The sequence below is a fragment of the Polaribacter sp. Hel1_85 genome, assembly GCF_000766795.1.
GTDB lineage: Bacteria > Bacteroidota > Bacteroidia > Flavobacteriales > Flavobacteriaceae > Polaribacter.
In genome coordinates, this window is record NZ_JPDS01000003.1 from 230,687 (window position 1) to 288,357 (window position 57,671).

The following is a 57,671-nucleotide window of genomic DNA, read 5'->3' on the forward strand; positions in this document are numbered from 1 at the left end:
ATAGAAGACATTTTATCTGCTCCAATTAATAGTACTTTTTTATACCTACCAGATTCTATATAACTAGCAGCTGTAGACATACCGTATAAAAAGCTAGAACAAGCCGCTTGTAAATCATATCCAAAAGCATTTACCGCTCCAATTTCTGAAGCTACATAAGCTGCAGTTGATGCAACTGGTAAATCTGGAGTTGCAGTACCAACAATTACTAAGTCTATTTCTGTTGGATCAATGTTTGATTTTTGCAACATTTCTTCTGCTGCTTTTATAGCCATGAATGAAGTACCTAAACCTTCTCCTTTTAATACTCTTCTTTCTTTGATACCTGTTCTACTAGTAATCCATTCATCATTGGTATCTACCATGGTTTCTAACTCTTTATTTGTTAGAACATATTCAGGAACATATTTCCCAACTGCTGTAATTGCTGCAGTGATTTTTGTCATAATTATAGTTATTTTCCTTGTGGTTAGGAAAGTCAAAAGTAGTGAAATTTATTTCACTACTTTAAGTAAAAATCATCAAAAAAGACAATTTTTACTTAAAAAACGCAAAAAAACCCTCATAATTGAGGGTTTTTCTAATAATTTTCGATTTCTACTATGCTTCTGCTGCTGCAGATTCTAATACTACTTGTCCTCTGTAGTATAATTTACCTTCATGCCAGTGAGCTCTGTGATATAAATGCGCTTCTCCTGTTGTAGGATCTGTTGCTATTTGTTGAGAAGCTGCTTTATAATGCGTTCTCCTTTTATCTCTTCTAGTTTTAGATATCTTTCTTTTAGGATGTGCCATTTTATGTCTTTTTTTCTGTTATTAAATTCTTTAATTTATCCCACCTTGGGTCTGTCTCTTCAACAGTTTTTACTTCTTTTATTTGTAATTCTTTTAATTTATCTAATGTTTCAGAATCCATTGTTCCGTCTAAAACTTTTGGATGAACTCTTTTATTTGGAATTGATAATACTATCATTTCATAAATAAATTGAGCAACATTAAATTCATAAGCTTCATGAGGTAAAATTAAAATCTCCTCATTATCATCATTAAATTCTGGTCCAAAGTTTACTATTAATGGTAAAACTGATTGAACATCTTGCTGATAAAGCTCATTAGTAACATCACATGGTACTTCTACAAATCCACTTGCAGTAAAAGTTAAATCAAACAATGTACTTTTCTTTATAAAATTTAATGACACTTTAATAGATGAACTTTCAAATTCATCATAATTAAAGGCTTCAAAGAACGTATTATCAACATCATATTCAAATAAATGAGTTCCTTCCTTTAATCCTACAAACTGTATGTTGAATTTCTTTAAGTCTTTCATTACCAAACATCAATTGAGCGTGCAAAGATATAAAAAAATATTATTTTACAATCTTTTCTTTTAAAAGTTTTTTACTTTACTAAAAGTGGGTTTTTAGAAAGCTCTTTATATTCTTTTCTTGTTTTAAAAACTTGAATTCCAGTAAACAGTGCTTCTTTAAAAGAAGAAGGGTTTGCAGTATTTTTTCCAGCAATATCAAAACCTGTACCATGATCTGGCGAAGTTCGTACCTCACTTAATCCTGCTGTATAATTTACTCCATTACCAAAAGACAAAGCTTTAAAAGGTGCTAAACCTTGATCATGATAGGTTGCCAAAACCCCATCAAACTGCTTATATGTTTCTGATCCAAAAAAACCATCTGCTGCATAGGGTCCAAAAACCAACTTACCAGACGCTTTAATTTCATCAATTGTAGGCTTTATAATCTCATCATCTTCCATACCTATAACACCTTTATCTCCACAATGAGGATTCAATCCTAAAACAGCAATTTTTGGTTTATCAATTCCAAAGTCTTGCACTAAAGAAGTATACATTGTTTCAACTTTTTCTTTAATTAAAGATGGCGTAATTGCTTCTGCTACTTTAGATATTGGAATATGCCCAGTAATAAGACCTATTCTTAGTTCATCCGTCATTAATATCATTAAACTCTTTCCTTCAAGTTTATCTTCTAAATATTCTGTGTGACCAGGAAAGTTAAAAGATTCTGATTGAATTGTTTCTTTATTGATAGGAGCAGTTAATAAAACATCTATTTTTTTATCCTTTAAATAAGTAACTGCTGTTTCTAAAGATTTTGCTGCATACTCACCAGATTCTTTAGTAGCCTTCCCTAATTCAATAGAAACATCTTCTTTCCAAATATTTAAAACATTAATTTTATTATGATTAATTTGGTTTAAAGAAGTAATACCATGAACAGGAGTTTCTATTTTTAATGCCTTTTTATGATAAGAAACAACTTTTGTACTTCCAAAAATAACTGGAGTACAAAAATCTAACATTCTTTTATCATGAAAGGTTTTTAGAATAACCTCTATACCTATTCCATTTAAATCCCCTATTGAAATACCAACTATAATTTTATCAGATTTATCCATAGTAACTCTTGTATTATTCCTATTTTTGAATATCACAAAAGTAACTAAATTTTACAGATATGTTTACCGGAATTATAGAAACACTTGGTACAATTACAAATATTACTAAAGAGCAGGGTAATACACATTTAACTATAAAAAGTAATTTCACTAATGAATTAAAAGTTGATCAGAGCGTTGCTCACAATGGCGTGTGTTTAACTGTTGTAAATATTGAAAATGATGAATACACTGTTACAGCAATTAAAGAAACCTTAGATAAAACTAATATTGGAAACTTATCGATATCTGATTTTATTAACTTAGAAAGAGGAATGAAACTGGGAGATAGATTAGACGGACATATTGTACAAGGGCATGTAGATCAAAAAGCTATTTGCACAAACATAAAAAAAGAAAATGGAAGTACTATTTTTACTTTCACCTACGATCCTTCAAATAATAATATCACAATAGAAAAAGGCTCTATAACAGTAAGTGGTGTAAGCTTAACTGTGGTAAATTCTAAAAAAAATGAATTTAGTGTTGCAATTATACCTTATACAATAGAAAATACGACCTTTAAATATATTGAACTGGGAGATGCTGTAAATCTAGAATTTGATGTTATTGGTAAATATATAAGTAGATTAACTAATTCTTAAGTTTCTTTATTCCAAATAAAATACCTGTAACAATTAAAAAAAGTAAACCTCCATCTACTGGTAAACCAGGTGGTGGTGGTGGTGGCACAGGTGGTGGTACAATTTGACCACTAACTATGCAAGTGAATGCAAGCATTATAAAGAATGCTAAATATTTTTTTCCTTTCATTTTTATCCCCCCAGATTAAAATTTTGAAACTATTTATGCTTAATATAGAACAAATATAAGTCTTTTATTGATAATAAGCATAAAAATAAAGTGGTCCCACTTGGGCTCGAACCAAGGACCCTCTGATTATGAGTCAGATGCTCTAACCAACTGAGCTATGGGACCAAAATAATTGGCTGCAAATGTACTGTTTATTTTGAATAATTAATACATTTTTTTAAAAAATAATTACACACTTCTATTCATAAGCCAAAGTCCAAAATTCTTTAAGCCTTGCTTATTTTCTTCAGTGATATTCATAACAGATAAAGTACTGAATGCCTTATCTGTATAGTTTTTAATCTGTTCTTTAATTAAAACAGGAATATCATTTAGTTCAAAAATTCTAGTTACTTCAGAAATTTTGATTGAATTATCTTCTAATTTTTGATTGTAAAAAAATTGTAATTTCTTACTATCTTTTTCATTAGCAATCTCTAATGATTTTAAATACAAATACGTTTTCTTATTCTCTATAATATCACCTCCAATTTGTTTTCCGAAAGTTTCAGAATCCCCAAAAGTATCTAAATAGTCATCTTGTAATTGAAATGCTAAACCTAGATTTAATCCGAAATCATAAATTAGATTTGCATTTTCATCTGTAGTTTCTGCAACAATTGCTCCCATTTTTAATGCAGCAGCCACTAAAACTGATGTTTTTAATCGAATCATATTAATATACTCATCAATAGTTACATCATTTCTAGTTTCAAAATCAACATCCAACTGTTGTCCATCACAAACTTCTAATGCAGTTTTACTAAAAAGTTGTGCTAATTTCTGAAAAACAATAGGCTCATAATTTTCAAAATACTGATATGCTAAAATTAACATGGCATCTCCAGATAGAATTCCGGTATTTAAATCCCATTTTTCATGAACCGTTTCTTTCCCTCTTCTTAGAGGAGCTTCATCCATAATATCATCATGAATTAAAGTAAAATTATGAAATACTTCAACAGCTAAAGCAGCTGGCATTGCCTTTTCATATTCTCCAGAAAAAATATCTGCCCCCATTAAAGTTAAAACAGGACGCATTCTCTTACCTCCCAATTTAAGAATATAATCTATTGGTTGATATAAATTCTTAGGTTCTTTAACCCATTTTTTAGACTCTAAATAATCTATGAAATCTTTTTGATAATGTAAAATGTCCAAATCTGTAATTTTTTGTAAAAATAACGTAAAGAAATTTTACTTTTTAATTCAAATGTTAAAAAATCATTAAAACTTTGGAAACTATTTTTGTTTCTAAAGTTTCCATTACTATATTTGCATTCGATTTATGAAAGATAAAATATTAGAAAAAGCGCAACAAATGTTTTTAAACCTAGGGTTTAAGAGTGTTACTATGGATGAAATAGCTAGTTCTTTAGGGGTATCAAAAAAGACAATTTACAAGTATTTCAAGAACAAAACTGAACTTGTGGCTGAAGTGACAAATCTTATGTTTAGTTCAATTTGCACTGGAATTGACAGTATCTGTGCACTGAAAAAAAACCCTATTGAAGAGGTTTTTGATATTAAAAGGCTAGTTATGTCTAATTTAAAAGACGAAAAATCTTCGCCTCAATATCAATTACAAAAATATTACCCCAAAATTTATGCTTCAATAAGTAAAAAGCAATTTGAAATAATGCAAGTATGCGTTATAGAAAATTTAAATGAAGGTATTCAGCAAGGTTTATATAGAGAAAATATTGATGTAACATTTATTTCACGCATCTATTTCTCTGGAATGATGTCTATTAAAGACAAAGAACTTTTTCCTTTAAATAATTATTCTATGAATACATTAATGAATTATTATTTAGAATACCATTTAAGAGCAATTTGCACAGAAAAGGGATTAAAACAATTAGAAAACCAATTAAAACAGAAATAAAAACCACATGAAAAAAATAATTCTGGTATGCATTAGTACCTGTTTTTTCTTAATTACAAATGCACAAGATAAAACAATGAACTTATCTCTAAAAGAAGCAATAAGTTTTGCCATAGAGAATAGTTACAATACAAAAGCATCTAAAAACGATATAAAATCTGCAAATAAAAAAGTATGGGAAACAACCACAATTGGTTTACCTCAAATTAATGGTACTATAGATTATCAAAACTGGTTAAAACAACAAATTTCATTATTACCAGCAGAAATAACAGGTGGAACTCCAGGTACTTTTATTCCAGTAACCTTTAGTACAAAACAAAATATAAATGCTTCTGTTACATTAAAACAATTACTTTTTGACGGTTCTTATTTAGTAGGTTTACAAGCTTCAAGGACTTATCTAAAAATTTCTAAACAAGCAAATGAAAAAACAGAACTATTAACAAGAGAAGCTGTTATAAATGCATATGGTAATGTTTTAGTATCAGAAAATAGTATTACTATTTTAGAAGGAAATATAAAAATTCTTGAAAAGAATTTGAGTGATGCTAAAAAAATCTATGAAAACGGATTTAATGAAGAAGAAGACATTGAGCAATTAGAAATTACTTTAGGAAATTTAAAAAGCCAATTAAATAGTGTTAAAAGAATGAAAGACATTGCATACAAAATGCTAAATCTTTCTTTAGGCAACCCAATAGAAACTCAACTTATATTAACGGACTCTTTAGATTCTTTAGCAGAAAGTAACATTAACTTAAGTTTAGTGTCTGAAGATTTTATTTTTTCTAATCATATAGATTTTAAGATTGCAGAAAACGACCGAGAATCTAAACGGTTATTAATGAGACTAGAGCAAAGTAAAGCTTTACCAACCTTATCTGCTTTTGTAAATTATGGAACACAAGGATATTCAGAAACTTTTTCCTTTCATAAAAGTAACCAAGAATGGTTTAACTCTTCTTTATTAGGAGTTAGTTTAAACATCCCTATTTTTAGTAGTTTAGGAAGAAGCTCTAAAACTGCACAAGCAAAAATAGCTTTAGAAACTGCAGATATAAGATTAGAAGAAACTAAACAGCGTCTAAATTTATTAGCAGAACAAGCAAAAAGCGAATATCAATTAAGTATAGAAAACTACAGTACAGCTAAGAAAAATGTTGGTTTAGCAGAAAGGATAGAAAAGAAACAACGTATTAAATTTTTTGAAGGAATTTCTTCTAGCTTCGATTTATTACAAGCACAAAACCAACTATACTCGCAACAACAAAATTACATCCAATCTATGTTAGATGTAATTGCTAAAAAAGCAACCTTAGAAAACGCATTAAACCTACCAATCAAATAATAACCAGGCATGAAAAAAATATATTCATTATTAGCAATTACTCTAGTTTTAATCTCTTGCGGAGAGAAGAAAACGACTTCTATAGAAGATTTAATTTCTACAGGAAATTTAACAGAATTAACAGCAAAAAAGAAAGAAATTACAGCAAATTTAGATGCTATAAATGCAGATTTAGAAGCTATAAATAATGCAATTTCTAAAAAAGACACCATAAAAAAACTTCCTTTAATCACAACTATTTCAGCAAAAGAAGAAGTTTTTAAACATTATTTAGAAATTCAAGGAAATGTAAAAACAAAACAAAACATTTTAATTTATCCAGAAATGCCTGGAATTTTAAAAAGAATTTATGTTAAAGAAGGACAACAAGTTTCTAAAGGACAATTATTAGCTACAATTGATGACGGTGGACTCAGCAATCAAGTTGCACAATTAGAAGCTACAACTCAATTGGCAAAAACTACTTATGAACGTCAAAAGCGTTTGTGGGAACAAAAAATAGGTTCTGAAATTCAGTTTTTACAAACAAAAACTAACTACGAAGCTCAAAAAAACACTTTAAAACAATTAAAAAGTCAGCAAACAAAAGCATCAATTAGAGCACCATTTTCTGGTGTTATAGATGATGTTATAAAAGAAACAGGAACTGTTATTGCTCCTGGTCAAGGTTCTGAAGTTTTTAGAATTGTAAATTTAAAGAATATGTATGTTGAAGCAGAAGTGCCAGAAAGATATATTACAAGCATTCAAAAAAATAAAGAAGTAAAAATTGAGTTCCCTGTTCTTGGATCAACAGTAAATAGTACAATTAGACAAGTTGGTAGTTTTATCAACCCAAATAATAGATCATTTAAAATTGAAGTACCAGTTGCAAATAAAAGTGGAAACGTAAAGCCAAATTTAACTGCAAAACTTCAAATTAATGATTACACAGATACAAACGCAATTTTAATTCCACAAAGTATTATTTCTGAAAACGCTAATGGAGAACAATTTGTTTATGTTATTAAAGACAAAAACTCTAACAACGAAGCAGTTGCAGAAAGAGTTATTATTATTACAGGTAAAACACAAGGAAACTTTATTGAAGTTTTAGAAAATCTACCTGTAGGTACAGAAATAATTAAAGAAGGTGCACGTAGTGTAAACAATGGACAAACTGTAAAAGTTATCAATAAATAAAAATAGTAGAGATGACAAAACAAAAAAAACAGGTTGACAAAGAGTTTAAGTTATCTGCTTGGGCAATTCATAACAAAACAACCATTTATGTAATAATGGCTGTGTTATTTTTCTATGGTATTTCTGCTTATTTAAGTATGGCCAGAGAAAATTTCCCTGAGGTAAAAGAAACAAAAATCTATATTAGTACTCCTTTCCCTGGAAATACTGCAGAAGATATAGAAAAACTGATTACTGATCCTATTGAAGACAAAGTAAAAACGGTTAGTAATGTTGTAGAAGTGACCTCAACATCTCAAGAAGATTACTCTATGGTAATTGTTGAGTTTGATGAAAATATTACAGTAGAACTTGCAAAACAAAAGATAAAAGACGAATTATCTACAGAAACTGCAAGTGAAGATTGGCCAACATTTAACGGTGCTAAAATAGAACCTAATGTTTTTAATTTAAGTATGTCTGAAGAAATTGCAATCTTAAATATAAATATTTCTGGAGATTACCCTGTTTATAAACTAAAAGAATTTGGTGAATATTTACAAGATGAAATCGAGGATTTAGCAGAAATTAAGAAAGCAGACATTCGAGGAGCACAAGAAAAAGAAGTAGAAGTTGCTGTAGACATTTATAAAATGATGGCTGCAAAAGTGAGCTTTAACGACATTACTTCTGCCATTAGTAATGGAAACGTAACCATGTCTGCAGGTAATTTTATTACAAGTGGGCAAAGAAGAACTGTTAGAATTATTGGTGAAATTGAAAAACCTTCAGCATTAGAAGATTTTGTAATTAAATCTGATAATAATAATCCTATTTATTTAAAAGATGTAGCAACAGTTTCTTTTAAAGATAAGGACAAAACAACTTTTGCAAGAGAAAAAGGAAAAGCAGTTGTAATGTTAGATGTTAAAAAGAGAGCTGGTGAAAATATGGTTGCAGCATCAGAGCAAATACATTTAATTGTAGATGAAGCTATTGAAAATCACTTTCCAAAAGATTTAAAAGTTACCATTACAAATGATCAATCTTCTCAAACAATTGGTCAAGTAGATGATTTGGTTAACAATATTATTTTTGGAGTTTTCTTAGTTGTAACTGTTTTAATGTTTTTCTTAGGATTTAAAAACGCAGTCTTTGTTGGTTTTGCTATACCTATGTCTATGTTTATGTCATTAATGATATTAAACTTGCTTGGTTACACAATGAACACCATGATACTTTTTGGATTAATTATGGGATTAGGAATGCTGGTTGATAATGGAATTGTGGTCGTCGAAAACGTTTATCGTTTAATGGATGAAGAAGGAATGAACAGAATTGAAGCTGCAAAAAAAGGAATTAGTGAAATTGCTTTTCCTATCATTATTTCTACAGCAACAACTGTAGCTGCATTTATTCCTTTAGGTCTTTGGCCTGGTGTAATGGGAGATTTTATGGTGTTATTACCAATTACTTTATCTACTGTTTTAGGTTCATCTTTATTAGTTGCAATTTTCTTTAATTCGGTTTTAGTATCTCAATTTATGAGTGTAGAAGATATTGATATGCCTATTAAAAAAATTGTTATTCTAACAAGTGTAATGACAGCATTAGGAATTATAGTTTTATTAACTGGTGGTGCTTATAGTGCTTTGGGTACTTTAATGATATTTACTGCCATCATGCTTTGGATTTATAGATTATTCTTAAGAGGATGGGCAAATAGTTTTCAAAATAAAGTTTTACCAAAATTAGAAAGCTGGTACGAAACTAGATTACGAAAAGCTTTAACAGGTAAAACTCCTTATGCATTAGTTGTTTTAACTTTTGTATTATTAATCGCTTCATTTATGGCTTTTGGTTGGTCTTTAGGAACACAAAGAACTAAGGTAGAATTCTTTCCAGACAATAAACCAAATCAAATAATTGTTTATATAGAATACCCAGAAGGAACAGATATTCAGAAAACAAATTCAATTACAAAATTAATTGAAGAAAAAGTAACAAGCGTTTTATATAATAATGAATATATGGATGGAGACTATAACTTTATGGTAGAAAGTTTAGTTTCTCAAGTTGGTGAAGGAGCAGGAAACCCTCAAACCGATGGTGGTTCTGCTGCAGAAATGCCTCATAAAGGAAAAATTACAGCTTCTATGAGAGAATATAAATATAGAAGAGGTTTAGATAGTGAATTAATGCGCCAGAAAGTACAAACAGCATTGGTTGGTATTTATCCTGGAGTTTTAATTTCTGTTGAAAAAGATGCAAATGGACCACCTGCTGGAGCTCCAATTAATATTGAAATTACAGGTGATGATTATGCAGAATTAATTCATACTGCTCAAAGAATGCGTGATTTCATAAACACAAAAAGTATTTCTGGTATTGATGAATTAAAGATTGATGTGAACAGAGACAAACCAGGAATGGAAGTTTTAGTTGACAGAAAAAAAGCTGGAGAATTAGGCGTAAGTACTGGTCAAGTAGGGCAACAATTAAGAGCTTCTATCTTTGGAAACAAAGCTGGTGTTTACAAGGAAAATGGTGAGGATTATGATATCTATATTCGTTTTAACAAAGAAGACAGGTATAACAAAAGCGCCATTTTTAACCAAAATATGATTTTTAGAGATCAGGCTTCTGGTAAAATTAAAGAAATTCCTGTTTCTACGGTTGCAAGTCAAAAAAACAACTCAGGTTTTAGTGCAATTAAACACAAATCTGTAAGAAGAGTAGTTACTGTTTATTCTGCTTTATCTCCAGGAGAAACAGATGCAGGTGCTGTTGTTGGTAAAATTCAAAACGAAATGAAAAGTTTTAAAGGTTTACCAAAAGGAATTAAAATTGATTATACTGGTCAAATTGAAGAGCAAAACAAACAAATGTTATTCTTAGTTGGTGCATTCTTTACTGGTTTAGCCTTAATTTTCTTCATTTTAATATTCCAATTTAACTCAGTTTCTAAACCAGGAATTATAATGTTAGCTATTTTCTTAAGTTTTATTGGTGTTTTTGGTGGATTGGTTATTTCTGGAAATGCTTTTGTTATTATGATGACAATGATGGGAATTATTTCTCTTGCAGGAATTGTAGTAAACAATGGAGTTGTATTATTAGATTATGCACAATTATTAATAGATAGAAAGAAAGGAGAATTAGGTTTAGAAGAAGATGAATACTTAGATAAAGAAACCTTATTCGAAGCTATTGTAAGAGCTGGTAGAGCACGTTTAAGACCCGTATTATTAACTGCAATTACCACCATTTTAGGATTGATTCCTTTAGCAATTGGTTTAAATATTAACTTCTTTAGTTTATTTACAGATTTTGATCCTAATATTTATTTTGGAGGAGACAATGTTGTTTTCTGGGGACCTTTAGCTTGGACAGTTATTTATGGTTTATTAATTGCTACTTTCTTAACACTAATTGTGGTACCTGTTTTATTCTTCTTAATTACACAATTTAAAATGTGGTTAAAAAGTAAAACATCAACTAAAAAAATGATTCCACAAGAAGTATTTAATATGGATAAAAGATTAGATGAGAAGAACCAAATCTAATTAACAGAAAAATTACTTTAATTCAAAAAGGGTTGACATCATTATAATGCCAACCCTTTTCTATTGCCTACCCGCAAATTAATTTTTAATTATCTTGTTTATTATAACTTCACCAGTATCTAACAAAGTTTTTACAATTAAAAGTGAATTAGATTTTAGTAATACTGATTTTAATTCTATTTCTGAGGATTTATTCTCTTGAACTAAAATTTCTTTTCCTAATAAATCATATACTACAACTTCTCTTATTACACTATTATCTAATGTTCTTAGTACTAAGTTATTTGGAGAATTTAAAACCATCAATTTAGAATTGTATTCTAAATCATCAATATTTAAATTTTCTTTATTCGTATATATAATTAATTTAAACCTGTTATCAAAAGTACCTGTTTCTGTCATGTTAAAATTATAATCAGAAATTTTTAAATTATGATAAATATCTAAAAGTTCGTCTCTAACATAAACAGATGAATACTCTAAATTCCCTTCATAATGATCTATACTAATGGTATAATCTCCAGCAGAATTAACTTTAAACCCTAAAGGAAGTACTTCTTGATTTTTTAACAAAGTTTTCCCTTGAATAGAATAAGGTTTTTCATCAATTAAAGTGTAAAAACTTGCATTTGTCCCTCCATCTAATTTTGCTCCATCGTACAATCTATCTACTCCATCTGTAGCTCCCTCTATAAAACCTACTAATATTTGATTAAATGATATATCACTAGATAAGTTAAGCCAAATTTTATCTTTTTCTACTGGGGCGCTTCTATAAAAATTATTATTATTTTGATTAACTCTTATCGTATTTGAAAAAGTGATTGATGTTGCTGCTAATGCTTGCACAAAAAAGGCTTGTCCTGCAGCAATATTACCTGTAGGTGCAATACAACCAGAACAACCAGCTATACTTCCAGTTCCGTTCCAAGAAACATAATCATCTTGAGTAAAATTAGAACTAGCACTTCTATCTGTATTATGTGTCCAAAAATAAATGGTACCATTTAAATCTAAATTCTCAGATAAAAACAAACTTGCATCAATTGCAGATGGGTAAGGATTTCCTACTAAATTCCAATTATCATCAGCTCCTGCGGTTACAGACTCTCCTAAACTTGAAGTTACAGATATTTCTCCGTTATTAAATTGAGAACCTGTAAATTCTGCAGTATAACTTCCAGGATAAGTATATCCTGCATTTGGTCCTTCTACAATATATCCAACACCAGGTGTCATTGCTGTTGCAGAAGTAGCCCAAACCCAATATTGAACGGCTGGATCAAAAGCATAATATAAATCTGCATCTGCAGCAACATCTGCTAAAGTAGAAGATGCTAAAGGTGATGACCAATATGTAAAAATATTCCTTGAAATTAAACTTGTTGTATTTCTTTTTACTGAATACTCACCTGTACCTGAAACACTAGAAGAATTTGAAACTTGAATTAAACTTCCAGAATCTTCAATAATGATGTTTCCGTTATTAATTAAGTTATTTTCTATTTTCACATATTTATCTGCAGTAATTGTTAATGTGCTACCAGATTTCACTTCACATTCACAAGTTTCAAAACTTGGTTCTGTAGTCATATCGTAATCTGTTTCTAATATTGTTTTTACATTATTTGCTAATGCTGTTCCCGTCCAACTTCCAGACAACCAAGTTGCTATAGATTCTGAATCTCCAATGACTTTTGCATCATCGATTACCCAAAATTCATCAGAATTATTATTCTTTAATTCTATTTTTATTTTTAACAAAGTAGAAGAAGGTAAAGAAGAAATACTTAATGTACTATATCCATCTGTTGTTCTTGCTCCAGTTCCTGCAGGTGCATAAGATTCTGTAATATTATCTCCATCATAAACTGCAGTTGCAACTCCTGTCCCACTAGTAAAAGACCATCTTGCATTGTTTGCAGAAGCTCCTGTTACAGTTAATTCTTCTGAATAAGAACTTCCATTATCTTCACTTACAAAAACTTTTACATAATCTGTTGCTTCGGCACCATTACCACTTGTTCCTGAAAAAGAAGCTAATCTTACTGAAAATTCTAAATTAGAATAACTAGTACTATCAAATGTAGCAAACTCTACTGTACCTGTTGTATTACTAACCTGTAATCCTTGAGAACCTCCTGAATACTTTGGATCTGATGGAGTATTACCATTACCTGATGCAACACTAGTTCCTGCACTTGTATAGGTTAATATTGGACTAGCAGGAGAAGCTTCAAAGTCTTGTTGAAATATAGTTGCTCCACTACCAGAAGCACAAGGTATTGCGCCAGTTGTTCCTATACCACTAATATTAAATGTATAAGTTGCTTCATCTACATCATCACTTAAAATTGTAATTACAGCATTTCTAGTACCTTCTGCACTTGGGTCAAAAGTAACATCAAATGTTGTAGAACCAGATGCACTTAACGTTAAACTAGGACTAGTAGTTAATGTAAAATCTGCAGAATTAGTTCCAGAAATTACCGGAATTCCTGACAGCGTTAATAAAGAAGTACCACTATTTAAAATTGTAAAAGTTTTTACAATTGTACCAGATGAAACACTTATAGAGCCAAAAAAGGTATTATTAGATGATGATGTAGTTGTTGTACCATCTAAAATAGCATTTAAATTTCCTTGAACATCTATTTCAGGACCTGTAACACAACTTACAGTATGAGACCCTAAACCACTAACATCATCTGCAGTTGTACAAGACCATTCTGTATCTGTTGTAAATGCATTTGAACCATCTGTGTCACCTGAACCTACACTAGCAATCCTTCTTAACGTATTACCTTGTGTAATACAACTTCCTGCCCAAGTTGTCCCTGGATCAACACCAATTTGTCCAATAACATCTATAATTGTACCCGATTTTCTTAAAGCTACCACATCATCTCCACTAAAATCCATAACTCCTGCTGTTACAGATAAATCTGCTGTTACAGAAAGATTTTCCATATCATTTTCTATAACAAATGTACTTAAAGATGCTATTGTACCTGATAAGGCTAAAGTTTGTGAAACTGATGCTGAACCATTAACATAGGTAACAATATCATATGTTGATAAATCTATAGATGCACCTGTAGGATTGTATATCTCTAAAAATTTATTTTGCGAAGAACCTTCAATATATTCTGAAATAAACAATTCTGAACCACATAATGAACCTCCCATAGTTCCTGTTCCACTTATATTAAAAGTATAAGTTCCTTCGTCTGAATCGTCACTAGAAACTGTAACCAATGTTGTTCTTAAACCATCTAAACTTGGATCAAAAGTTACATCAAATGTTGTGCTTCCTGATCCTGCAACTGTTAAACTTGGATTAACAGAAACTGTAAAATCTGATGATTCTCCTGTTGTAATTGTTGGATTACCTGATAAAGTTAATGCTCCTGCACCCGTATTTAAAATAGTAAATGTTTTTACAACAGTACCAGATGCTGTATCTATTGAACCAAAATCTGTATTATTAGTTGTAGATGTTGCTGTTGTTCCACTTGCTATGGAAACTGAGTTTCCTTGAATATCTATTTCTGGTGCCGATGCTCCCGCATAACAAGTCCAAGAAATATCATCTAATATAACTTGTTTTGATAAAGCATTCCTAATTTCAATAATAATATCTCCAGAAATATTTATTCCTGTCACCGAAAATGTTTGAGTTGTAGTGTTATCCCAGGCAATTGACGTTCCTTGTAATATACCATTTATCCAAAGTGTAACTTGTCTGTTACCTCCACCTGTAAAAGCTTTTTTCAAACTCATTGTAAAGTCTCCAATACCTCCACCTACTGTGCTAGATGTTACTTTATAACTAGTGTCACCTCCCAACATTAAACCTTTTCCTGTAATTTCATATCCTTCATCATCTCTACCTCCAACATATGTCCAAACGACACTGTTATCCCCTGTAAAACTACTACTAGCATATGAATTATTAGCATTACTGTTAGTAAAAGTTTCTGATCCACAAGCTGAAGAGGGACTTCCAGTAGTTCCTGTTCCACTTATATTAAAGGTATATGTTCCCTCATCTGAATCGTCACTAGAAACTGTAACCAATGTTGTTCTTAAACCATCTAAACTTGGATCAAAAGTTACATCAAATGTTGTGCTTCCTGATCCTGCAACTGTTAAACTTGGATTAACAGAAACTGTAAAATCTGATGATTCTCCTGTTGTAATTGTTGGATTACCTGATAAAGTTAATGCTCCTGCACCCGTATTTAAAATAGTAAATGTTTTTACAACAGTACCAGATGCTGTATCTATTGAACCAAAATCTGTATTATTAGTTGTAGATGTTGCTGTTGTTCCACTTGCTATGGAAACTGAGTTTCCTTGAATATCTATTTCTGGTGCCGATGCTCCTGCATAACAAGTCCAAGAAATATCATCAAAAATCACCCTATTACTAGTACTACTATTTGTATCTATAGTTAAAGTAACATTTCCTGAAATATTAATACCAGAAATAGTTGTTGTAGTTTCAGTTGAAGAATAAGGAATACTACCAACCTCAACTCCATTTTCTTTTAGTTTAAACGTTCCTGAACTACCTGAAAAAACAAGTTTTGTTGTAATTGTAAAATCTCCAATTCCACCACTTGTTAAAGGAATATTGATTTGCCCATTTCTTACTGTTATTGCTTTACCATTTAATGTTTGGTCTGTTCTTGCATCTGTTGCAGACCACGATAAAGAATCATCTCCTGTCCAATTAACTGTTGCATAAGAACCTGAAGAGGCTCCTATATTTGTAAAAGTCTCTGATCCACAATCTGATGAAGGAGCACCTGTAGTTCCTGTACCACTTATATTAAAAGTATAAGTTCCTTCATCTGAATCGTCACTAGAAACTGTAACCAATGTTGTTCTTAAACCATCTAAACTTGGATCAAAAGTTACATCAAATGTTGTGCTTCCTGATCCTGCAACTGTTAAACTTGGATTAACAGAAACTGTAAAATCTGATGATTCTCCTGTTGTTATTGTTGGGTTTGCTGATAATGTTAAGGTTCCTACTCCAGTATTTAAAATTGTGAATGTTTTTACTACTGTACCAGATGCTGTATCTATTGAACCAAAATCTGTATTATTAGTTGTAGATGTTGCTGTTGTTCCACTTGCTATGGAAACTGAGTTTCCTTGAATATCTATTTCTGGAGAAAAACAACTATTTACATAACTACCTAAATCTGAAGTATCATCAGTTGTAGAACATGTCCATTCTGTATCTGGATCAAAAGCATCAGTTTCATCATTATCTCCAGATTTAACTGAAAAATTTCTTCTTAATACTGCTCCTTCTGTTCCTAAAGTACAAGTAGTTCCACTCCATTGAGTTCCTGGATCTGTCCCGACTAAACCAATCACATCTACAATTGTAGATGAATTTCTCAAAGCAATTGCATCATCTCCATTAAAAGTCATTACTGTATTTGACGTTGATAAATCTGCAGTATAACCTAGCCCCTCAGAACTATTTTCTATTACAAAAGTATCTCCAGAAACAAGAGTTCCACTTAATGTTAAAGTTGCAGAAACTGTAGCACTTCCATTTTGATACATTACTATATCATAAGTAGATAAATCTACAGCAGAACTTGTTGGGTTATAAATTTCTAAAAACTTATTATTTCCAGAACCTTCAATATATTCTGAAATAAAAAGTTCTGAACAATCTGCAAGTGAACCAGAAAATAATTCTTCTGCCTGTGCACCTCCCCAAATTGTAGTTGCAAAACCTGGATTATCAATAAAAGGATTTCTATTTCCTTGTTCTGTTTCTAAAATTGTATTTCTATTTTTTTCGTATTGAGAAACAGGGTCGGCAGCATTCCAATCTAATAGTAAGTCTATCATATTAGCGTCAACAGCATTTGTAGTACCAATTGCAACATTTGATGGTAAACATACAGTACCATAACGTATGTACATATACATCATCATTCTTGCAACATCACCTTTCCATTCATCTCCAGGATACCAACCTGAACCAGAAGTGCCTGCAACACCAGAACCGGTAGCAAATCTTAAACTACCTCTATTACTATTTAAAGCAACATCTGTTGCTCTTAAATGATGTACATCTGCTCCTGGACCAGAAGTACCTAAATTAGGGTTTCCTAAAGATTTTGGATAAGTATGTTCTCTATTCCAGTCTCCAGAGTTACCTCCATTACTGTTTACACTTCTAGTTCTATCTGTTAAGGTATTCCCATCAGAATCGTTAGAACCATAAAGCAATAAAACTGTTGAATTGGTTACATCATCTGGATCTAAATCAGTTTGTTGAATAACTGGCCATCCATAAGAAAGTGTTGTTGTATGCGTATTTATAACTTTTGTTGCAAGTTCATCTCTTAAGGCAGTACCTGTTAGGTTTAAATTTACATCGTTATAATATGCTGGAATTTGAGAATAAGTGGCAAAAGAAATTACCAAAACAACTATTAGGGATAGCTTTTTTAACATTACATAGGGGGTTTAAGAATACAAATATACATTTTTTTTAAAAATGCATAAATTTTAATTTTATTTTCTTATTAACAATTACTTTTGCATAAAAAAATATGATTAAAAAAACTTCTTTTACTATTGATGAAATTAAACGCAAGATTGAGCAATATTGTGTTTATCAAGATAGATGTCATAAAGAAGTGGAGCAAAAAATGAAGGACTACAATTTAATACCTGAAGCTAAAGAAATGATACTTTTAAGTTTAATGCAAAACAATTTTTTAAACGAAGAGCGTTTTGCTAAAAGTTTTGCTCGTGGAAAATTTAGGATTAAAAGCTGGGGAAAACAACGAATTGTTAGAGAACTAAAATTTAAAGATATTTCTGCTTACAATATTAAAACAGCTCTAAAAGAAATTGATGAAAATGAGTATATAAAAACTATTTATAGAATTACAGAAAAAAGAAATGAAGTGATAAAAGAACCTAACTTTTATAAAAGAAAGAAAAAACTCATCGATTTTTTAATGAGAAAAGGTTTTGAATCCGAATTGATTTACAAAACAGTAAATGAAGTAGTTTGTTAAAAACTAAAAGTTAGCAAACTAGTTTAGCCCTGATTGAACGGTTTGTTTGAGCTCGTTTTTATGCTAAACTCGATTGAACAAATTTTGATAAAATAAAATTATTTATTACTATTTGTAATTACTGAAATAAATTAAGCATAAAAACAGCGAGTAGTGAAAGCAGGAAATAGCTTCTAATATTAATTTTTAAACCTTGATAAAAAGATAGAATCGTTTTTTTTCTTTGCTGCGATTACTACTTGAACATCATCATTTGGAATTTCTACAGACAACACATAATGCTTAATAAACCAAGTATTGTTCTTTTTCTCTAAAACTCCAGAACCTCTACAGGTTCCCATCCAAGTATCTAACAACTCATCAAACCAGACAAAATTTCTAGCATCATTTACATAAACATTTCTTTCTAAAGCTTTAAAACTCCAAGCTTTTCCTTTATCAAAATATGGTTTACTAAAACTTTCGAATTGTTTTTTAGTCCAGTTTTCTGTAGCATCTGTTCCAATAAAAACAGAAATACTATCCATTTTACCAAAATAACCTTGGTAATTTGCGTCTGACGCTGCTTTATGCCAATCATCTAGCAAAGTATTTACATTTGTTTTAATTAATGAGATTGTTTGTATTGGCGCAATTTCTTTTGCTGGTTTGCAACTTAAAAAAGAAACTGTTAATACTAGAGCTAAGAAATGCTTTGTCATATTTTTTTCGGTTTAAAAAGCTTACTTTTAACAGGTAATCGCTTCTTTTTTAACAATTCTTCTTTCTTTATAAGATTGATAGATTTCTTGGAAACACTATCCATTTTTGTAGAATCTATACCAATATAATCTATTTCAATATCAATAGCGTCTTCAAAACGTTTTTTAGAAAGTATGGTATTTATTTTTGAATTTACAGAAGAAAATGCTGCTATTGTTTTATCTACTTGTAAGTTAACTTCTTCTGAAGTTATTGCTGGTATAAGTGTTAAATCTGCCAAACGTAATGTTTCATTTTGCAAAACATTTACTCTTGCTTCAAAAGAAGGAACATCAAAAATTGTTGGTTTTACACTGTCTTTTAAACTTTTTACCAAATCTCTTAATTCTAAAGCATTACTTAAAGCTTCATTAGGTGATACTTTATTAAATTTCTTTAAAAAAGTATTTACTGATTTTAACTCTTGCCAATTGGCTATTTCCTTCTCAAAATCTGAATTTACATTTATTAAACGCACATGTTGTTTTGCAACACTTCGTTGTGGTATTTCTTGAGTAGGTTTAGGAGTTTCTTTTTTATTATTTCCACAAGAAAATAATATTACAGAAAGTAAAAAATATATTATTTGTTTCACAACTTATTATTATAAATGGTAAAAATACACATTTTAAGAGCACATTTTCTCTATTTAAGAAAATTGTAACAAACAACTGTTTTTATAAAAAAATATTATTGAATAATTATTTTAATGATTTTATTTTACGAATAACAAAATTAAGTACCTTTGTTATTGTTAAAATCATAATTTAAAAATATGAGTGAAATCATTCTAGTTTTAGGTGCAAGTGGTCAAATAGGCAATGAGCTTACACAAAAACTCCGCGTTTTATATGGTAACAACAATGTTATTGCTTCCGACATTAGAGAAGGCAATAAAAATATGATGGTTTCTGGACCTTTTGAAATTATTGATGCTACAGATAAAGAAACTATTCTAAAAATAATTAACAAATATAAAGTAACTCAAGTTTATTTACTTGCTGCCATGTTATCGGCAACTGCAGAACAACAGCCACAAAAAGCTTGGGATTTAAATATAAATTCTCTTCTAGCTGTTTTAGATTTAGCTAAAGACAAACATATAAAACAAGTTTACTGGCCAAGTTCTATTGCTGTTTTTGGGCCTAAAACACCTAAGAAAAATACTCCTCAACACACAGTAATGCAACCTTCTACAGTTTATGGAATAAGTAAAGTTGCAGGCGAATTTTGGTGTAATTATTATCATGAAAAATTTGGAGTAGATGTTAGAAGTCTTCGTTATCCTGGTATCATTTCTTGGAAATCTAAACCTGGTGGAGGCACAACAGATTATGCTGTAGACATTTATTTTAACGCCCTTGAAAAAGGTTCTTACCAATGTTTTTTATCAGAAAATACCCGTTTACCAATGATGTATATGGATGATGCTGTAAATGCCACCATTCAATTAATGCAAATTGATGCTAAAAAAGTTAAAAACAGAACGGGTTATAATTTAGCTGCAATGAATTTTACTCCAGAAGAAATTGCGTTAGAAATTAAAAAGCATTTCCCTGATTTTAGTATTTCTTACCAACCAGATTTTAGACAAGCAATTGCAGATAGTTGGCCAGAATCTATTGATGATTCTGAAGCTAGAGAAGATTGGAATTGGCAACACAAATTTGATTTATCTTCTATGACTTCAGATATTTTAAAAAATTTATCTTCCTTAAAATAAGTTTGTAAGTTCTTTTTAAACAATGCGTCTATATAATTGATTAAAAAAATAATGGCTATCTGTAACATAGGTTACTGTAAATTTTAATCAATAAAAATACCTTTGAACAAAATATTAGGAGATGAAAAACATCATTGAAAAGAGTTTAGAAAACTCATATACATATCAAGAATTTAGAGATTTAGTAAGCAACTTATTAACTGAAAATAAATCTACTGGCCATATACAATCTGAAGCTTTAACTGGTTTTAGCATGTTAAATGACAGAAGAATGAAACGTTTAGATAAGACCATTAAAATTTCTGACACAACATTTACAGAAATGAATTCAATTGACGAACCACAAACTTGGTTGGTAATTGCAGAAGGTTGGTGTGGTGATGCAGCTCAAAACGTACCTATTATTCATAAAATTGCAGAAACTAGTAATCTTATCGATTTTAAAATAGTTTTAAGAGATGATAATGAGGAATTAATGGATTTGTTTTTAACTAATGGAGGTAAAGCAATTCCTAAATTAATTGCCTTAGATAAAGACAATAATGTAATAGATACTTGGGGACCAAGACCAACTGTTGCTACTAAAATGGTTGCAGACTACAAAGCAGAACATGGTGTTATAGACGCACAGTTTAAACAAGATCTACAGGTTTGGTACAATAAAGACAAAGGGCAAAGTTTACAAGAAGATTTTGTACAATTGGTTAAAAACATACAAACAAAAGAAGTTTAGTAATTAGGTTAATTCATATTTTTAAACCGCAAATTAATAATTTGATTTGCGGTTTTTCTTTTCTGTATATTTGCACCGAAAATTTCATAAAATGTTAACAGATTATTCTTTAATTCCTGAAAATGCAAAAGTTTGGATTTATCCTTCTAGCAGAAAATTTTATCCAAATGAAATAGAAGGAGTTGAAAGCAAAGTAAAAGCCTTTTTAGAAAGTTGGAAGTCTGATAACGAAAACTTTAAAACATCGTACAAAATTCTATACAACAGATTTATCGTTCTTTTTGCTGATGATGAAAACTCACCCCTAACAAATAAAGATATTGATGCTTCTGTTTCTTTTATTTTAGCACTTCAACAAGAATATGAAGTAGAATTGTTAGATAAAATGAATGCTTGTTTTAAACAAGGTGAATATGTACAATATAAAGATTTAAAAGACTTTAAAAAGTTACTAAAAAACAAAGCTGTTACTGCAAAAAGTATCATTTTTGATAATTTAATTACCACAAAAGTTGATTTTGACAACAATTGGGAAATTCCAATTGAAGACAGCTGGTATAATAGATACTTATAAAGTTTTATTTGTCTAGAATCTCAGCAATATTGGGTTTAAAATAGTTAGGCCCTTTTAAAACTTTTCCATCTTCTCTGTAAATAGGTTTACCATCTTCACCTAACTTACTCATATTACTACGTTGAATTTCATTGAAAACCTCTTCAATTTTATCCTGCATTCCATGTTCTATAATTGTTCCACATAAAATATAGAGCATATCTCCTAACGCATCTGCAACTTCAACCAAATCATTATTATTAGCTGCATCTAAATATTCTTCATTTTCTTCTCTCATTAATTTATAACGAAGCAAATTTCTATTTTCACCAATATGTGCAATTGGTTCTTGATTCATATTTAATTTAAAAGCTGTGTGAAATTCGGTAACTGCTGCTATTTTATTTTTCATGTATATTTTATATTGTTTTATTATTTCTGATTTAATTTATTTACAAAGCTTTTTTTAACAACCTAGCTGGAGAAACTTTTAACACCCAAGCTACTAGTTGCCAACGTTTAGAAACATAAGCTACTCTTTTTTTCTTTTTAATGGCACTATAAATTTGTTTCACTGCTTTTTCTAAAGGAACCAACCAAAACACTCCATCTTCTAAAGTGTCTGCCATAACAGTATCTACAAATCCTGGTCTAATTTCTGTAATAAAAACCTTTTTAGATTTTATTGATTTTGTTTTTATATACAAACTTTCTAAATATGCTTTTTGATATGCTTTGGATGCAAAATAAACTGGAGCAGAACGATTTCCTCGAATTGAAGCTATTGATGAAATACCAACTAAATGCCCAAATTGTTGTTTTCTAAATAAATTATAAGCTAAAGTATACAACCTTGTAACACCCAAAACATTCGTATTTATACTTTGTTCTTCTTTGTCCCACTCAAACTTAGGATTTACATGAACAACACCTGAAGACTGAACAATTAAATCTATTATTTCAAATTCTTCAAGAATTTCATTAAAAACTTTTTCAACTTCTTTTACATCTTGAATATCATTTTGTTTGATTAAAATTTGATTCGGATATTTATTTTTAAGTTCTTCTAATAAGGCAATTCTTCTTCCTGTAATAGCAACTTTATATCCTTCATTTACTAAAATTTCAGTTAATGATTTTCCTATTCCAGAAGTTGCTCCAAAAACGATGGCATTCTTCATTTAATTTGTAATTTTACAAAATCAAATTATATTGATTTTAGATAGACAATATATAGAAATTTTCTGAAGAATAAATACTTCTATTTTGCTTTCAATTAACAACTTATAAAGAACACAAACTATGTTTTTAGGCGCTTATTTTACAACTGGAAGAATCGTTTTTATGATTTTATTTGTCATCGCTTTTATAGCTTTAATGATTTACAGCTACAGAAAAGACATTAAAAATCATGAACGTTATTATAAAGGTGCTGGAAAAAAAGTGTTTATTTATGGAACTTTAATTATAATTATTTTTATTGCAATCCGTTTTTTATTTGGTAATTAAAAAACCAACTCATTTCTGAATTGGTTTTTAACTAATTTTATAAAAAGATAATATCTCTTTTTATTTTATAATATTTCTCTCATCTATTCTTTAATTTTTTGTTCCTAAATAATTATAATTTTTAGAGTAGAATAACATCTGCTCTTCAAAACTCTTAGGTTGTTTCACTTTAATGTCTGAAATAGTTCCGTTCTCACTTAAAGATGTTTCTAAAACAGGATTTACAAAACCACTATAAGGCGCAGATTTAAATTGTTTATTTCTCTTAAGAACTTCTTTATGAATTTGCTGATCTACTTTTACTCCATAACCTTCTACTAATGCTCTTGCAGCGGCAAAATCTCCTTCAGATTTTATACGTTGTGTTTCTTTTAATAATCTTCCAAAAATTTCTCTTAATTTTTCATAATTAGTAATATTGAAATACGTTTTACCATCTTCTTTTAAAACTTTTTCAATCACATTTTCTTTCTCACCTTGCTCAAATGACCAAGCTGAAACCCACTGACGATTCACCATATGATCTTCCTCAATATCATCACCTAAATTAATTCTTATCAATTGGGTCATTAATCCATTTCTGATATAACTATCATAAGCTGCCATTCCTAGCTCTTTATAATTATCTGTTAAACTAAGTTCCTGTAATTTTGGATCCATCAAATAATACAAACCAACTAAATCTGCACGACCTTCTTCCATTGTAGAAGCATAATTTTGAAGTGTTTCTTTTGGTTGCCCAATACCTTCATTTATTTTACCTGATGCATGACCTACAACTTCATGTAAAGCTGTGTGTAATTTATCTGCAATTTGTCCGTACTTTTCTTCCAATCTAATTTCTTTTTCATCATTTGCAAATTCTTTTAAACGTCCTGTTCCTCCAGCATTATTATAAGCTCCAATAATGTTACCAAGAGAAACTGATTTAGAACCATGTTGTTGACGAATCCAATTATTATTAGGTAAATTTACTCCAATTGGTGTACTTGGTGATGCATCTCCAGCTTCACCAGCAACATTTACCGTTTTGTAAGAAACACCTACAACATTTTCTTTTTTATGAGTTGGATCTAAAGGTGCATTATCCTCAAACCATTGTGCATTATCAGATAAAACTTTCATTTTACGAGACATGTCAAAATCTTTAATTTGAACAATAGTTTCATAAGAACCTCTATATCCTTTAGGGTCATTATACACTTCAATAAAACCGTTAATCCAATCTATATTTCCATCTGTAGATGTTGCCCAAGCAATACAATATTTATCCCAAGTATCTAAACTACCTGTTTTGTAATATTCGATTAATAAACCTAAAGCATTTCCTTGTTTTTCATTTTCAGCAACTTCTTTTGCTTTTTCTAACCAACCAATAACGTTGTCTATTGCAACCCCATACATTCCTCCAGATTTCCAAACTTTTTCTACCAATTTACCATCTTCTCTAACTAATTTAGAGTTTAAACCTGCTTCAACTGGCATTCCTTTTGGTCCTTTGTAAGCCGTTTTATAAAACTCTACTACATCTTTATCTGTAATATCTGGTGCATAGAAATTAATTGCTGATGACAATACATTGTCAACTCCAGATTTCTTATTTACTTTTTTAGTATCAGTATCATTAAAAATCACCTCAACAATTTCTGAAGCTAATTCGGTATTAGAATTTTTTAACAAATCGTTTGTAAAATATTCTTTTGTGAATTCAGGTTTAATTTTATCATTTGAATAATGATGATGAATTCCGTTAGAAAACCAAATTCTTTTTAAATAGGTTTTAAAAAATTTAAAATCTTCGCTTTCTCTATCTCCTTTATAATTTTGGTTGATATTTTCTAATGCTTTTCTAACACTTAAGTTGTGGCGATAATTTTGATCCCACATAATATCTCTACCAGACAAACCTGCTTGTGTTAAATAATAAACCAATTTTTTCTCTTTTAAAGTAAGTTCTTCAAAACCTGGTATTTTGTAACGTAATACTTTAATATCTGCAAATTGCTCTACAAAATGATTAAATTCAGTTGTTACTTCTGCTTTTTCACTCTTCTTTTCTGAGGTACAAGAAGCTAATAAAATAGCAATTGAAAAGGCATAAATTATTTTTTTTATTTTCATTTTAATTCATTTATAATTGATGGATAAATATACAAATTTTAAGTGTGAGTGTCATCAATATTCTTTAATCCTAAACAAAGAATACAAAAAGACAATTCATCAAAAAAAAGTATTTTAAAAATTAAAAATCAGAATCTTATAAACTCACATACTTACAATCTCTAAAATTTATCTAACCTTATTAATGTGGATACTTAAAACAATCTGTAGTATGATCATTTACCATTCCAACTGCTTGCATATAAGCATATATTACAGTTGAACCTACAAACTTAAAACCTCGTTTTTTTAAATCTTTAGAAATCCTATCAGACAAATTTGTTGTTGCTGGTACATCTGCTCTTTTTTGAAATTTATTGACAATCGGTTGGTCATTTACATAAGACCAAATAAACTTAGAAAAAGAACCATATTCCTGCTGTACTTCCATAAATAATTGAGCATTTGTAATTGCGCTCTTTATTTTTAATTTATTTCTAATGATTCCTGCATCTTGTAACAAAGAATCATATTTATTCTCAGAGTAAACTGCTATCTTTTTGTAATCGAAATCATCAAACGCTTTTCTAAAATTTTCTCTTTTATTTAGAATGGTTATCCAACTTAAACCTGCTTGAAAAGTTTCTAAAACTAAAAACTCAAATAAAGTTTTATCATCATAAACAGGTGTTCCCCATTCTTTATCATGATATTTTTTATACAACTCACTATCTGTTACCCAAAAACATCTTTGTTTCATCCTTTTTTTTAAAACTGAAAAATAATGTTAAAAGTATTAAAAATCAACCATTTTTGGAATAATTTTTGCAACTTTACTATTATTAAAACTATTGATTATGAAACTATTAAAACAAATTCTTATCTTAATTTCTTTTGGATTATTTTTATATGCTTGTGGTTCATCTCCAATAAAAAACAAAACTATTCAAAAAGAAGAACCAGTTATTATTGCTAATGATAGTTTAGAATACCAAATTATAATTATTGATATTGGTTTTAATACTTTTTTAAATTCTATTGCACAACCAGAAGGTTACTATTCTCAAAACTATTTAGAAGCAAGAAATAGAGTTTGGGTTTTAGAATGGAATAATAGAGTTAGAAATCCAAATCAATTTAACACTAATATTTACGAAAACATCATAGATTATCAATCTACAATAGATTATGGATATGAAGTGAATTATAAATTGTTTAATTACTTTTTATTTGCTCAGCAAAAATATAAAATGAATTTAGGTGGTGGTTTTAGGTCTGGTAGAATTAGATAGCTTTTTTTTGAAAGCTTACAAAACTGTAATCGAACTTATTCTTTTCATCTGCTTTAAAATCTTCTCTACTTTTCTCTTCCCAAATATCTAAATCTATTTCTGGGAAAAAAGCATCGGCTTCAAACTCATGGTGCACTATTGTAATATCTAATTGATTAACTAGATCTTTTTTAATAGTTTCCTTATAAACTTGTGCACCACCAATAATAAAAATATCGTCATCATTTTCTACTAATCCGATTGCCTCTTCAATACTGTGAGCAATTAAACAACCATCTTTAAAATAATTTTTATTTCTAGTGATAATAATTGAAGTTCTATTTGGTAAAGGTTTTCCAATAGATTCAAATGTGTTTCTACCCATTAAAATATGATGACCAGTAGTAATCTTTTTAAATCTTTTTAAATCTGCAGGTAAATGCCAAATTAAATCATTGTCTTTTCCTAAAGCATTGTTCTTTGCAATTGCAGCAATAATTGTAATCATAAAATCTAAATATTTTGAACAAAATTAAAGTAATTCTCTGGAGATTTGACGTTTTTGACCTTTTTTAAGACAATTTTATAGGTTCACGAATACGTTTTCGAGCGAAAAACCCTGAAAATCAAGCTAAAAGAAATGGCGACTTTTTTAAATAAAACATAATTTAGAATCCCTTTTATTTGAGAATATCAATATTTTATATTAGCATTTTAGCAAACTCATAATTCTTCAAAATTCTTATAAAACTATGTTTGTCATAAACTTATTCTTATATACATTTACTTAAAATTTTGAATTAAATAATTATGGCAATTAAAAAACAATTTTTGAAAAGTAAACCAGTTTGTAAAGTAACTTTTACTGTACCTGCTGAGGAAGCTAAAAAAGTAGCAGTTGTAGGAAGCTTTAATGAGTGGAATGAAAAAGCTACACCTTTAAAGAAATTAAAAAACGGATCTTTTAAAGGAACTGTAGATTTAGAATCTGGAAGTTCTTACGAATTTAGATACTTAGTTGATGGTACTTATGTAAATGAACAAGAAGCAGATAGTTTTGCTTGGAGTGATTATGCAGGTGCAGAAAACAGCGTATTAAATATATAACAGAAATGTTATGAAAAAGAAAAAAGAGCTTTCAAATAATTATTATTTGAAAGCTCTTTTTTTGTTTACACGGCTACTTTACCCTTTATATGTGGGTGAGGATTGTAATCTTGTAGCTCAAAATCATCAAAAGTAAAATCGAAAATACTTTTTACTTCTGAATTGATTTTCATTTTTGGTAATGGTCTTATTTCTCTAGATAACTGTAGTTCTAATTGTTCTATATGGTTATTATAGATATGAGCATCTCCAAAAGTATGAATAAATTCTCCTGCTTCATAACCACAGACTTGTGCTATCATCATGGTAAATAAAGCATAAGAAGCAATATTAAAAGGAACTCCTAAAAAGATATCTGCACTTCTTTGATAAAGTTGACAAGACAACTTACCATCTGCAACATAAAACTGAAAAAATGCATGACAAGGAGGTAAAGCTGCTTTTCCGTTGGCAACATTTTCTGAAAAAGAAACTGATGTATCTGGCAAAACTGAAGGATTCCAAGCAGAAACTAACATTCTTCTAGAATTAGAATTGTTTTTTAAAGAATGAATAACTTCCTTTAATTGATCTACTTCATCACTGTTCCAATTACGCCATTGATGACCATAAACAGGTCCTAAATCTCCATTTTCATCTGCCCAAGAATTCCAAATTTTAACTCCGTTTTCTTGTAAATATTTAATATTTGTATCCCCTTTTATAAACCAAAGTAATTCATATATAATAGATTTTAAATGTAGTTTTTTTGTGGTAACCATTGGAAAACCTTCACTTAAATCAAAACGCATTTGATGTCCAAAAACACTTTTTGTTCCCGTTCCTGTTCTATCTCCTTTTTCGTTTCCGTTTTCTAAAACATGCTTTACTAAGTCATGATACTGCTTCATATTCTTTCTAATTTTAGTGGTAACTAAAATAAAAAAAGCTTCAACCTAAATAGATTGAAGCTTAAATTTATATTATAAAGTTATCAACTTTTTTTGATAACCAATTTTGTGTATTTATCCTATAATCATACCAGCAATTGTAGCAGACATTAAAGAAGCAATTGTACCTCCTATTAAAGCTTTCATTCCAAATTCTGATAAAACTTTACGTTGCCCTGGCGCTAAAGAACCTATTCCTCCAATTTGGATACCAATAGATGCAAAATTTGCAAACCCACATAACATATAAGTTGCCATAATTATAGATTTATTAAACGTTAAATGCGTTGCACTCGCTACATTTTTTAATTCGGCTAATTGTATATAACCTACAAATTCACTTGCTGCTAATTTAATTCCTAGCAACTGTCCCATCATAGAAATATCTGCAGTTGGCACACCAATTAACCACATTAATGGAGCAAAAATTGAACCTAAAATAAATTCTAATGACAATGCAGTATATCCTGTATTTTCTGCAATAATACTATTTAGAGTTGTTACATCACCAACCCAACCCAAAATACCATTTAACATTGCAATAATTGCCACAAAAACTAATAACATTGCACCAACATTAACTGCTAACCTTAAACCTTCTGTTGTTCCGTTTGCAATAGCATCTAAAATATTAGATCCTATTTTTTCTTGAGAAACAGTAACATCAGAATTTACTTCTTCAGTTTGAGGGTATAAAATTTTAGAAATTACAATTGCTCCTGGAGCAGCCATAACAGATGCTGCTAATAAATGTTTTGCAAAAACCAATTCTAAAGCTTTATCTCCACCACCTAAAAAGCCAATGTAAGCTGCTAATACTGCACCTGCAACTGTAGCCATTCCACCAATCATAACCAATAACATTTCTGACTTATTCATTTTTTCTAAATAAGCTTTTATTAAAAGTGGCGCTTCAGTTTGTCCTAAAAATATATTACCTGCTACAGAAAGGCTTTCCATACCAGAAATTCCTAAAAACTTAGAGAGTACTATTGCTAAAACTTTTACTACTTTTTGAATAATTCCTAAATAGAATAATAGTGAAGTTAATGCCGAAAAGAAAATAATAGTTGGTAAAACTTGGAAAGCAAATATGTATCCAAATTTATTCATATCTCCAACAATACCTGCAAATAAAAATTCACTACCTGCTTTTGTATACCCTAATATTTCTATAAATATTCCACCAACAAATTCGAAAATAGTTTGAATAAACTCAACTTTTAATACTCCTATAGCTATTAAAAGTTGTAATAAAATACCTATACCAACTTTTTTCCAATTAATCCCTTTTTTGTTTGCGCTAAACAAAAAAGCGATTACAATTAGCGAAAACATTCCTAAAGCTCCTCTCCATAAACTACCCAATGAAAAACCTTCACTTGGTAAGATTTCTGTAACTGTAGAAACCGTTTCTGGGTTTTGGGAAAAAATTGAAATTGAGAATAAACAAAAAACTGTAATAAGTATTTTTTTCATAATCTAATAGTATAATATTAAGAGCGTTTGCTTATTTCGTCTCTAATTTTAGCAGCCAACTCATAATTTTCATCATTAACTGCTTCATTTAATTGATTGTGAAGTTCTTTTAAAGATATATCTGAAAAAGGGGTTTCCTTTTTAACAGCTAATTCTTCTAAGTCTAAAGAGTCTTCTTCTAATTCTTTTGGTTCTTTAATTCCTAACTCTTCCTCTATTTTAAGAAAAACACCAGCTTTTTCTAAAATATTTTCATAAGTATAAATTGGCGCTTGAAAACGAACTGCAATTGCAATTGCATCTGAAGTTCTTGTATCTATTACCTCTTCTACTCCTTCTCTTTCACAAACTAAACTAGAAAAGAAAACACCATCTACTAATTTATGGATAATTACTTCTTTTACTGTGATTAGAAAACGGTCTGAAAATGTTTTAAATAAATCGTGTGTGAGTGGTCTTGGAGGTCTAATTTCTGTTTCTAGCGCAATTGCAATAGATTGTGCTTCGAAAGCTCCAATAATAATAGGCAAAGTTCTTGTTCCTTCCATTTCACTCAATACCAATGCATAAGCACCACTTTGAGTTTGGCTGTAAGAAATACCTTTTATAGTTAATTGTATTAAACTCATAAATCTATATACATAAAATTAAAAAATTTGTATTAGCTTTTGAAGTTGCTTTTATATAAACTTTTTAGAGGGCACAATTTAATAAAAATAATAGCTTAAAAACTTATATTTCTATAAAAATGCTGAATATTATTTGATTTGCTTGCGTGAAGGATTGAAGCATTTGTTTGAGCTCTTTTCTTTTATGATTGAAATGAAAGAAAAGAAAAAGCGAGTGCTGAAAGCCTGACGAAATTATTTGACTTTAAATAATGTGTATTAAAAAACCTATCAAAAAAATTAATTTCTGATAGGCTCTTATTTATGTGTACTTCAAATAATTTGGGCACGCCCAAAAAATATTACGAAGCTTTAAAAGCTTTTAACTTTTCTATTAATTTTGGTACAACTTCGAAAGCATCACCAACAATACCATAATCTGCAGCTTTAAAGAAAGGTGCTTCTGGATCTGTATTAATAACAACTTTTACCTTAGAAGCGTTAATACCTGCTAAATGCTGAATTGCTCCAGAAATTCCGATAGCAATATATAAGTTTGAAGCTACTGGCTTACCTGTTTGACCAACGTGCTCTGAATGTGGACGCCAACCTAAATCTGATACTGGTTTAGAACATGCAGTTGCAGCTCCTAAAACATCTGCTAATTCTTCTACCATTCCCCAGTTTTCTGGTCCTTTTAAACCTCTACCAGCAGAAACAACAATATCTGCATCTGCTATAGTAACTACTCCTGTTGCTCTTTCTACTTTTTCTGATTTTACACCTGAATCTACAATTGCAGCATCAAAATTTTCTGTAGTTCCTGAAACCGCATTTTCATGAATTCCGTAAGAATTTTTAGCCAATCCAATAACTTTAATATCAGTTGAAATTACAGTATTTGAAAATGCTTTGTTAGAAAATGCTTTTCTTTTTAATGTAAATGGGCTGGTACTAGAAGGTACATCAACTACATTAGATGCACAACCAGCTTCTAAACTCACTGCTACTATTGGGGCTAAATACAAACCATCTATGCTAGAGTCTACAACTACAACCGTTGCGCTTTCTGCTTTTGCTACTTCTGTAACAACTGCTGCATACTGTTTTGCATTAAAAGTGGTTAAAGAATCGTTAGAAACTGAAACTACTTTTTCTGCACCATAAGTATATAATTCTGATGAATCACTTACGTTTATTGTTAGTGCAACAACATTAGTACCCAATTGTTCTGCAACTTTTTTTCCATATGAAACTACTTCAAAAGCAGATTTCTTAAATTTTCCTTCCGATGAATCGGCAAAAACTAAAACAGACATATTTTTTATTTTTTATCCTGAACTTGTTTCAGGATCTTAATTAATATTTGATAAGATTCCGAATCAAGTTCGGAAAGATTTAATTTTCTTGTAAGAATTAAATCACTTTTGCTTCGTTATGTAATAAGCTAATAAGCTCATCTACATTGTCTGCATCTACTAATTTTACTGCTCCTTTTGGCGCTGGTTTTTCAAAAGATTGAATACTTGTTGATGTACCACCTCCTGAAGCTTCTACTACTTGTAAAGGTTTTTTACGAGCCATCATAATACCACGCATATTAGGTATACGTAAATCTTTTTCTTCTACTACTCCTTTTTGACCTCCTATAACTAAAGGTAAACTTGAAGATAAAGTTTCATTCCCACCATCAATTTCTCTTGTTGCAGAAACACTTGTTCCTTCAACTTCAAGACCTACACAACCATTTATAAAGTTGAAATCTGTTAAAGAGGCTAACATTCCAGGAACCATTTGACCATTATAGTCTGCAGACTCTTTACCTGCTAAGACTAAATCAAAACCTCCATCTTTAACAACTGCTGCTAATTCTTTTGCAACTTGAAAACCATCTGTAGGATTTACATTTACACGAATTGCATTATCTGCTCCGATTGCTAAAGCTTTTCTTAAAGTAGGCTCTGTTTCTGCACCACCAACATTTACAACTGTTACAGAAGCTCCTTGTTTTTCTTTAAACCACATTGCTCGAGTTAAACAAAATTCATCAAAAGGATTAATTACAAACTGAACTCCATTCGTGTCAAATTTCGTGTCATTTTCTGTAAAATTAATCTTTGATGTGGTATCAGGAACGTGACTAATACAAACCAATATTTTCATAAAATTCTATTTTATACTTTTTTATCGGCAACGAAATTACGGTTTTTTTTTAAAAATACTATGCATGCATAGTATTTTTTTATTTATTTAACAGTTTATGAAGAATTTAAAGTAGTAATACTATTAGTATAAAAGAAATTTAAAATGGTCTAAACCAGCATATAAATATATAATTTAAAAGTAGATTATCTATCAATATTTCAAATAACAAAAAAGAAACTTTTATATCAAAAACTAAGAATCTGTTCAAATTTTAAACTTCTTGTTTTTTGAGATAAAAGTATATTTATTTTACTCATAAATGCTTACTTTTGCCTGTAAAATTACTAATAACAATTATACTAGATGAAAACAGTTCAATTCAGAGAAGCAATTTGCGAAGCAATGAGTGAAGAAATGCGCAGAGATGAAAGCATTTATTTAATGGGTGAAGAAGTTGCGGAATACAATGGTGCATATAAAGCATCTAAAGGTATGTTAGATGAGTTTGGTGAAAAACGTGTTATTGATACACCTATTGCTGAACTTGGTTTTGCAGGAGTTGCAGTTGGTTCTGCAATGAATGGTAATAGACCTATTGTAGAGTACATGACCTTTAACTTTTCTTTAGTAGGTATTGATCAGATAATAAATAATGCTGCAAAAATTAGACAAATGTCTGGTGGTCAATTTAATTGTCCTATTGTATTTAGAGGCCCAACAGCTTCTGCAGGACAATTAGGAGCAACACATTCTCAAGCATTTGAAAACTGGTTTGCAAATACTCCTGGATTAAAAGTTATTGTACCTTCTAATCCTTATGATGCAAAAGGTTTATTAAAAGCTGCCATTAGAGATGATGATCCAGTAATTTTTATGGAATCTGAGCAAATGTATGGTGACAAAATGGAAATTCCAGAAGGAGAATATATTATTCCTATTGGAGTTGCAGACATTAAAAGAGTTGGAACAGATGTAACAATTGTTTCTTTTGGAAAAATTATAAAAGAAGCCTATAAAGCTGCTGATGAATTAGCAAAGGAAGATATTTCTGTTGAAATTATTGATTTAAGAACAGTTCGTCCAATGGATCATGCTGCAATTATTGAATCAGTTAAAAAAACAAATAGGTTAGTTATTTTAGAAGAAGCATGGCCATTTGCAAGTGTATCTTCAGAAATAACATATAGAATTCAAGATGAAGCATTTGATTATTTAGATGCTCCAATTAAGAGAATTACAACTGCAGATACACCTGCACCTTATTCTCCAGTTCTTTTTGAAAAATGGATTCCAAATAAAAATGATGTGATAAAAGCTGTAAAAGAAGTTTTATACGTTTAATAACCATCTAATAATAAAATATTACCAAGCCTTTTTCTAAGAAAAAGGCTTTTTTATGCTTATAATTTAAAGCAAGTATCCGAAAACCATTGCGTAAATTATACTTTAAAAACAGTTGATAAACCTTATATATTCATTATTTTTACACCCTATTCAATATAAAAAGAAGACAATGAGTAAAGAACAAAAAAAACAAGTAACATTTGATGTACTTATAGAAATACCAAAAGGAAGTAGAAATAAATATGAATACGATTTTGCTCTTCATAAAATTAGATTCGATAGAATGCTTTTCTCTTCAATGATGTATCCTGGTGATTACGGGTTTATTCCTGAAACATTAGCATTAGATCAAGATCCTTTAGATGTTTTAGTTTTAGGACATCAACCTACGTATCCAATGGTTGTTATGGAAGTTAGACCAATTGGTGTTTTTTATATGACAGATGAAAAGGGACCAGATGAAAAAGTAATATGCGTACCAGTATCTGACCCTATATGGAGCAATAAAGAAGATATTGCCGATTTAAACCCTCATAGACTTAAAGAAATTGAACACTTCTTTCAAGTTTACAAAGACCTAGAAAAGAAAAAAGTTGATACTGGTGGTTGGGGTAACGCTGCTGCTGCTGTTAAAATTTATAATGAGTGTGTAAAACGTTATGATGAAAGTGAACATAAGAAAAAAAGAACGTTTACTATATAATTAAACACTCAAAAAGTAAAAAAGCATCTTAATTTAAGATGTTTTTTTTGTTTATAATACTCCTTTTATTTTTTTAATATAAACTATAGCTATCAATAATTTATTTTCAATATCAAAACTCAATTGTATATACAAACAAACCTGATATAAGTCATAGTATGAATAATATAATTAATAACACCCTAAAATGTGTTATCTTTAATTTACATAGGCTTTTTTTGTCACATATATTTTATTACTTTAGCTTGTCAAAAAATTTAAATTAAATAACTAAACAAGTATGGAATTAATAGTAAAATTTTTACCCCTTTTTGGTGTATTAGCTTTGATTTTCGTTTTTCTAAAAAGCGGATGGGTTTCTAAGCAAGAAGTTGGTGATGAAAAAATGTCGCGTATTGCAAAAAACATTGCTGAAGGAGCAATGTCATTTTTAAAAGCAGAATACAAAGTTTTAGCAATTTTTGTGGTAGCAGTAGCAATCTTACTTTTCTTTAAAGGTTCTTCAGAAGCAGGATCTAGTGGTATGGTAGCTTTATCTTTTGTTATTGGTGCAATCTGTTCTGCTTTAGCAGGGTTCATCGGTATGAAAGTTGCAACAAAAGCTAACGTTAGAACAACACAAGCAGCAAAAACATCATTAGGAAGAGCTTTAGAAGTAGCTTTTGCAGGAGGTGCAGTAATGGGATTAGGTGTTGTTGGACTAGGTATTTTAGGGCTTAGCACCTTATTTATAGCTTATCAAACTATGTGGCCAGGAGCAGAAAACTTAACTTTAGTATTAAATGTACTTTCTGGTTTTTCTTTAGGTGCTTCATCAATTGCATTATTTGCAAGAGTTGGTGGTGGTATTTATACAAAAGCAGCAGATGTAGGTGCAGATTTAGTAGGTAAAGTAGAAGCTGGAATTCCAGAAGATCACCCTTTAAACCCTGCAACTATTGCAGATAATGTTGGTGACAATGTTGGTGATGTTGCTGGTATGGGAGCTGATTTATTTGAATCTTATGTTGGTTCAATTATAGGTACAATGGTTTTAGGAGCTTTTATTATAACACCAGAATTTGATGGTTTAGGAGCTGTATATTTACCTCTAGTACTTGGAGCTATAGGGATTTTAATGTCTATTTTAGGTACATTTTTCGTTAAAGTAAAGGATGGTGGAAACCCACAAACGGCATTGAATATTGGAGAATTTGGTTCTGCTGGTTTAATGGTAGTTGCATCATACTTTATTATTAATGCAATGCTGCCAGAAACATTTACATTTAGTGGAATAGAATATACATCAACAGGTGCATTTTTAGCTGTTATTGCTGGTTTAATCGCTGGTTTAGCTGTTGGTAAAATAACTGAATATTATACTGCTACAGGAAAAAAACCTGTAATGTCTATTGTAGAACAATCTAAAACTGGAGCTGCTACAAATATTATTGCTGGTTTAGGTGTTGGTATGATGTCTACTGCAATTCCAATTATTTTAATTGCAGCAGCAATTATTGTATCTCATCATTTTGCAGGTTTATATGGTATTGCAATTGCAGCTGTTGGTATGTTAGCAAATACAGGAATCCAATTAGCAGTTGATGCTTATGGACCAATTTGTGATAATGCTGGTGGTATTGCTGAAATGGCAGAATTACCAAGTGAAGTTAGAGAACGTACAGATAAATTAGATGCTGTTGGTAATACAACTGCAGCTGTTGGTAAAGGATTTGCTATTGCTTCTGCAGCATTAACTGCATTGGCTTTATTTGCTGCATTTATGAAAACTGCTGGTGTTACTGCTATTGATGTATCTCAACCGAAAATTATGGCTGGTTTATTAATTGGTGGTATGTTACCATTTGTATTTTCTGCATTATCTATGAATGCTGTTGGTAGAGCTGCAATGGCTATGATTGAAGAAGTTCGTAGACAGTTTAGAGATATTCCAAAATTAAAAGCTGCATTAGAAGTAATGAGAGCTGTAGATTCTGATATGTCTAAAGCAACGAAAGAACAAAGAGCAATTTTTGATGCTGCAGATGGTGTTGCAGAATATGATAAGTGTGTTGATATCTCTACAAAAGCATCAATTAAAGAAATGGTATTTCCGGGTTTATTAGCTATTGCTGTACCTGTTGCTGTTGGTTTTATTGGTGGAGCAGAAATGTTAGGTGGTGTTTTAGCAGGTGTTACAACTTGTGGTGTTTTAATGGCAATCTTTCAATCTAACGCTGGTGGAGCTTGGGATAATGCTAAGAAAACTATTGAAGAACAAGGTAGAAAAGGAACTGAAGAACATAAAGCTGCTGTTGTAGGTGATACTGTTGGAGATCCTTTTAAAGATACTTCTGGACCTTCTTTAAATATTCTTTTAAAATTAATGTCTGTTGTTGCGTTAGTAATTGCTCCAAGTATTGCTGTAAATAGTAATGTTATGACTGATTATAACAATAAAAAAGAAGTAAAAGTTGAAATCACTCAAACTTCTGGTGAGCTAGCAATGGCTACAATTACGACTACCAAAACAATTGATGGAGTTGTAACTGAAGATGTTCAAAAAATAGAAGGAACTGTTGCAGAAATTGAGCAAAAAGCTAAAGAATCTGGAAAGATAGTTTCTGTAAATGTTACAAAAGACAAAAAAGAAATTACAGAGAAAGTTGAAGTATTTGTTCAAAAGAAAGAATAAAAGTTCAATTCATATAAGTTAAAAAAGCATCCAAATTTGGATGCTTTTCTTATACTTTTAAATCTAAAAAATAAATAAAAAACAAAAAACTACTAAAATGCATAACGTTGTGGTCCGCCCCTACGGATTTCTTCGTTTGCAAATTCTTCAAATTGCTTAAAATTATGTCTAAATGCATTCGATAATTTGAATGCTGTTTTATAATATGCTTCATCATCATTCCAAGTAGACCTAGGACTTAACAATTCTGTAGGTACACCTGGACAACTTCTAGGTTGTGCAACTCCAAATACAGAATGAATATGATAATCTTCGTATGTATAATCGCCTAATTTACCATTTAAAACTGCAGTAATCATTGCTCTAGTATATTTCAATGGCATTCTTCTACCAACTCCATATTTTCCACCTGACCAACCTGTATTTACCAACCAAACATTAACCCCAGCTTCTTTCATCTTTTCACTTAACATTTCTGCATATTTTGTTGGATGCAAAGGCATAAAAGGTGCTCCAAAACAAGCTGAAAAACTTGGTGTTGGCTCTTTAACTCCTGCTTCTGTACCTGCTACTTTTGCAGTATAGCCAGAAATAAAGTGATAAGCAGCTTGACTCGGCGTTAACTTAGAAATTGGAGGTAAAACCCCAAATGCATCTGCAGTTAAAAAGAATATATTTTTTGGATTTTTCCCTATAGAAGGTACTTGTATATTATCTATATGATTTATAGGGTAACTTACTCTTGTATTTTGAGTGATAGAAGTATCTGCAAAATCGACAACTCCATTTTTATCCATAATGACGTTCTCTAGAATCGCTCCTTTTTTTATGGCTGCATAAATTTCTGGCTCTTGTTCTTGTGATAAATTAATAACTTTTGCATAACATCCACCTTCAAAATTAAAAACAGTATTTTCTGCTGTCCAACCATGCTCATCATCACCTATTAAACTTCTATTAGGATCTGTTGATAAAGTCGTTTTCCCTGTTCCAGATAATCCAAAGAAAATAGCTGTATCACCTTCTTTACCAACGTTTGCAGAACAATGCATTGGCAATGTATTTTTATAAACTGGTAGAATAAAATTTAATGCAGAGAAAATTCCTTTTTTAATTTCTCCTGTATAACCTGTACCACCAATTAAAGCAATCTTTTTTGAGAAATTTAAAATTGCAAAATTATGTTGGCGTGTTCCATCAACTTTAGGATTTGCCATAAAACCTGGAGCATTAATTACAGTCCATTCTGGAGAAAAATTTTCTAATTCTTTTGCAGTTGGACGTAAGAACATATTGTAAGCAAACATATTACTCCAAGGATATTCATTTACAACTCTAATATTTAATTTGTAATTTTCATCAGCACAAGCATAACTATCTCTAACAAAAATTTCTTTTTCAGATAAATAATTAACAACCTTTGTATATAAAGAATCAAACGTATCTGACTCAAAGGGAATGTTAATATCACTCCACCAAATTTCATCTTTGGTAACATTATCTTTTACAATAAAACGATCTTTTGGAGAGCGTCCTGTAAACTCTCCTGTATTCACAGCAATTGCTCCTAAAGAAGACACAACACCTTGCCCTTTTTTAACAGTTTCATCATGTAACTCATCTGAAGTTAATTGATAGCGAACTGTTGCATTTTTGATTCCTAGACTATTTAACGAAATCGATTTCGTATTTGTATCTACCATATCAATATTTTTAGTTATGTATATATTAGTTGCATGCAAAATTACACATTATTTTCATATAGCATTAATAATTACATTAAAATTAGTAAATTATTTGCTTTTAAGTAATTTCTTTAAGAATATGATAATCATCAAAAACCAACCAATTATCAAAGTTAGTCCTCCTAATGGGGTAACAAACCAAATAGATTTTGCAGAAACAGATGTTAAATGAATCACATAAATAGAACCAGAAAAGAGAAGAATTCCTAAAAAGAAAACATAAGTAATATAGTTCTTTTGTTTTGACGTAAATCCATCATAAATATTTACAAATAATAACACAATTGCATGATACATTTGATATCTAACTCCAGCCTCAAAACTAGATAATTCTGTGGTAGATAAAACATCTTTTAAAGCATGCGCTCCAAAAGCTCCTAAAACAATGGCAATCAATCCTAAAAAACAAGCAATAATTATATTTTTAAACATTTTTAGTGGTTTTTGTTAAATTTTAAACAAAAATAGTATCTTCGTATTACTACAAAAATAGGTTATTATTGATGAAAAACATTCTAATTATTGGAGCAGGAAAATCAAGTTCATATCTAATCAAATATTTACTTGAAAAATCAAATGAAGAAAAACTACACCTAATAATAGGCGATATTTCTACAAAAAATGCTGACAAACTTATTAATAATCATAAAAATGCAGAAAGTTTAATTTTTGATGTTTTCAATTCTGAACAACGTCAAAAATTAATTAAGAAAGCAGATATTGTAATTTCTATGCTACCTGCTAGATTCCATATAGAAGTTGCCAAAGATTGTATCACTTATAACAAAAATATGGTTACAGCTTCTTACATTTCTAAAGAAATGAAAGAGTTAGATAAGGCTGCAAAAGCTAAAGGTTTGATATTAATGAATGAGATTGGTGTAGACCCAGGAATTGACCATATGAGTGCAATGCAAGTGATTGATAGAATTAGAGAAAATGATGCCAAAATGTTATTATTTGAATCTTTTACTGGTGGATTAGTTGCTCCTGAAAGTGATAACAATTTGTGGAATTATAAATTTACTTGGAATCCAAGAAATGTAGTTTTGGCAGGAAAAGGAGGAGCTGCAATGTTTATTCAAGAAGGCACATATAAATACATTCCTTATCATAAATTATTTAGAAGAACAGAATTTTTAAATATTAATGGAAGTGGAAAATTTGAAGCTTATGCAAATAGAGATTCACTTAAATATAGAGGTGTTTATGGTTTAGAAAACATTCCTACAATGTACAGAGGAACTATTAGAAAAATTGGTTTTTCAAGAGCTTGGAACATTTTTGTTCAATTAGGAATGACAGATGACTCATACACAATAGAAGATTCTGAAAATATGAGTTACAGAGATTTTGTAAACTTATTTTTAGCCTATTCTCCTTCTGATTCTGTTGAATTAAAATTACGTTCCTATTTAAAAATAGACCAAGATGATATAATGTGGGAAAAGTTAATTGAACTTGATATTTTTAATCCGAAGAAAAAAATTGGATTGATAAATGCAACTCCTGCACAAATCCTACAAAAAATATTAGAAGACTCTTGGACTTTACAAGAAGATGATAAAGATATGATTGTGATGCAACATCTTTTTGGGTACGAAATTAAGGGAGAAAAACGTCAAATAGAAAGTAGTTTGGTAGTGATTGGTGAAAACCAAACTTATACAGCAATGGCAAAAACAGTAGGTTTACCTGTTGGAATTGCAGCTTTAAAAATTTTAAAAGGAGAAATTAAAACTCCAGGAGTAAAGAGGCCAATTACCAAAGAAGTCTATGAACCTATTTTAAAGGAATTGTCTGCATATGGAATAAAATTCTCAGAAAAAAAAGTGCCTTATTTAGGATACAATCCAAATCATATAACTGGATAATTACATTTTTAAATAAAAATCTTTTGTCAAATCAATGTATTCTTTTGTGTATTGATGACGTTCAATTTCTATAATTAAACTTTCTTCTTTTATTTCTGTTTGATCAAAAGAAAGCACCGTTCCCTAGTATCTAGCAACAAAAAAAGCAGAGAGATAATGTTTCTATTTTAAAATTAAAACACTATAAAATCATAATACTCAAGGGACAGATATAACCTTTGAATAGGAAATAAATAATGAGAAAACCATTGTTTTTACAAAAAAAATTACCTTTTATATTAATATTTCAGGTTGTGTTGAATTACATATAGGTAAAAAATCCAGCGAAGCAACAACTAAAGAAGCCCTAAAACGGGTACATATAGCAATTAGTAATGCATAACGAAATTTCACAGATAATTATCATAAAATTAAGAAGAAATATTTGATAGGCTTTAATTGCTAATATTAAAGAATTATGAATATACGGTCTATTATCTTTGAAACATCTGTCTATCTGAATATTTCTAAAAAAAAACTAAAAATCAATTAAAAAAATATTGATACGCTAGTTATTGAATAAAAAACCAATTACTCTAAAAACCAATTATTTACGATATCAATTTCAACTGGTTTTATTGTTTTGTGAATAAATTCATTTTTTAATACATCGTATTCATATTCTTTTCCCCATTCAGTAACATTTTTAACAGTTTGTTTGATGCTTTCACATACAAAAAGTACCTCTGCATTAGTTATTGTTGGGTGAATAGACATTCTAATCCATCCTGGACGTTCAACCATACAGCCTTCTGATATTTGCTTTTCAATACTTTTTGAGACTTGTTGATTTACATTCAATAAAAAGTGGCCATACGTACCTGCACATGAGCAACCTCCTCGTGTTTGAATACCAAAACGATCGTTTAATAATTTTACGATTAAGTTGAAATGAACATTTTCAATATAAAATGAAAATATACCTAATCGGTCTCTATGTTGTGCTGCTAATATTTTAAGGCTTGGAATTTTCGATAATTTATCAAAAACTATTTCATTAATCTCATGCTCTCTTTTTAGCATCTTTTCAACACCCATTTTTTCTTTAAGCTGAATAGCGAGTGCTATTTTAATGGTCTGTAAAAATCCTGGCGTACCTCCATCCTCTCTGCTTTCAATATCATCAATATAATCATGATCTCCCCATGGATTTGTATAACTAACCGTTCCTCCTCCTGGGTTATCAGGCACAATATTTTTATACAATTTTTTATTAAAAACTAACACTCCTGAAGTACCTGGACCTCCCAAAAATTTATGTGGTGAAAAGAAAATAGCATCTAAATATGAATTTTCTTCACTTGAATGCATATCTATTTCTACATATGGGGCAGAACAAGCAAAATCTACAAAACAAAGCCCATTATGTTGATGAATAATATTTGCAATCTTATGATACTCTGTTCTTATTCCTGTTACATTTGAACAGGCGGTTATAGAAGCAATTTTAATCGGTCTATCTTTGTACTTTTCTAATATTTTTTCAAAACTGTCAAAACAAATTAAACCTGTTTCTTCACACGGAATTATTTCAACATCTGCAATCGTTTCTAACCAAGATGTTTGATTAGAATGATGCTCCATATGTGTAATAAAAACAATCGGTTTTAACTCATCAGGAACATTTGTATGCTCTTTAAGATTTTCAGAAACTTTTAATCCTAAAATACGCTGAAACTTATTAATAACACCTGTCATCCCTGTACCATCGGTAATTAGAATATTATCTTCATTTGCATTTACATGCTTTTTGATGATATTTCTAGACTTATGATACGCCAATGTCATTGCTGAACCAGTAATAGAAGTTTCTGTATGTGTATTGGCAACAAAAGGACCAAATTGATTTAGCATTTTCTCTTCAATAGGTCTGTATAATCGTCCACTTGCAGTCCAATCTGTATAAATAATTTCTTTTTCACCAGAAGGAGAAAGAAACATTTGATGATTACCTACAATATGTTTTTTAAATTGTTGAAAATAAATCTCTAACTCAGAAGGTGTACTTTTAGAAAGTGCTATATCCTGAACAGGTTTTTCTTTTGAAAAAATATTAGATAAAAAACTCATTTAAATTAATTGTATTTATTTTTTAATGTAAGCTATAGAGAATAAAAAAATTATATTTTTAAACCTTCAAATAACACTTTTAACTCTTTTGAAGAAGGCCTTGGGGCATTCACTGAAATAATGTTCCCTTTTAAAGTCTAGTAAAATAAAACGAGGAATTCCTAATCTTATAAGTTTTTTTTGAAATTTAAAACCCCATCTACTAACCATTTATTATATTCTTCAACATCTGGTGTGTAAGCAGTTGGATCTATTAAGTTCTCTTCTTTATGATCCATTAAAACATAAAAAGGTTGTGCATTGGCTCGGTATTTAATCGTTTGAAATTCACTCCATTTCTGACCAATATATTTTAACTTTTTCCCTGGCCTTAATTTTGATGCTATTTCTTCTCCTTCTGGCAAAGGTCTCTTATCATCTACATATAAAGAAATCAGTACCACTTCATTTTTTAAAATTGAAAGTATTTTATCTTTTGGCCAAACATTTTGTTCCATTTTACGGCAATTTACACACGCATATCCTGTGAAATCTAACAGTACTGGTTTTCCTATTTTTTTTGCATACGTCAATCCTTTATCATAATCATTAAAAGCCATAATATCATGCGGAGCCATTAAATGTGCGCCATCGGGTATTCCTGAATGATGCTCATTACCTTGTGTCCCTCCTGTTCTAGAAAATCCAACTCCATAAGGTGATTCACTATAACTTTGTGATGGTGGAAATGCGCTAATCAAATTCAATGGTGCACCCCATAATCCAGGGATTATGTAGATGGTAAATGTTAAGGAAAGAATCCCTAAACTAAGTCTTCCTACAGAAATATGTGATAAAGGAGAATCGTGTGATAATTGTATTTTTCCAAATAAATAGAAAGCTAATACTCCAAAAATAGCAATCCAAATCGCTAAAAACACTTCACGTTCTAACCAATGCAATTGCAATACTAAATCTGCATTTGATAAAAATTTAAATGCCAATGCCAATTCTAAGAATCCTAAAACAACTTTAACGGTATTTAACCAACCACCAGATTTTGGCAACGAATTTAACCAACCAGGAAAAGCTGCAAACAATGCAAACGGAATTGCTAAGGCTAATGAAAAACCTAACATTCCTACAATAGGTCCTACTTGACTACCTCCTGCAGCTGCTTCCACTAATAAAGTACCTACAATTGGCCCTGTACAAGAAAAAGAAACAATGGCTAAGGCAAGTGCCATAAAAAAGATCCCTATTACTCCTCCTCGATCAGCTTGTGCATCTACTTTTGTTCCCCAACTACTTGGCAATACTATCTCGAAAGCGCCTAAAAAGGATACTGCAAAAACGATTAATAATATGAAGAAAATAATATTAAACCACACATTTGTGGATAAGGCATTTAAGGCATCTGCACCAAAAACAGCACTGACAAGAATCCCTAGTAGCACATATATAATAACGATAGATGCTCCATAAATTACCGCATTTTTAATACCTGCAGCTTTACTTTTACTTTGCTTGGTAAAAAAACTTACCGTCATAGGAATCATTGGAAACACACATGGTGTTAACAATGCTGCAAAACCAGAGAAAAAAGCAATGATAAAAATAGTTAACAAACTTTTATCTGATGATTTTGATGTTTCATTTTTCGTTACTTTAGTTTTCTTCTCAGTTACTTTAATATTATTTTTAGCTATTGTTGAACTTGCTCCGTTTAATTTTCCTTTAATTGAAAACTCTAAATCAACAATGGTTGGTGGCAAACAGTTAGCATCATTACAAACCATAAATTCTACTTTACCTTCAATGTTCATTAAATTTTTGTTGCGTACTTTTATCCGTTGTTTAAACGTTGCTTTATTTGCGAAATATTTAATTTTCATTCCAAAAGTTGGATCATCAACAATATGCCCCTCTTCTTCTAAAGTATTTCCTACTAACTCAAAATCAGATGATTTCGTAAAAGAAAAAGTAGTTGCTATTGGACCTCCTTCTGGTACTTTCTGAGAGTATAAATGCCAATTCTCTTCAATTGAAGAAGTAATTACCAAATTGTAGTCCGTCTTTGAAATCTTTTCAACAGAGGTAGACCAAGATACTGGATCATGAATTTGTGAATACCCTAGAGAATAGATAAATAAGGCAAGTAATAAAATTATTTTTTTCATTGTTTTTGTTAATTTATTATTTTGGTTTAAATACAACTTCGTAAGATTTCCCTCCTTTAAGCACATGTTTCGCAATTCTCTGGATATCCTCTTTTGTCATTTTTTTTACAATGTCTTCAAAGTTTTTAGGATCGTTCATATTTTCATTGTATCGAAAATATGCCTTAAGTACTTGCATGTCATACCTGTTTTTATCTTTTGCTTGTATTCGTTCTTTTATAAAGTTTGTTCTTGTTTTATTTATATCTTCTTCTTTAATATCTCCATTGGCTATTTTTTGTAGTTCTGCATTCACAACATCAACTAGTTTATCCGCCATATCTGGGTTGCAATCAAATCTAAAAGACACCGTAACTTTTGATTTTGGTTCTCTAGTAAAACGAGCATTTGCCCTTGGACTATAAGCTCCACCTTCAGCTTCTCTTACCGTTTCGGTTACTCTTAATTGAAGAATATCACCTAAAGTATTCGTATAAATAACATTCCCTTTTGTATATAACATCTCTTTGCTGTAGGCAATATTAATAGTTGCCTTGGGATCCTCCATCTCTAAATAGATTTCCTTATTTATTTTATTTGAAACGCGTTCTGATGTATTATCTATAAATGTTTCATTCGTATTTTTAGTAGTTAAACTAGCTACATAAGTTTCTAAAAGAGGTTTTAATTGATTTTCTTTAACATCTCCTACAATAAAAAACTCAAAGTCTGATGCATCTGTAAAACGGTCTTTGTAAATGGTTTTAATTTTTTCAAACGAAATATCACTTGCAAAATCTTGATTAAAGATGCGCTCTTTAGGATTGTTTTTACCATAAAGAGTTACCGTTAAACTATCCCTCATTTTTTCTCCAATATTGTTAGTTCTTCTAATAATATAATTATCAATATTATTTTCAAGAACTTTAAAAGCTTGTTCGTCGAAACGTGGTTTTACAAAATACATATGAACCATTTGTAACATCGTTTCTACATCTTTTGTATTTGACGATCCAGAAAGCCCTTCAGTAATACTCCCTAAACTAATATTTACATTAGCTGTTTTTCCAGCTAAAACCTTCTTTAAATCAATAGCATTAAAATCTCCTAATCCAGACGTTCTAATTAAGTTTCCAACCAAACTAGCAGAAGGTAAGTCCTCATCACTTAGTAATGATGTTCCTCCATAGCTCATGGCACTTAAAGATATTTTATCTTTTTCTTTATCTACAAACTTATAGTGTACTTTAATACCATTATTTAAGAGGTAGGTAGTAGCTCCTGTTTCTTTATTTAAAGTTGTTGTTTCAATACTTCCTGCTTCAATATTTAAACCCGATATTAATGTTTCTCCTCCTATTGATTCGCTATAAGGTTGAATTTCAGAATTGTTCTCTACCGATGTAATAATTTGTTTTGCATCGTCCTCTGTTAAATTTTCTTGTGATGCAACACCTGTAATGCTTAAAGTTCTGTTGTTTTTAGAATACAATCGTTTCATAGTTTCATGGAGTTCTTCTTTAGTTAGACCATTAAATATTTGTTTTACAGCTTCATATTTTTTTTCTAAATCCGATATACTCTTATTTTCTAAAAAATTATTTTGAATGTCTCTAATAATTGTTCTATGCCCTATAGCAGCTTTTTTAGCAATTCTATTTTCATATGAGCTTTTTAACTGGACAATTTTTCTATCCATTTCAGATTGAGTAAAACCAAACTTTACAGCTCTTACAACCTCTGTTAGTCCTTCTGTAAATGCCTCCTTTTGTAGGTTTGGTTTAGGGCTTATTCTTAAACCTAAACTATTTGTAGTTCTTGTCATACCACGATAACTTACTCTAGCACTTAAAAAAGCGGTTTGTGGTTTTTGCTGTTGTTCAGAAATTCTGGAATTTACCATACTAGTTGCCATAGACTCTAATAAAGACCGTTTTAAATAACCTACTGTATTTATACCTTCTGTTTGTTTTTTATGACGAATACCAAAGCTAATACTTGCTGTAGAAATTTCTGGATCCATACTTAAACTGTACAGCATCTCATCATTCCCCGGAATATCAACAATAAAACGTTCTCTAGGATTTTTAACTGCTGGAATTTTTGAGAATTTTTTAATGATTTTTTGTTCAGTATCTTGTACATTTATATCTCCTATAATAGCGATAGCCTGTAAATCAGTTCTATACCAATCATGATAAAAATCACGAAGTGCCTTATAATCAAAATTTTCTACAACAGACATTAAACCAATAGGCAATCTATTCACGTATTTTGAATGATTATATACAGTAGGCATTGAGGTTTTGAATAACCGCATACTCCCACTTTGTCGAGTTCGCCATTCTTCTTTTATAACTCCACGCTCAGCATCAATTTCTTCTTCTGTTAATAATAAATAATTAGACCAATCATTTAATATTGTTAAACAGGTATCTACCAAACCATCTTTAGTAGGAATATTACTTAAATTATAAACTGTTTCATCGAATGAAGTATAAGCATTTATGTCTTTTCCGAAAACAGCTCCATGCTCTTGCAAAGTATTTAAAAGGCTTTTTCCTGGGAAATTTTTAGTACCATTAAATGCCATGTGCTCTAAAAAATGAGCCAAACCTTGCTGGTTATCATCTTCTAAAATAGACCCTACGTTTTGAATAATATAATAACTTGCAGCACCTTTTACTACATCAGTATTTTTTATATAATAGGTCATTCCATTAGGTAATATGCCTTTTTTAATGCTAACATCTTCAGTTAAAGGCATATTTAAGTTTAAAGATTGACAACTAGCAGAAAAACTAGACGACAACACAAGTAATAATAAAATAAAATGTTTCATATATTTATATATAGTTTAAAAAATTATTGTAAAAATGTTAGGAAAACACCTTAACATCCATTAGAAATAGTATTAAAAAGGGCTACTTATATAAATAACCCTTTTTGGGCTCCATTCAGAATTTTATTTTTAACTAATTCAAATAAGTTGTATTAAAAAACAAAGAAAGAGGCACAAGTAATATTGTTTATTCCTACTATAAAGAATATTAAATCTGAAGTTCATCAAACAAAGTGATTAATTCACTTTTAGAAGGCCATGGAGCATTCCATGATACAATATCCCCATTTGGATCTAATAAGATAAAACGTGGTATACTGTTAATTTTATAAGCTGTAATAAAGTCCGAACTCCAATCCTTATCTACAAGTAATTGAACGCCACCTAATTCTTTATCTGTTATCATTTTACTCCAAGCCTCTCGTTTATCTTGTGTATCTATAGAAATACTTATAAATTCTATATTCTTATCATGATATTTCTTTTCAACTTTTTCAAGGAAAGGTACCTGTCCTAAACATGGTCCGCACCAAGTTGCCCACACATCAATATATACATATTTTCCTCTAAAATCGCTTAAAGAACTTGTACTTCCTGCATTATTAATATAATCTGTAAAAACGGGAGAAGGTTGACCTTTTGATAGTGTCTTTAATATTTTATACTTTTCGGTAAAAACTTTGTTGTTTTTTTCTGAAGTAGAAACAGCAATAAAGGTCTTATAATACGTATCAATATTATCTGTATAAGCGATGTCATATTTTGCTGATGAACTTAATAAATCATTTTTAATATGTTCATTAGGGATGTCTCCAAATACTTTCAATTTCACTAAGTATTCATCAAGACCATCTTTGTCTGCTAATTGACGTGCTTTCAATTCAAAATATTGTTCAACCAAATCTTTATAATAACCCCTATGTTTATAAGCTTCTTCATTAACGTAATCCAATCCTTCTATTGGTTTAAAAAAATCTGGTGAAACTCTAAAATAGGGTTGCTCAATAAAATGTCCGTGTGTAGATTGGTATTTAATTATAGATAAAAGATAATAATTAATCAATTCCTGACGCTCAAACTGAGCAAAATCTTTGGGAAGATCTGGAAAACTATCCAAATACTTTAAAAGATTTTCTTTAATCATTAAAGCTTTAGCACTAAAATCTGACTCATTTAACAAACTATATGATTTATAATCTCCTCTTAAACTGTCTCTTCGAATATTGGTAGTAAGTAAATATTTAGTAGCATTAGAATCTGGCCCGGTTAATACAGAGGTCTTTCTCATATCTTTACCATTGGCTGTGAGGGTATATTCTCCTCCATTGGTCAAGTAAATATTAATTCTATTCATTCCTTTACCACTAAACCTGTAAGTACCTGTTCCAGAAAATATGGTATCGCAAATAAACGAACCATCTTCTGCCGTTTCAACAGTATACCTACCTCTAGCATCTTGATGAGATAGTTTAAATTTTTTCGATGGGGCATCTGAAATGGTTCCAGATAACAAAATATAATCTTTGGGAGCTTCCTCTTTACAAGAGATTATTGTTATCACAAAACTTAATACATAAATTATTTTTTTCATTTTTATTTTTTCAAAATTAAAAACTCTACTAAAAACATTCTTTTTTGTTTAAATACCTAGTTCATTAAATAACGTTATTAATTTACTATCAGAAGGTCGCGGAGCATTTGCGTTTACAATGTTACCTTTTGGATCTAATAAAATAAATTTAGGTATACCATTAATAACGTAATCCTTCATAAACTTAGATTTAAAATCGTTGTCTGCGAACAATTGTACGCCTCCAAGTTCTTTATCTTTAACCATCTTTTTCCATTTTTCATAACTACTTTGTCTATCTACAGAAATACTTACAAATTCTATATTTTTACCATGATATTTTTTTTCTATTTCTTTTAAAGCAGGTATTTCACCTATACAAGGACGACACCAAGTTGCCCAAACATCTATATATACATATTTACCTTTTAAATCATCTAAAGAAGTAGTTCCTCCTGCATAATTTACGTAGTTTTCAAATTTAGGAGATGGATTTCCTGCTTGAACCTTTTTTAAGTTTCTGTAAGACTCTGCTATAGTCTCTTTTTGTTTTTTATCAGTAGAAGCAGCCATAAAAAGGTTGTAATATTCATCAAGATGTTCCGTTCTAGTTATACTAGCTATAGTTGAACTTAATAAATCATTTTTAATGGTTTGGGTTTTAGCAGTTGAAAAAGCTTTTAAAGCTGCAATGTCTTCAGAAATATTTTCAGAGGTTTTAATTTCAGCAGCTTTATTCTTATAATAATTACTAACTAAAGATTTATAGGCTCTGGAATTTATATAATCTTCTTCGTTATCATAATCAATATTCTCTAAATCATTTAAGAAATCTGAAGGAACTTTAAAATCTTTATTCTTTGTATAATAAGCATGGTTAGATTCAAAGTTGGCCATCCTATTGAGATAGGTGTATTTTATATCTTTTTGCTGCGCTATTCTAAAACTTTCTGAAATACCTTTTGTATTACCTAATAGTTCAGTAAGAGAAGAAATGCTTGTATTCATTTTATCTTTAAATACGTCTTGCTTCAAAGTATAAATTTTTTCAGCACCATCTATTTCTTTCGCTTTTTTAGTTCTAGCTCTTAAGAAATTATTTTCTTCTGCTCCATTTCCACTAATAGCGACAGTACTATCTAATGCTTTTGAATCTGCATTAAGCGTTAAATCATAACCTTTTTCTAGATGAATATTGGTTCGCATCTTATTATATATCATTTGATACAATCCTTTTTTACCTCTAATAGTATCTTTAAAAGATCCATCACTAGATACTTGTATTGTATCTTTAAATGATCTATCATTAAAACTTAACAAAATTATTTTTTTATCTTTATTGTTTAAGAACTTACCAGAGATCAGCGCATAATCTACAGGATTTTCTTTCTTGCAAGAAACGGTAAGTATAGCTATTCCTATTATAAATAATATTTTTTTCATGAGTTTAATTTTCCTAATTTAGGTGTTAAATGAATGATTGTTATTTGTTTTTTAAACGAGTATTAAGGATTCCTGTTTCAGTTATTTTGTTTTGCTTAATTAATATCTTTTAGATAAAAAATATATCAATGTTTTCTAAAATAAAATTTTAAGCACTTTAGTAATTAAATTTTTAATTCATTAAAGAGTTTAATTAATTTTGAGTCTGAAGGTCTAGGAGCATTTGCACTGATTATATTACCTTTTGGATCTATTAAAATAAAACGTGGTATACCACTAATTTCATAAGCTCCAATAAAATCACTTCCCCAAGCTTTATCTGCAAGTAACTGAACACCTCCTAAGTTTTTATCCGTTACCATTTTTCTCCAAGCATCGAACTTAGATTCTGTATCAATAGAAATACTTACAAATTCTATGTTTTTACCATGATACTTTTTTTCAACCTTTTTAAGTGATGGTACTTCTGCTAAACAAGGTCCACACCAAGTTGCCCATACATCAATGTATACATATTTCCCTTTAAAATCAATTAAAGAAGAGGTTCCCCTTGAATGATTTACATAATCAGTAAAAATTGGTGAAGGTTGCCCTTTTACAAGTTTCTTTATGGAATTATATTTTTTTGTGATAATTTCATTATTCGTTTCTGAAGTAGAAACGGATAGAAAAGTATTATAATATTCTTCTGAACGATCTGTATATACTATATCCTTATGTACAGCCGCTAATAAGCTGTTTTTTATAAAATCATTAGGGATTTCTCCAAATACTTTCAGTTTTGCCAAGTATTTATCAATATTATTATTGTTTGAAAATTCTTTAGCTTGCGCTTTAAAGTGTGCAGCAACCAGCTTAGTATAAGAACCTCTACGTTTATAGACATCTTCTTTTACATAATCTATTCCTTCTAATTTCTTTAGAAAATCATCTGAAACTTTAAAATCAGGTTGTTTAGTGTACCTTCTATGTAAACTCTCATAATTAAGTAAAGTTAACATGTTGTAATAATGTAGTTCTTCACGTTCTAGCTCTTCAAATTCTTTAGGAATATTTGAAAAACTATCTAAATAACTAACAAAATTCTTATTAAGTGTTTTTTGTTTCTCTACAAATTCTGATTCGTTTAACGAGTTAAATTCAGCATAACCTCCTCTAGCTCTAATAATGTTACCTATTTTAGACATTAAATAGTTGGAAGCATCAGGATCAGTACCTGTTAATTTTGCAGTGTTTCTAAATTTTTCTGAAACAGCTGTCAAATCATACTCTCCTCCATCAGTAAAATAGAGCTCCGCACTATTTCTACTATCGGTAAAAAGATAACGTCCGGTTCCACTGATTATGGTATCAGAAATAAAAGAACCATCATCTGCTATTTTAAGATTAATTCTATTTCCGCCTCCACCTCTTTTAACAAGTCTAAATTCTTTTTTTGTCGCATCTAAAATCGTTCCAGAAAACAAAATATAATCTTTGGTTGCCTCCTTTTTACAGGATAATATTGTTAATACAATACTTAATACATAAAATATTTTTTTCATCTTTATTGTTTCTAAATTACAAATTCTACCTAAAAACCAATGGTGAGATTTTTCAACACTTGATAATGTGTAAACTTATAATTAAATTTATGCTATTCTTAATTGATAGGTTTTTGATTAATCACTAACTAGAAGGTCTTAGTGTATTATATGATACAATGTTTGCTTTTGGATTTAATAACCAATAATAAAGCCACTTCTCCAATCCAAATCTGTAATTTTAATATGATTCTATTTCCGTCACCATTTCTTTTATCTAGTCTAATTTCTTTTTTGTGGTATCTTAAATAATTTCAGAAAATAACATATAATCTTTGATACTCTTATTACCAAGACACAAAAAAATAGATAGAAAAATCAATTAATTTTTAGATATAAAAAATTTTAATTAAAAATGATTCCTTAATTACAAAAAAACTTTTTTAAATAAAAGCTTAGCCAAATAACTAGCTCGCTATTTAAAACAGGGAAAATTAATTCCCTGTTTATTTAATTTATAAATAATATAGAATTATTATTCAAGTCTAATACCATCCAAACAAAACATAGGAGCATATACCATGCTTCCATCAGCGTGAACATAATCTGAAGACACATTAAATAATACCTTATCTACACTTCCTAAAGAGGTTAAATCTACTTTTTGCCAATCACTTAAAATATACTCATACTCAGGATTTAAAGCATCAACCTCTTCGTTTACAGCTAAATACCACTCTACCGTTCCTGTAGAACTTCCGCTTAAAAATCCTTCTATTGTCAATTTTACATAACCTTTATGTACGCTATCAAAAGCAGCATCATAGGCATCATCATAAGCAGCATAATAAACATCATCATAAGCATCGTCATAAGCTTCCTGCACCTCTTCTGGCGTCAAGGCTGGTATTTCAGCAAGAGCCGCAGTTCTTGCAACTTCTCCTGCTGCTTCTGCTGCAGGTACTACCGCTAATCCTGCCGCTTCTCCTGCTGGTTCTGCTACTTTACGTCTTTCTAAAGTTTCATAACCTCTTAACCATACGGCTTCATAACCACCTGGTGCAGGTAGCCAAAACCTACCATAAAGATCAGTATCTGGATTTTCTATATTAGTGTTTTTTGTCTTTCCTCCATCAATTAAATAAGATTGCGTATCAGACTCATAATCATCAGAAAACACAGATCCATAATCGGCTAAAAGATACGTGTAAGACGTATTTGCAATAAGTACATGTGCTACCGTACCAGGTGTTTCTAAAGTAAAAAACGCATTATCTCCAGTGGTATTCCCAACCAGATAATTTTCTGTTTTATTTGGTTCATCGGTATAAACACTAAAAGCTGTTGTATTTATTTCTTCTTGTTCTTCAGCAGCTGTTAGCCCACCAACTGGAGCAAAATCTGGGCTCAAATTCCAAGGAAAAGATCGAAAATTTTTATTTGAGAGTGCAAACCCACTATAACTATCACCAGAACCTGTTACGTTTACAGTAATAATTCCAGATTCATTATCACCAGCAGTAAACGGAGCTGTTGGAATCTGATAGGTAAACCTATCTAAGGTTAGTTCATTAAACGTAATATCATTTGGGTAAGGTACTCTAAGTACAGAATTTTCCTCACAAGAGTTCAGCAATACTAAACCAATTACGGCAGCTGTAATTCTTAAATATTTTTGTATAAATTTCATCATAGTATAAATTAATTATTCGTATTGATCGTTTTGGTGCATTAAAGAATTCGCATTAATTTCATTAATTGGAATAGGGTAACATAAACGGAATAATTCTAATTGTCCATCATCTCTTAAGTTCTCTATCCAACGTGCACCAGAAGCATCTCTAAAGCGTGTAGAACCAAAGTATGCACTCTCATTTTCTATAAACGTTTCTATAAAATATTCTTTAAAGATAGACTCCATCAATTCTTGTTGCGTTGTAGGATTTAAACTAGGTATTATAGGATTTGTTCTAATACCTCGCATGGTATTTATCGGTGCTATTGCCGCTGTAATAGTAGCTCCAGTTCTTGCTAGTAATTCTGATTTCATAATATATAACTGAGGATACCTGAAGTAGTAAGTGTTGTATTTATGAGGTGTTGAGGAAGTATTATTATCTTCACCATAATCTCCTAATCTTGCTACCTTTGTAAAGGTAAAAGTCTCTCTAGTTCTTTTACCCCATGCAGTACCTGTAACAACATCCCAACGTGGATCGACAGAAAACCAATCATACCCTCTTCGTAAACCTGCATCAAGAGTTTCAGTAGTTGTATGAGGATTTCTATTTCCCTCATAAAATGGCAAACTAAACTTATAAAAATAAGAAGCCCAATTCCCTGCTCTATTATTTTCTTCTAGATAACCAGAAAATAAGTTTTCTTGAGAGTCCCATGAATCTTCATACACTTGTGCTAAATCTCCTTGCATAGCAAAACCAGGTATACTAGTGTTTAATACTTCGTTTACCAAGGTAAGCGCTTCATCTAGCCCTGTTGTTTCGTCATTAAAACCAGCTCTATACAGTAGTGTTTTTGCTTTTACAACTTTGGCATATTCTTTACACATATATCTACTACTAGTAAAGCTTGGCGCATTAGCAATAGCATAATCAAGATCTTCATATATTTTTAAATAACTATCACCAACATTTAATCTAGCCTTTGTAATATTCGCTAAAGTAACTACTTCATCACGAAACAAAAGACCATCAGGGTCACTATCATCATTAGTCCACCAATGTCCAAAACTGTGAAAAATTTGAAGATGAGCCCACGCTCTTAGCAACCTAGCTTCACCAAGTAATTCTTTTTTAAGTTCTGCATCTATTTGATCATCATTTAGTCTTTCAATCCCACTTATAGCAAAATTAGATGCATTCACAGTTTCATAAGGAAATTGCCATGGAGCATAACTAACAGAGCTTGCCGTAAATTGGTTTGTTAATTCTGAACTAGTCCAATCTGTAAATCCAGCTCTAGCCGTTAATTTTGAAAAGTAACTACCCCCAAAGCTAGAACTAATTATAGTACTATAAATTCCACTAACAGCTGATCGTGCATTTATCTCATTAGTAATTCCATTGATGTCATTTAGTTTATAACTTGGTTCTACATCCAAATTATCCGAACAAGCACTTATCAAGAAGATAATCGCAATTAGCGGTATATAAATTATTTTTTTATTTTTAACATGTCTATATTTTTTTTAAAGTTTAACTTTTACACCAACACTATATACTTGTGCAGAAGGGTAGGTACCATAATCAATTCCATCTGAAGCAAGAACTTGATTCGTTCCATTTGTAGTAGTTGCGGTATATCCACCAGTAGGGCTAAACCCTGGATATTTAGTAATTGTAAACAAATTAGTACCTTGAAAAGTTAACTCTACACCATTTATTGTTGAGTTATTGAAAATTTCATTAGGAAGTTTATACGCTATATTTAAAGAATTTAAACGTATATAAGATGCATTGTATAAATACAAATCAGATATCTCATCATTATTAGAGATTCCAAAATCACCTAATCTTGGATAGTCTGCATCATAAGGACTTAATAGTGTAGCACTTTGTCCTGCTACTAAATTACTTTGATTATAATTTCCAACACCACCTATATCTGCCCTTGGTAAATTCCATAATCTCTTGTGCCCATAGGCATAAGAAAATGTTGTATTAACTCGAAAACCTTTGTATGTGTAAGTAAGACCAAAGCCACCATACCCTTTAGGCACAGAAGTTCCAAGATCTACTTTATCATCATCAAAATCAATAACGCCATCTGGACCTCCAACTCCATCTTCTCCAGCTTGATCAATATAGATAATGTCTCCTGTAGATTCTGTATAGCTTCCATAATGAGTTTGTTGACCAGAAGAAGTAGTGTTATCTGTAAATGAATACGCATCCTCAGCATTTACAAAAAAACGTCCTGCAGTTTGTAATCCTAACCATCTACCTACAATATCACCAGCTTTTAATATTTGAGCTCCTCCTATTAATAATTCTTGATCTGCAGCATTAATGGATAGTATTTCTGTTTCATTTTTAGCCCAATTAAGGTTAAAGGTTAATCGATGATTTACATTACGAATAATATCATAATTAAGATTAAATTCAATTCCAGAATTTAGTGTTGAGGCTACATTTCCACTAACTGTTCTATATCCAGAACTACCAGGTAAAACTTCTCTATATATTAGATTCGTACTTTCTTTTTCGTAATATCCTACCGAACCAAATAAGCGATCATCTAATAAGCCAAAATCTAAACCTACATCAAACAATGCACTCTCTTCCCAACCTAAATTTGGATTTCCAAGACCATCAGGTAAAATTGCAGGTGATTCATTATAGGTTGTAGCATCTACTAAAGTTATCCAATCAAAATTACCATTAGCTGGAGTACCTGTTATTCCATATGATGCTCTTAACTTTAAAAAAGAAATATATTTTTTAACCTTCTCAGATTGCATAAAA

Annotated in this window: 46 protein-coding genes, 1 tRNA gene and 2 pseudogenes (2 of these 49 running past the window's edge); 17 read left to right on the forward strand and 32 right to left on the reverse strand. The window is 30.2% G+C overall.

Features of this window, described 5'->3' with window-relative positions:
• The 4 genes from PHEL85_RS14800 to pdxA all read right to left on the reverse strand — a co-directional run.
• Positions 1-446, reverse strand: partial view of a beta-ketoacyl-ACP synthase III gene (locus PHEL85_RS14800; RefSeq protein WP_036826948.1) — the 5' portion only. 550 nt of this gene lie to the left of the window's left edge; 446 of the gene's 996 nt are visible here — the first part of the coding sequence; the start codon lies at positions 444-446; its stop codon lies beyond the left edge, outside the window.
• Positions 447-600: 154 nt separating this feature from the next.
• Positions 601-795 carry a 50S ribosomal protein L32 gene (gene rpmF / locus PHEL85_RS14805; RefSeq protein WP_036826951.1) on the reverse strand — a complete coding sequence of 65 codons (195 nt, stop codon included), beginning with the start codon at positions 793-795 and terminating at the stop codon, positions 601-603.
• A gap of 1 nt (position 796) precedes the next feature.
• Positions 797-1,333, reverse strand: coding sequence for a YceD family protein (locus tag PHEL85_RS14810; RefSeq protein WP_036826953.1), 537 nt, complete (start codon positions 1,331-1,333; stop codon positions 797-799).
• A gap of 71 nt (positions 1,334-1,404) precedes the next feature.
• A complete protein-coding gene (gene pdxA, locus PHEL85_RS14815; protein WP_036826956.1) occupies positions 1,405-2,439 on the reverse strand; it encodes a 4-hydroxythreonine-4-phosphate dehydrogenase PdxA in 1,035 nt (344 codons plus the stop codon).
• Between the two features lie 59 nt (positions 2,440-2,498).
• Here pdxA and PHEL85_RS14820 point away from each other — a divergent pair, with 59 nt between their 5' ends.
• The gene (locus PHEL85_RS14820) at positions 2,499-3,083 is read left to right on the forward strand and encodes a riboflavin synthase (RefSeq protein WP_036826958.1); all 585 of its coding nucleotides are present in this window, start codon (positions 2,499-2,501) and stop codon (positions 3,081-3,083) included.
• Here the strand turns inward: PHEL85_RS14820 and PHEL85_RS14825 are convergent.
• From PHEL85_RS14825 to PHEL85_RS14835, 3 genes are all read right to left on the reverse strand, one after another.
• Positions 3,073-3,219: a PID-CTERM protein-sorting domain-containing protein gene (locus PHEL85_RS14825; RefSeq protein ID WP_235318293.1), complete on the reverse strand. Its 147-nt coding sequence runs from the start codon at positions 3,217-3,219 to the stop codon at positions 3,073-3,075. The two genes, PHEL85_RS14820 and PHEL85_RS14825, sit on opposite strands and share 11 nt — an antisense overlap.
• A gap of 124 nt (positions 3,220-3,343) precedes the next feature.
• A tRNA-Ile gene (locus PHEL85_RS14830) sits at positions 3,344-3,417 on the reverse strand.
• Between the two features lie 63 nt (positions 3,418-3,480).
• Positions 3,481-4,452, reverse strand: a complete 972-nt coding sequence (locus PHEL85_RS14835; RefSeq protein ID WP_036826963.1) for a polyprenyl synthetase family protein — start codon at positions 4,450-4,452, stop codon at positions 3,481-3,483.
• A gap of 127 nt (positions 4,453-4,579) precedes the next feature.
• On the opposite strand from PHEL85_RS14835, the gene PHEL85_RS14840 reads away from it, so the two are divergent.
• The 4 genes from PHEL85_RS14840 to PHEL85_RS14855 are packed head-to-tail and all read left to right on the forward strand — an operon-like array spanning position 4,580 to position 11,257.
• Complete coding sequence (locus PHEL85_RS14840) at positions 4,580-5,179, forward strand: TetR/AcrR family transcriptional regulator (protein WP_036826966.1); 600 nt, start codon at positions 4,580-4,582, stop codon at positions 5,177-5,179.
• A gap of 7 nt (positions 5,180-5,186) precedes the next feature.
• Complete coding sequence (locus PHEL85_RS14845) at positions 5,187-6,530, forward strand: TolC family protein (RefSeq protein WP_036826968.1); 1,344 nt, start codon at positions 5,187-5,189, stop codon at positions 6,528-6,530.
• 9 nt (positions 6,531-6,539) lie between these two features.
• Positions 6,540-7,712 carry an efflux RND transporter periplasmic adaptor subunit gene (locus tag PHEL85_RS14850; RefSeq protein ID WP_036826970.1) on the forward strand — a complete coding sequence of 391 codons (1,173 nt, stop codon included), beginning with the start codon at positions 6,540-6,542 and terminating at the stop codon, positions 7,710-7,712.
• 11 nt (positions 7,713-7,723) lie between these two features.
• Positions 7,724-11,257: an efflux RND transporter permease subunit gene (locus tag PHEL85_RS14855; RefSeq protein ID WP_036826973.1), complete on the forward strand. Its 3,534-nt coding sequence runs from the start codon at positions 7,724-7,726 to the stop codon at positions 11,255-11,257.
• A gap of 78 nt (positions 11,258-11,335) precedes the next feature.
• On the opposite strand, the gene PHEL85_RS14860 is transcribed toward PHEL85_RS14855, so the two are convergent.
• Positions 11,336-17,752 (reverse strand): choice-of-anchor D domain-containing protein, encoded by a 6,417-nt coding sequence (locus PHEL85_RS14860; protein ID WP_036826976.1) that lies wholly within the window; start codon positions 17,750-17,752, stop codon positions 11,336-11,338.
• Positions 17,753-17,850: 98 nt separating this feature from the next.
• On the opposite strand from PHEL85_RS14860, the gene PHEL85_RS14865 reads away from it, so the two are divergent.
• Positions 17,851-18,324 carry a regulatory protein RecX gene (locus tag PHEL85_RS14865; RefSeq protein WP_036826978.1) on the forward strand — a complete coding sequence of 158 codons (474 nt, stop codon included), beginning with the start codon at positions 17,851-17,853 and terminating at the stop codon, positions 18,322-18,324.
• Positions 18,325-18,503: 179 nt separating this feature from the next.
• Here PHEL85_RS14865 and PHEL85_RS14870 read toward each other — a convergent pair whose 3' ends face one another.
• Together PHEL85_RS14870 and PHEL85_RS14875 are read right to left on the reverse strand one after the other, a co-directional pair.
• On the reverse strand, positions 18,504-19,025 hold the full coding sequence (locus PHEL85_RS14870) for a nuclear transport factor 2 family protein (RefSeq protein ID WP_036826981.1): 522 nt from the start codon (positions 19,023-19,025) through the stop codon (positions 18,504-18,506).
• Positions 19,022-19,660, reverse strand: a complete 639-nt coding sequence (locus PHEL85_RS14875) for a hypothetical protein (RefSeq protein WP_036826984.1) — start codon at positions 19,658-19,660, stop codon at positions 19,022-19,024. Before PHEL85_RS14875 ends, PHEL85_RS14870 begins: the two co-directional genes overlap by 4 nt.
• A gap of 180 nt (positions 19,661-19,840) precedes the next feature.
• Here PHEL85_RS14875 and PHEL85_RS14880 point away from each other — a divergent pair, with 180 nt between their 5' ends.
• The 3 genes from PHEL85_RS14880 to PHEL85_RS14890 all read left to right on the forward strand — a co-directional run bounded on the left by PHEL85_RS14880 (position 19,841) and on the right by PHEL85_RS14890 (position 22,095).
• Positions 19,841-20,788 (forward strand): NAD-dependent epimerase/dehydratase family protein, encoded by a 948-nt coding sequence (locus PHEL85_RS14880; protein ID WP_036826987.1) that lies wholly within the window; start codon positions 19,841-19,843, stop codon positions 20,786-20,788.
• A 121-nt stretch (positions 20,789-20,909) separates the two neighbouring features.
• A complete protein-coding gene (locus tag PHEL85_RS14885) occupies positions 20,910-21,521 on the forward strand; it encodes a thioredoxin family protein (RefSeq protein ID WP_036826990.1) in 612 nt (203 codons plus the stop codon).
• Between the two features lie 91 nt (positions 21,522-21,612).
• Positions 21,613-22,095 carry a hypothetical protein gene (locus tag PHEL85_RS14890; RefSeq protein WP_036826993.1) on the forward strand — a complete coding sequence of 161 codons (483 nt, stop codon included), beginning with the start codon at positions 21,613-21,615 and terminating at the stop codon, positions 22,093-22,095.
• Positions 22,096-22,099: 4 nt separating this feature from the next.
• On the opposite strand, the gene PHEL85_RS14895 is transcribed toward PHEL85_RS14890, so the two are convergent.
• Together PHEL85_RS14895 and PHEL85_RS14900 are read right to left on the reverse strand one after the other, a co-directional pair.
• Complete coding sequence (locus PHEL85_RS14895) at positions 22,100-22,486, reverse strand: nucleoside triphosphate pyrophosphohydrolase family protein (RefSeq protein WP_036826995.1); 387 nt, start codon at positions 22,484-22,486, stop codon at positions 22,100-22,102.
• Positions 22,487-22,526: 40 nt separating this feature from the next.
• Positions 22,527-23,255, reverse strand: a complete 729-nt coding sequence (locus tag PHEL85_RS14900) for an SDR family NAD(P)-dependent oxidoreductase (RefSeq protein ID WP_036826997.1) — start codon at positions 23,253-23,255, stop codon at positions 22,527-22,529.
• A gap of 121 nt (positions 23,256-23,376) precedes the next feature.
• Between PHEL85_RS14900 and PHEL85_RS14905 the strand changes: the two genes are divergently transcribed.
• On the forward strand, positions 23,377-23,583 hold the full coding sequence (locus PHEL85_RS14905) for a hypothetical protein (protein WP_036827000.1): 207 nt from the start codon (positions 23,377-23,379) through the stop codon (positions 23,581-23,583).
• A 90-nt stretch (positions 23,584-23,673) separates the two neighbouring features.
• Here PHEL85_RS14905 and PHEL85_RS14910 read toward each other — a convergent pair whose 3' ends face one another.
• Positions 23,674-25,704 (reverse strand): dipeptidyl-peptidase 3 family protein, encoded by a 2,031-nt coding sequence (locus PHEL85_RS14910; RefSeq protein ID WP_036827003.1) that lies wholly within the window; start codon positions 25,702-25,704, stop codon positions 23,674-23,676.
• Positions 25,705-25,885: 181 nt separating this feature from the next.
• Positions 25,886-26,443, reverse strand: coding sequence for a DNA-3-methyladenine glycosylase I (locus PHEL85_RS14915; protein ID WP_036827005.1), 558 nt, complete (start codon positions 26,441-26,443; stop codon positions 25,886-25,888).
• A 97-nt stretch (positions 26,444-26,540) separates the two neighbouring features.
• Here PHEL85_RS14915 and PHEL85_RS14920 point away from each other — a divergent pair, with 97 nt between their 5' ends.
• Positions 26,541-26,975, forward strand: coding sequence for a DUF6146 family protein (locus PHEL85_RS14920; RefSeq protein WP_036827008.1), 435 nt, complete (start codon positions 26,541-26,543; stop codon positions 26,973-26,975).
• Here PHEL85_RS14920 and PHEL85_RS14925 read toward each other — a convergent pair.
• Positions 26,968-27,462: a dihydrofolate reductase gene (locus tag PHEL85_RS14925; RefSeq protein WP_036827011.1), complete on the reverse strand. Its 495-nt coding sequence runs from the start codon at positions 27,460-27,462 to the stop codon at positions 26,968-26,970. The two genes, PHEL85_RS14920 and PHEL85_RS14925, sit on opposite strands and share 8 nt — an antisense overlap.
• 302 nt (positions 27,463-27,764) lie before the next feature.
• Here PHEL85_RS14925 and PHEL85_RS14930 point away from each other — a divergent pair, with 302 nt between their 5' ends.
• A complete protein-coding gene (locus PHEL85_RS14930; RefSeq protein WP_036827013.1) occupies positions 27,765-28,061 on the forward strand; it encodes an isoamylase early set domain-containing protein in 297 nt (98 codons plus the stop codon).
• Positions 28,062-28,126: 65 nt separating this feature from the next.
• Here PHEL85_RS14930 and PHEL85_RS14935 read toward each other — a convergent pair whose 3' ends face one another.
• From PHEL85_RS14935 to PHEL85_RS14955, 5 genes are all read right to left on the reverse strand, one after another.
• Positions 28,127-28,951, reverse strand: a complete 825-nt coding sequence (locus PHEL85_RS14935) for a thymidylate synthase (protein ID WP_036827015.1) — start codon at positions 28,949-28,951, stop codon at positions 28,127-28,129.
• Positions 28,952-29,065: 114 nt separating this feature from the next.
• Entirely contained in the window at positions 29,066-30,469 is a 1,404-nt protein-coding gene (locus tag PHEL85_RS14940) for a NupC/NupG family nucleoside CNT transporter (protein ID WP_036827018.1), read from the reverse strand.
• Between the two features lie 17 nt (positions 30,470-30,486).
• Positions 30,487-31,098: a bifunctional nuclease family protein gene (locus tag PHEL85_RS14945; protein ID WP_036827021.1), complete on the reverse strand. Its 612-nt coding sequence runs from the start codon at positions 31,096-31,098 to the stop codon at positions 30,487-30,489.
• 341 nt (positions 31,099-31,439) lie between these two features.
• Positions 31,440-32,396 (reverse strand): electron transfer flavoprotein subunit alpha/FixB family protein, encoded by a 957-nt coding sequence (locus tag PHEL85_RS14950; protein ID WP_036827023.1) that lies wholly within the window; start codon positions 32,394-32,396, stop codon positions 31,440-31,442.
• Positions 32,397-32,493: 97 nt separating this feature from the next.
• On the reverse strand, positions 32,494-33,240 hold the full coding sequence (locus PHEL85_RS14955) for an electron transfer flavoprotein subunit beta/FixA family protein (protein ID WP_036827025.1): 747 nt from the start codon (positions 33,238-33,240) through the stop codon (positions 32,494-32,496).
• Positions 33,241-33,585: 345 nt separating this feature from the next.
• Between PHEL85_RS14955 and PHEL85_RS14960 the strand changes: the two genes are divergently transcribed.
• The 3 genes from PHEL85_RS14960 (at position 33,586) to PHEL85_RS14970 (ending at position 37,943) form a co-directional block, all read left to right on the forward strand.
• Positions 33,586-34,563 carry a pyruvate dehydrogenase complex E1 component subunit beta gene (locus tag PHEL85_RS14960; protein WP_036827028.1) on the forward strand — a complete coding sequence of 326 codons (978 nt, stop codon included), beginning with the start codon at positions 33,586-33,588 and terminating at the stop codon, positions 34,561-34,563.
• Between the two features lie 172 nt (positions 34,564-34,735).
• Positions 34,736-35,269 (forward strand): inorganic diphosphatase, encoded by a 534-nt coding sequence (locus tag PHEL85_RS14965; protein ID WP_036827031.1) that lies wholly within the window; start codon positions 34,736-34,738, stop codon positions 35,267-35,269.
• Between the two features lie 280 nt (positions 35,270-35,549).
• Positions 35,550-37,943, forward strand: a complete 2,394-nt coding sequence (locus tag PHEL85_RS14970) for a sodium-translocating pyrophosphatase (protein WP_036827034.1) — start codon at positions 35,550-35,552, stop codon at positions 37,941-37,943.
• Positions 37,944-38,035: 92 nt separating this feature from the next.
• Here PHEL85_RS14970 and pckA read toward each other — a convergent pair whose 3' ends face one another.
• Entirely contained in the window at positions 38,036-39,646 is a 1,611-nt protein-coding gene (pckA, locus tag PHEL85_RS14975) for a phosphoenolpyruvate carboxykinase (ATP) (RefSeq protein WP_036827036.1), read from the reverse strand.
• 90 nt (positions 39,647-39,736) lie between these two features.
• Positions 39,737-40,120, reverse strand: a complete 384-nt coding sequence (locus tag PHEL85_RS14980) for a DUF423 domain-containing protein (protein WP_036827039.1) — start codon at positions 40,118-40,120, stop codon at positions 39,737-39,739.
• A gap of 71 nt (positions 40,121-40,191) precedes the next feature.
• Between PHEL85_RS14980 and PHEL85_RS14985 the strand changes: the two genes are divergently transcribed.
• Positions 40,192-41,562: a saccharopine dehydrogenase family protein gene (locus PHEL85_RS14985; protein WP_036827042.1), complete on the forward strand. Its 1,371-nt coding sequence runs from the start codon at positions 40,192-40,194 to the stop codon at positions 41,560-41,562.
• Here the strand turns inward: PHEL85_RS14985 and PHEL85_RS18170 are convergent.
• A pseudogene (locus PHEL85_RS18170) lies at positions 41,563-41,643 on the reverse strand (tRNA (adenine-N(6)-)-methyltransferase); the annotation flags it as partial.
• 154 nt (positions 41,644-41,797) lie between these two features.
• Here PHEL85_RS18170 and PHEL85_RS18175 point away from each other — a divergent pair.
• A pseudogene (locus PHEL85_RS18175) lies at positions 41,798-41,941 on the forward strand (IS1595 family transposase); the annotation flags it as partial.
• 191 nt (positions 41,942-42,132) lie between these two features.
• Here the strand turns inward: PHEL85_RS18175 and PHEL85_RS14990 are convergent.
• The 9 genes from PHEL85_RS14990 to PHEL85_RS15030 all read right to left on the reverse strand — a co-directional run.
• The gene (locus tag PHEL85_RS14990) at positions 42,133-43,671 is read right to left on the reverse strand and encodes an aminotransferase class V-fold PLP-dependent enzyme (protein WP_052108603.1); all 1,539 of its coding nucleotides are present in this window, start codon (positions 43,669-43,671) and stop codon (positions 42,133-42,135) included.
• Positions 43,672-43,838: 167 nt separating this feature from the next.
• Positions 43,839-45,830 carry a protein-disulfide reductase DsbD family protein gene (locus PHEL85_RS14995; protein WP_036827924.1) on the reverse strand — a complete coding sequence of 664 codons (1,992 nt, stop codon included), beginning with the start codon at positions 45,828-45,830 and terminating at the stop codon, positions 43,839-43,841.
• A gap of 16 nt (positions 45,831-45,846) precedes the next feature.
• The gene (locus PHEL85_RS15000; protein ID WP_036827045.1) at positions 45,847-48,651 is read right to left on the reverse strand and encodes a M16 family metallopeptidase; all 2,805 of its coding nucleotides are present in this window, start codon (positions 48,649-48,651) and stop codon (positions 45,847-45,849) included.
• Between the two features lie 208 nt (positions 48,652-48,859).
• Entirely contained in the window at positions 48,860-50,242 is a 1,383-nt protein-coding gene (locus tag PHEL85_RS17455; RefSeq protein ID WP_052108604.1) for a TlpA family protein disulfide reductase, read from the reverse strand.
• A gap of 48 nt (positions 50,243-50,290) precedes the next feature.
• On the reverse strand, positions 50,291-51,664 hold the full coding sequence (locus PHEL85_RS15010) for a TlpA family protein disulfide reductase (protein ID WP_036827050.1): 1,374 nt from the start codon (positions 51,662-51,664) through the stop codon (positions 50,291-50,293).
• 164 nt (positions 51,665-51,828) lie between these two features.
• Positions 51,829-53,208, reverse strand: coding sequence for a TlpA family protein disulfide reductase (locus PHEL85_RS15015; protein ID WP_036827054.1), 1,380 nt, complete (start codon positions 53,206-53,208; stop codon positions 51,829-51,831).
• 514 nt (positions 53,209-53,722) lie between these two features.
• The gene (locus PHEL85_RS15020) at positions 53,723-54,880 is read right to left on the reverse strand and encodes a DUF4465 domain-containing protein (RefSeq protein ID WP_036827057.1); all 1,158 of its coding nucleotides are present in this window, start codon (positions 54,878-54,880) and stop codon (positions 53,723-53,725) included.
• A gap of 12 nt (positions 54,881-54,892) precedes the next feature.
• Complete coding sequence (locus tag PHEL85_RS15025; protein WP_036827061.1) at positions 54,893-56,308, reverse strand: RagB/SusD family nutrient uptake outer membrane protein; 1,416 nt, start codon at positions 56,306-56,308, stop codon at positions 54,893-54,895.
• 87 nt (positions 56,309-56,395) lie between these two features.
• A protein-coding gene (locus tag PHEL85_RS15030; RefSeq protein WP_036827065.1) for a SusC/RagA family TonB-linked outer membrane protein crosses the window boundary here: on the reverse strand, positions 56,396-57,671 show its 3' portion. Its footprint extends 2,183 nt past the window's final position; the window shows 1,276 of its 3,459 coding nt (coding positions 2,184-3,459); the start codon falls outside the window, past its right edge; the stop codon is at positions 56,396-56,398.

Excerpts from the sequence above, each read along its gene's own strand:
- rpmF (WP_036826951.1), bottom strand. The coding sequence starts at position 795 with ATGGCACATCCTAAAAGAAAGATATCTAAAACTAGAAGAGATAAAAGG.
- PHEL85_RS14810 (WP_036826953.1), bottom strand. The coding sequence starts at position 1,333 with ATGAAAGACTTAAAGAAATTCAACATACAGTTTGTAGGATTAAAGGAA.
- pdxA (WP_036826956.1), bottom strand. The coding sequence starts at position 2,439 with ATGGATAAATCTGATAAAATTATAGTTGGTATTTCAATAGGGGATTTA.
- PHEL85_RS14820 (WP_036826958.1), top strand. The coding sequence starts at position 2,499 with ATGTTTACCGGAATTATAGAAACACTTGGTACAATTACAAATATTACT.
- PHEL85_RS14825 (WP_235318293.1), bottom strand. The coding sequence starts at position 3,219 with ATGCTTGCATTCACTTGCATAGTTAGTGGTCAAATTGTACCACCACCT.
- PHEL85_RS14840 (WP_036826966.1), top strand. The coding sequence starts at position 4,580 with ATGAAAGATAAAATATTAGAAAAAGCGCAACAAATGTTTTTAAACCTA.
- PHEL85_RS14845 (WP_036826968.1), top strand. The coding sequence starts at position 5,187 with ATGAAAAAAATAATTCTGGTATGCATTAGTACCTGTTTTTTCTTAATT.
- PHEL85_RS14850 (WP_036826970.1), top strand. The coding sequence starts at position 6,540 with ATGAAAAAAATATATTCATTATTAGCAATTACTCTAGTTTTAATCTCT.
- PHEL85_RS14855 (WP_036826973.1), top strand. The coding sequence starts at position 7,724 with ATGACAAAACAAAAAAAACAGGTTGACAAAGAGTTTAAGTTATCTGCT.
- PHEL85_RS14860 (WP_036826976.1), bottom strand. The coding sequence starts at position 17,752 with ATGTTAAAAAAGCTATCCCTAATAGTTGTTTTGGTAATTTCTTTTGCC.
- PHEL85_RS14865 (WP_036826978.1), top strand. The coding sequence starts at position 17,851 with ATGATTAAAAAAACTTCTTTTACTATTGATGAAATTAAACGCAAGATT.
- PHEL85_RS14870 (WP_036826981.1), bottom strand. The coding sequence starts at position 19,025 with ATGACAAAGCATTTCTTAGCTCTAGTATTAACAGTTTCTTTTTTAAGT.
- PHEL85_RS14880 (WP_036826987.1), top strand. The coding sequence starts at position 19,841 with ATGAGTGAAATCATTCTAGTTTTAGGTGCAAGTGGTCAAATAGGCAAT.
- PHEL85_RS14885 (WP_036826990.1), top strand. The coding sequence starts at position 20,910 with ATGAAAAACATCATTGAAAAGAGTTTAGAAAACTCATATACATATCAA.
- PHEL85_RS14890 (WP_036826993.1), top strand. The coding sequence starts at position 21,613 with ATGTTAACAGATTATTCTTTAATTCCTGAAAATGCAAAAGTTTGGATT.
- PHEL85_RS14895 (WP_036826995.1), bottom strand. The coding sequence starts at position 22,486 with ATGAAAAATAAAATAGCAGCAGTTACCGAATTTCACACAGCTTTTAAA.
- PHEL85_RS14900 (WP_036826997.1), bottom strand. The coding sequence starts at position 23,255 with ATGAAGAATGCCATCGTTTTTGGAGCAACTTCTGGAATAGGAAAATCA.
- PHEL85_RS14905 (WP_036827000.1), top strand. The coding sequence starts at position 23,377 with ATGTTTTTAGGCGCTTATTTTACAACTGGAAGAATCGTTTTTATGATT.
- PHEL85_RS14910 (WP_036827003.1), bottom strand. The coding sequence starts at position 25,704 with ATGAAAATAAAAAAAATAATTTATGCCTTTTCAATTGCTATTTTATTA.
- PHEL85_RS14915 (WP_036827005.1), bottom strand. The coding sequence starts at position 26,443 with ATGAAACAAAGATGTTTTTGGGTAACAGATAGTGAGTTGTATAAAAAA.
- PHEL85_RS14920 (WP_036827008.1), top strand. The coding sequence starts at position 26,541 with ATGAAACTATTAAAACAAATTCTTATCTTAATTTCTTTTGGATTATTT.
- PHEL85_RS14925 (WP_036827011.1), bottom strand. The coding sequence starts at position 27,462 with ATGATTACAATTATTGCTGCAATTGCAAAGAACAATGCTTTAGGAAAA.
- PHEL85_RS14930 (WP_036827013.1), top strand. The coding sequence starts at position 27,765 with ATGGCAATTAAAAAACAATTTTTGAAAAGTAAACCAGTTTGTAAAGTA.
- PHEL85_RS14935 (WP_036827015.1), bottom strand. The coding sequence starts at position 28,951 with ATGAAGCAGTATCATGACTTAGTAAAGCATGTTTTAGAAAACGGAAAC.
- PHEL85_RS14940 (WP_036827018.1), bottom strand. The coding sequence starts at position 30,469 with ATGAAAAAAATACTTATTACAGTTTTTTGTTTATTCTCAATTTCAATT.
- PHEL85_RS14945 (WP_036827021.1), bottom strand. The coding sequence starts at position 31,098 with ATGAGTTTAATACAATTAACTATAAAAGGTATTTCTTACAGCCAAACT.
- PHEL85_RS14950 (WP_036827023.1), bottom strand. The coding sequence starts at position 32,396 with ATGTCTGTTTTAGTTTTTGCCGATTCATCGGAAGGAAAATTTAAGAAA.
- PHEL85_RS14955 (WP_036827025.1), bottom strand. The coding sequence starts at position 33,240 with ATGAAAATATTGGTTTGTATTAGTCACGTTCCTGATACCACATCAAAG.
- PHEL85_RS14960 (WP_036827028.1), top strand. The coding sequence starts at position 33,586 with ATGAAAACAGTTCAATTCAGAGAAGCAATTTGCGAAGCAATGAGTGAA.
- PHEL85_RS14965 (WP_036827031.1), top strand. The coding sequence starts at position 34,736 with ATGAGTAAAGAACAAAAAAAACAAGTAACATTTGATGTACTTATAGAA.
- PHEL85_RS14970 (WP_036827034.1), top strand. The coding sequence starts at position 35,550 with ATGGAATTAATAGTAAAATTTTTACCCCTTTTTGGTGTATTAGCTTTG.
- pckA (WP_036827036.1), bottom strand. The coding sequence starts at position 39,646 with ATGGTAGATACAAATACGAAATCGATTTCGTTAAATAGTCTAGGAATC.
- PHEL85_RS14980 (WP_036827039.1), bottom strand. The coding sequence starts at position 40,120 with ATGTTTAAAAATATAATTATTGCTTGTTTTTTAGGATTGATTGCCATT.
- PHEL85_RS14985 (WP_036827042.1), top strand. The coding sequence starts at position 40,192 with ATGAAAAACATTCTAATTATTGGAGCAGGAAAATCAAGTTCATATCTA.
- PHEL85_RS14990 (WP_052108603.1), bottom strand. The coding sequence starts at position 43,671 with ATGAGTTTTTTATCTAATATTTTTTCAAAAGAAAAACCTGTTCAGGAT.
- PHEL85_RS14995 (WP_036827924.1), bottom strand. The coding sequence starts at position 45,830 with ATGAAAAAAATAATTTTATTACTTGCCTTATTTATCTATTCTCTAGGG.
- PHEL85_RS15000 (WP_036827045.1), bottom strand. The coding sequence starts at position 48,651 with ATGAAACATTTTATTTTATTATTACTTGTGTTGTCGTCTAGTTTTTCT.
- PHEL85_RS17455 (WP_052108604.1), bottom strand. The coding sequence starts at position 50,242 with ATGAAAAAAATAATTTATGTATTAAGTTTTGTGATAACAATAATCTCT.
- PHEL85_RS15010 (WP_036827050.1), bottom strand. The coding sequence starts at position 51,664 with ATGAAAAAAATATTATTTATAATAGGAATAGCTATACTTACCGTTTCT.
- PHEL85_RS15015 (WP_036827054.1), bottom strand. The coding sequence starts at position 53,208 with ATGAAAAAAATATTTTATGTATTAAGTATTGTATTAACAATATTATCC.
- PHEL85_RS15020 (WP_036827057.1), bottom strand. The coding sequence starts at position 54,880 with ATGATGAAATTTATACAAAAATATTTAAGAATTACAGCTGCCGTAATT.